Source organism: Chryseobacterium sp. MMS23-Vi53, assembly GCF_047651245.1.
In the GTDB taxonomy this organism is placed as follows: domain Bacteria; phylum Bacteroidota; class Bacteroidia; order Flavobacteriales; family Weeksellaceae; genus Chryseobacterium.
In genome coordinates this window covers 4,596,443-4,654,113 of the sequence record NZ_CP180265.1, presented here as the reverse complement: position 1 = coordinate 4,654,113, position 57,671 = coordinate 4,596,443, and the positions used below count along the sequence as shown (strand labels likewise).

Genomic DNA, 57,671 nt, shown 5'->3' with positions numbered 1-57,671 from the left:
GATTTGGCAAATGTGGTTTTAGATAATAGAGCGGAGCTAATTGAAAAGCTGTTAGTCTATAGAAGTTTTTATGATGTTAACCGTGTGTCACTACAAAATGTTGGTTTAAAAGAATTTTTGAATAGAAAAATTCGTTTTACTATGAGGGTCGGTACTGATATTCAAGATGCACTTTCTTTAGCGGAGCAGCAAAGGGGCGAAAAAGCATTTGTTTTTGGTTCAGGTTATGAAGATGGAGAGAAAATCACATTGGGATGCTCATACAAAGGTAGGATTTGGAGCTATCTAAAAAATGACTTAAAAGGATTTATTGCTTGGTGTGACAACATTGGTAGGAAGTTAATTAATGAGGATATTGATCCTAATCAAGTTTTACGTGATACTTTAATACCTGAGATCGTTACCAAAATTCCGGAAGTTTATCCTACTCATATTGATTGGGATGATAATTTTTATGATTTTCCTGAATCTAAAATTGAAATCAGCATAAATGGAATCTTTAATTATGCATATTGTTCGATTAATATCTTAAATGATATTCATAATGGAATCATCAAATTTGAAATTACAACACCCAATGGTTCTGCAAAATTTCAAAAAGAATTATTTATTGATTCTGATACTGACGGAAATCAATTTGCTAATTTTAGAATAGTGCAAATTGACACTATAGTAGCTGAAATAAAAGTGGCCTCTAGAACATTTACATTAATCGATTATTTAAATTCTTACCCTCCCATTGTATGGTTTGCCGACGGCTCTGCATTACAAGGAAATGAATTAGTAGAGCTTAAGCAGATTATAAATCCTTATCCTAAAGAAATGTTAATCGATTGGAAATGGGAAGGTGTTGATTTAAGTAATGAAGCTCAAGGAGTTTTACCTCTAAAGACAGAATCTATTCAATATAAAGTTATTCAAGAACTAAAAAATAATGATTTTGACATCATCTATGATGACGATTACTCGGGAGAAATAGCAGATGTTATTACAATAAAAGAATCTGATAGTGAAATCAATATTCAATTTTACCATTTAAAATTTGCAAAGGACGGATTGGTAAATACAAGGATTGACAATTTTTATGAAGTCTGTGGTCAAGCTCAAAAATCGATTCATTGGAAACACAAAAGTGGAGTTGAATTATTTCAACATCTGTTGAGAAGAAAACTAAAGGTTAAAAATGGAAATGAACGTAGTCGTCTTGAAAAAGGCACAAAAGAAGACTTAGAACGATTGTTAATTATAGCAAAAAATAGAAAACCGATGAATTTTGAAATATTTATTGTACAGCCAAGCCTTTCTAAACAAAATACATCCGAATCAATATTAACTTTACTGGGAGTGACTTCAAACTATCTAAAAGAGGTTGCTGATATAGATTTAAAAGTGATTGTGAGTGAGTAAGTTGAAACATTTTAAATTTTAAATAATACATTGTTCATTTGAGAACGAAAATTTAATAACTAAAACTATAATAAAAAATAACCATGTCAAAAACAGTCTACTTTTTAGGAGCAGGATTTTCAGCTGATGCTGGTGGTCCTATTCAAAATCAAATTATTCAATTTATACTTGATGATCATTTCAATTTCAAATTTATTGGTAGAGAAGATATCCTTGATGCGAAAGAGGAATTTGTAGAATTTATAGAAAAAACTTTGCAAATTGAAAGAGATCTTTGGGACTCAATAGCTTTGGAAGATATTTTCACACCTATAGATCGTTCGTTGTCAAATGGCAAATCATTTAAGAATTTTGACGTAAAAGAATTATCCGTTAAAAGGCAAAAATTTCACTTATTAATGGGAGCTGCAATAAAATATGGTGTGGATTACAGACATAAAAATAAAGATTATATCGATAATTTCGCAGAATATGTTAACAAAATTGCAAGAGTAAGATTAGTCGATCAAAAAAAAGATAATATATCCCTCATTACAACTAATTGGGATATTTTGTTGGACAACTCTTTAAATAAGTTGGTAAGAAATTACTCAAAAGAAGAAGAACGAAAAGTAGATAAAAAATTAGCAGTTGTAGACTACTGCTGCTATATCAGCTCGCTAGATAAAAATGACCACCTTATTAAACCAGGACTCTTAGCACTAGGTAGAAACGGTTACAATATAAAATATTTAAAATTGCACGGCTCAATGAACTGGCTACATTGCCCGAGTTGCCAAAGAATGTATGTGAAATTTGGTGAAAAAACTATGCTAACTCCACCCCCATCTTGTGATCACTGTCATAAGAATTTAAAACTTTCAGAAGACGATGATGCTATAAAACTAAAAAGCAATCTATTATTACCAACGTTTATTAAAGACTTAAGCAATATTCAAATTCAATTGGTTTGGCAAAATGCAGGAATTGAACTTTCTGAAGCATCCAAAGTTGTTTTTATTGGCTACTCATTGCCTCAAGCAGATTTTGAAATTAGACAACTTTTGTCTCGATATATTCCAAATCATGCTGAAGTCGAAGTTGTTTGTTATCCGAAGTATGGTGACGGTGATTTTAAATCTGAAGAGGATAAGGAAAAAGAAATAAAGTGGTACAAAACATTTTTTGGTGCTAGAATTAGAAATGATAATAATATCATTTTTAAAACTGTCCCTGAATATGTAGCTTCACTATGATCATGCTGAAAAAAGATAATCCCTTGGTAGAAATATAACCTTTCTGTTTACTTATAAATACATAGTAATTGATGAGCTAACTAATTAAATATTCAGGTAATTATTAGATTATTCATATAGATATCATAAAAATTAATTTCTAAAAAACATATGTCAAACGAAATATATATTATAGGATTGGCGATGCTTGCCATAATGGTATTCGCAATTTATTATGAAACCATCATTAGCAAAGCTAAAAATGACGCTACAAGAAAGTTTGTAAACTACTATCAATTAGAGAATATGCCCAGTACCTTCGTTACCATCGGGTTGCTTGGTACATGTCTAGGTATTGTATTAGGATTATTCAATTTTGACACAGACGCTGCAAGAATTAAAGACAGCGTGAAAGAGTTGTTATCCGGTTTACGACTTGCATTTATTGTAACAATTCTAGGGCTTTTTTTCTCCTTAATCTACAAAAGAAGAGTAAATGATATTTTGAACAAATATGGAGATATTCAGCCACCTGAATCACCTGAATTTATAGAAATGAGGCAGACAAATATATTACTTCGTGATTTAAATAGAGGTATTGGCAACCTTAACAGAGCATTTTCTGAAGAATTAATCACAAAGATTCAGGAATCTAATAAAAAATTAGCAGATAATCTTTCTAAATTTGGTGAAAACCTAGCTACATCTAATCATGACGCACTACTTGAAGCCCTTAAGGAAGTAATTGAAGATTTAAATTCTGGATTTAGAGATACATTAGGTCTATTAGTTAAACAGAATTTTTCTGAATTAACAAATTCCATCGACAGTCTAAATAATTGGCAGAAAGAAAACAAGGCATACATTGAAGATTTTGCCAGACGTTATGAAAAGATTGTTCAGTACACGGAAGATATGAATACAAATCTTGAAAAGATTGTAACTACCAATGCGAATCTATTGTCACAAAATAGTAAACTACACAATATCGTAGAATCACTTAATTCTGTAATGGTTCAAGATACCAAGTTCCGTGAAATTACTTCAAATCTAAATAATGCTTCATCGAATATCAAGGAATCATTAAATCAATTCAGTAGTGATCTTCAAAATACTAAAAAACAGTTGGAGGGCATTACAAATTTGAGAGTTAATATTGAATTGCTGAATGACCAATTATCTAACTTAAGAAATATCGATATTGATGAGGAGCGACTTTACATGCAAGGTATAAAAGAAACTATGGCATCAATGGATGAAATGTTTAAAAGGCATTACGAGGCAATTCCTAAATTGATTCAAAACAATTTAAAATCAATATCTAATGGCTAGAAGTCGCACCAGATCAGATCATAACTTTATCGCCTATTCAGACATCATGACTTGCCTAGCTATCATCTTTCTCTTTATTGCTGTAGCATATATTTTAGAGGGTTTGTCTGACAAAATAATTAAGGATGACATTTACAATGCTATTGGAGAAGATTTGAAGAAGGATTTTAAAAGTAAAAATGTACAACTGGAAAGCGATATGTCATTAAAGTTTTTACAAGATTCAATCAATAAAAATGATGAACTTTTTGAAATCGGTTCTGCTGAAATGACACCATCCTTTAAACAAAAAGTAGCTGACATCTGGCCCAAATATCAGTCTATTATTTGTGACAAAAAAAATTTACCATATATAAGTGAGATTAGAATTGAAGGACATACTGATACCATTGCGCCTAAAAAAGATCAAAGAGAAAGCTATCTTTATAATTTAAATCTTTCATCTGCCAGAGCGCAATCCGTTCTAGAGTATATAAGAACATTAGATTCGTATAAAAAATTGAATGCAACTAAAAAAGAAAAGCTTGATTTTCTACTTACAGCGAACGGCATGTCATATTCAAGGGCATTAAATAAAAAGGGTGAGGTTTCTAGTTTAAGTAAGGATAAATCAATAGATCTTAATAAATCCCGTCGTGTAGAATTTAGAATTAACACTTCTAATGAAAAATTACAAACAAGTTTGTCAACAAAATGATTTACGATTTTAGAAAAGGAAAGTCCGCAATCTACATATCTTCATTACTACATGTAGATTACGACTACGATTTGGAGGAATATGAATTAAGCCAAGAAGAGTTAGAATTTGATGAAATTGGTTTTATTAAAAGAGGTAAGAAAAACGGATTTGAAAGATTAGGTATTTTTTTACCAGAGTATAGAAATGAAAAGTATAATCAAGATCCCTCCCTACATATCTACAATTGCGACACTACAGAAGATTTATCACGCAGAATGAAGGTATCTAATTCGTCCAAAAATACTTATTATTCGAAAGATCAGAAAAAGCTAATTAACGCCAATCTTGAGATTTGTAAAAAATGTGCACGAAATCTAAGAAAAAGATATAATCTTAATTTAGGAACTAACACTTTTAATAATTTTGTGCTAGCCTTAGAGGAAAGTGAAAAAAGACAAACAATCACTGATAATAAAGGATATATACTCAATTGGAAGCAAGTCTCATACTGCTTTCGAGAAACAAAAAATTTTACTTGTGAAAAATGTAGTTTTAAAGCTACAAACAACTCGGAAAAAAAATTTTTACATGCACATCACAGAGATCGTGATAAAAAAAATAATAGCAGATCAAATCTAGAATGCCTTTGTGTCGAATGCCATTCTAATGTTGATGAGTACCATAAAGAAAAATTTTCTTTTGAGGGATTAAAACCCCTAAATGATTTCCTTACATTCAAAGAGAAAAAAAATAACCAATCAAAAAACACTCAATAATTTCTATATAAAATGGAACTTTCAAAATCACTACTAATCGAACTGCAAAAAAGGCTAAAAGTTGGTAATCGTAAGGGGGTGCATTTAAATGCTATTCCAAAAAAATCAGCATATAAGTTAGATATTTCAACCCTTTCTGCTATAGATGAAAATTTGCCAAATGATTTTTTAAATACATTACTCTCAAAGAATAATTTTTCATTTGAAATTTCCTGGAAAGACATTGATATAGATTTATTTAATCTTGATGAAAAAGAGCATAAAAAATTCATATCGTTAGGTAAATCCTTTGAATATCTACTTAACCAGGTTGAAGTAATTAAATCAGAAAAAGGGATTGAAACTTTTGGTTTTGGATTTCCACTCTTAATTAGAAGAGATAGAATTGACAAAAAATTAACCGTCGCTCCTTTAATAATTTGGCAACTAGAACTTATCAGATCTAAGAAGAATGACACTTGGGTAATTAAAAAAAATGAAGATTCTCCAATATATATCAATGAAGTGCTTATTAATCATTTAAAATCCGATTCAAATGTAGATCTTCAGCAAATATCTTCAGAAACATTAGAAAATGGTCTCATTTCCAAAAACGAACTATTTGATATTTGTCTGAATGTTTTAGAAAGAACAAATATTGCTACCAAAGAAAAATTAAAAACAAATCTAGAGAATGTTTTCACCAATATCTTACCGATTGGATCTGAAGAAAAGTTTAAAAATTTAGCACTAAATGATGTAAATTCTCTTATCCAATTTTCCGGACTGTTTTCTTACTTTGAAATTCATAAGCATAATATCATTAAAGATTATGATGAGTTATTAAAATTAGCTGGAGAAGAAATAAGTCAAGGTATCTTAGAAAACAATGATTTTCAGTCCATCACTTCCATCCCCACCGACCCTACGCAGCAAAGCGCCTTAAATTCTTTGCGTGTTATCAAAGATTTAGTAATTCAGGGACCTCCAGGAACTGGTAAAAGTCAAACTTTGACAGGAATTCTTGTCAATGCCTTAGAAAATAGAAAAAAAACAATTGTTGTTTGCGAAAAGAATACAGCTCTCGAAATTCTACAAACTTCCCTGCAAAAAATTGGGCTTAGTCAACATGCAATACTTATTCATGACATTTCAAGTGACCGAAAGAAAGTTGTAACATCAGTCAGAAACAGACTTAATGATTTAAGTGTTTTAAGAAGTCAATTTGTTAATTCTAAGTTTACGTATGATACTCAATTAAAAAAAATTAATGAACTTGTTTCAAAAATAAATTCAAAGCACTCATTACTAAAAGATCCACTGTTAGCTAATTGGAACTGGACTGATGTTGTTGGTCTCTATCTAAAAAATCTCAGCGCAAAAAGCAATAAACCTATCTCTTTCTCCTCTCAAATAAAATTCGAATTTAACTACGATGAATTTGCCTATTTAACAAGTCTCATTACTGAAGGTGAGAGATTCTTTAAATTGAAAGAGGAAAATTATCCGTCATCTTTTTTATCGTCTGATGCTTTTAAATCAAAAAGTTTTTATGAATTGGAAGACAGGATTAATGAGGCATTTTCCATATACGAAGAATCAATCATTAAAATAGTTGGTACAAAGGATGCACTTTACAACGAATATTACATAGATCGTAAAAATTCCATACAAAATCAGGTCAGTAAAATTAAAACTGCTCTTGATAAAATAAATAACTTAAATTTTAATTTAGAGAATCAAATAAATCTTTTGAAACAAAAATTTTGTGATTTGGAACAAAAAGATTTTTCCGTAGATTTTCAAAAATTTTCCCATAAAGAAGATTCGTTAAAAAGGCTCTATGATAAATATAATGGAGATCTCGAATTTAGAAACGAAGAAAAATTACTAGGATTTTCTTATAAAATAACATCATTACTTTCAAAAGTCAAAAAGCAAAAAATAGCAGATTTTCATATTTTCAATAGTAGTATAGATGAGTTAAATAAAATAGTTCAAAATTCCTTATTTTTTTCTCCTATCCAATACAAAGCAACAATGCAATCTAAATTGGAAGGTTTTCAAAATTTCTATTCTGAGTCTGAAAAAATTAAAAAACAACTAAATTTAAATATCGAAGATAAATTTTTAGGACTTGACCTTAATTATCTATTTAAATTAGAAAATAAATCAAAGTTGCAAGAGCATATAGATCTTTTGAAATCTAGACCGAATATTTCTGAGAATGAGAAAGAAATTTTAAATGACCTTTCATTATTTATTGTTGAACATTTTGCCTATCAAAAGCAAGTCTATGCGGATTTACAGGCAGTGATAAATGAATCTCCTGATTTCAAAGATGAATATTCATTCTCAACATCAGATGTAAAAAATTCAAGTCAAACTAATAAAGTTTTAAAGAGAATAGATCAGGTAAATTCTTTAATTGATAGTGCAATAGATTTTGAATTTCTAAATGCAGACATTTTCGAAAATAAAGATAAGTTCTCACATCTGAAAAATTTCCAAGATTTAAGTACTTTACTAGAAAAACTGAATGAAAAAATTGAATCGGATCGCCTAATTAATAATATTTCACAATCAAAAAATCTCAATGCATATATTGAATCTGTTCAATCGTTGATTGAGCAAAAAAAATCTACAATAGATGCAGATCCTAACGCTTTCAGAAAAGAATATGATTGGCATAATTTCATCAATAGTCTTACAGAGAATAATTTATTTATTGTAAACGCATTACTAGATTCTCGTAATTGGCTAACTGATTTTTATGTTAACTATTTTAATCGCTTGCTAAGAGAAAATGCGACTGACAATTTACCTATTGATCAGCATAGTATTGATGACTTATTTGAAGCGGAACATAATATTAAGACCAATCAAATAAATTTTGTTAATAATATTTGGTTCAATGAACAATACAACAAGACAGAAACATTTGACAGAAATAATGCTGCTTTGAAAGTTAAAAACTTATTTAATTTTAAAGGTTCTGCTGGACATCGAAGATATTCGCTTAGATCTATTGTAGAGCGAGATATTGATTTATTTACTTCTTTCTTTCCTGTAATCCTAACCACTCCAGACGTTGCCAGTAATTTATTTAATCAAAACAATAAATATTTTGACATAGTTCTTTTTGACGAGGCTAGTCAGCTGAGATTAGAAGATAATTTGCCAGCAATGCTAAAAGGTAAACAGATTGTAATTGCGGGTGATGAACATCAGATGCCTCCTTCAAATTATTTCTCAAAAATCTTAGATGGCGACGTAGAGAGTGAAGACGAAATAATAGAAGATGACTCAAACATAATTAAAGATAAATCATCTTTAGATTCATTAGCCTTGTCTTGCTTATCACTTCTGGAATTCGGTACCGAAATGAACTTTAGTTCAAAATCCTTGGATTTCCATTACAGATCAAAACACCCTGATCTAATAGAATTTTCGAATCACGCTTTCTATAAACAAAAGTTAAAGGCTTTACCGCAAGTTTTGGATTACAAAGCTATTTCTTACATAAATGTAGGAGGTGTTTTTGAAAATAGGGTAAATGAACTTGAAGCAGATATGGTTTTATCTATTTTAGAAAATAATATTAAGAAAGATTCTAAGAACAAATATCCGTCAGTTGGTATTGCTACTTTTAATATTACACAGCGAGATCTCATTAAAAATAAAATTGTAGAGCGGCAGAAACAAGAGAAATATAATGATTTCAACAACAAAATTCTCGAGTTAGAAAAAGAAGGATTATTTGTAAAAAACTTAGAGAATATTCAGGGTGATGAAAGAGATATTATTATTTTGTCTACGACTTATGGAAATAATGTTGATGGTTCTTTTGCTGAAAGATTTGGTCCTTTGAATTTTGAGAAAGGATATAAATTACTGAATGTAATCGTAACCAGAGCCAAATATAAAAACTTCATTGTCACTTCAATTCCGGAAGAAAGGATACTAAATTTCAAATCGTATTTAGTTACGCAGAAAAGCAATAATAAAAAAGCAGTTCTTTATGCATACTTAGCTTATTCAAAAGCAGTAAGTGATGGTAATGATGATTTACGTGTAGCTGTTTTAGAAGCTCTTAAGGCTAATTACATTAATGAAGCTAATATTGACAGTGACGTTACGCCTCGACTTGAATCTCCTTTTGAAGAAGAGGTATATGAGCGATTGAGCAAAAAAATGGACAAAACATTAATTAAGACTCAATATAAAGTTGGTGGTTTCAGAATTGATATGGTAATTGATTTTCTAACGGAAGGTATTCCAAAAATTGCTCTTGAATGTGATGGTGCGAAGTATCACTCAAGTGAAGAAGCTTATCTTTACGATTTACACAGACAACGTATATTAGAATCACAAGGCTTTGTTTTTCACCGTATTTGGGGAACAAATTGGTGGCGTGATCCAAACTCAGAACTAGATAAACTATTATCATTTATCGAAACGGTTAAAAGACCGAAGGTGGGTAATATTTTTGATGCGGCAATCACAGAACAATTTGTTATAAACGACGAACTCACAATACCTACTGAAAATGAAGAAATATTTGAAGTTCCAGAAACCGATATAGAGGTTGAAGAAGAATCAGAAAAGACTATACAAAATCTTACAGATGATACACCAATCGAGATGCCTACAAAAAAAGTATCCAAAATTTTATTAGGTTCACAAATCAAGGTGAAATTTTTAAATGACAAAACAATTCAAAAATTTAAAGTTGTTAATGAGGAAATGAAAAGTTCTTATATATCTGATGAGGTTCTTCCACTCTCTATTCAAAGTCCTATCGGCAAAGCAGTGCTTAATAAGTCTGAAGGAGAAACAGCAAGAATCGAAGGAATTGATCGATTTATTGAAATATTACAAGTAGTATAGATTATTTTTTGAACAACAAATCTAAAGTACAAATGTATTTCATTACAGAAAAAGATCCAGATTACAATATAAAGGGTTCAAGAGATCCTTTAGGATTTCAAGTTATTTGGCAGGCTGCAGGAAGAAAACTAATTCCAAATCTTTCCACAGTTTCTAATAATCTAATTGATTTCCAGATTTTAGGTTTAGCACATACAATTAAAAAAGAATTTAAAATAGCAGATGCAAATTTTGAATCTTTTTTTATAAGGTTTGAACAAATTATGGCTTACACAAGACATTACAAAGATAAATCTGAAGGTTTTAATGGAGTTGATAAGGTCAGAAAAACAATAGCTTCAAATGAAGAATTGAAGATTTCTGTAAATAATCAAATCTTATCAAATCAAAAAGCATATGGAATTTGGGGTAAATACAACAGACCTTTTAGTGAAATGAAATTTGATCTCTCCAATGACTTTCATAAATTATTTTCAGATAAATTAAAATCAAATTTATCTTTAAGAAAACAGGTTCAAACAATTATTAATAGTGATAGCAAATTGAAATATGATGTATTAGAAAAATATATGTCCGTAATCGAAAAACCAAACGAGGAAGAAAAAAAACTATTTATTGAAAGGATTTTACAAGATAATTGCAATCAAGAATTATTCTCAATTTTGCACAATAATCAAGGTTGGATAGGCCTAAATTTTTATGACCTTCTAAATTTCTTAGTATCTAAAAGTTCAAATCCAAATTTTATTTCGATTTTAGAATATATTGTTCAAGTTGAAAAAACAATATGCCCTTTAAACAGAATTTTCAGGTATTTGCAAACAAAATCATTCTGGACAAATGAAGAGATTGAGAAAAGCGAATTCATTTCGAAATGTAAAATGAAAGGGCTAATTACAGAAGGTTTTGATGAAACATTAAATGCTTTAGCCATACTTCATAACAATAATAGTAATGATCTCGTAAAAGGTTTAATAGAACGTAATAAAACCATTTGTAAACTGAGAAATTCTTCTCCTTGGATGGAAATCACAGAAAATGGTTATGAAATAAATCATTTTGAAGGCGCTTCGTTTTATAATGATTATAATCCAGAAAGAAATAATGATAACAATTATTTTTTTTGGAGCTATCTCAATCTCTTTAATCAATTAAATTAATGTGGAAAAACTAATACTAAAAGAAAAGATTGGGGAATTGATAGGTGCTAATAAAGTTATCGCAGCTATATTTTATACTTTTAATTTTGATCCAAAGTTTTTTGAAAATTACATAATGCCCTTATTAATATCTAGTACTGGTAAAAATTTCAATGATGAAGAAATTCATAATAAGATTTTATGGAGACAGCTGGCAAAAGAAAACCAAATACCACCAATATCAGTTTATTGTGATTATTATGCGAAAGATCAAACCAATGCTCCATCATTAGGATATGATATTAATTGTTTAAAAGTGCCATCCCCAAAAGGAAAAATAGCAAATTTTCATCCGAAACAAACTATGATTCTATTGGAGGATAATGGAGTACAAAAACTATTGTTCATAACTGGTTCTGGTAATATGACCGCTAGTGGGTGGTGCGATAATTTTGAATGTTTTTCCTACAAAGAAATTAGTAGAAGTAAATTACAACCAAATAGATCTTCTACTAATTCCGTTCAAGATTATATAAATAGCACCAATAAATTAGGTCATATTCCAAAACTACTAGAATCTGAAAATCTAATTAATAACTTTTTAAGATACGTGGATATAGATTTTCAATTTTTCAATAACTATTCTAATAAATTTGAAGACTTTTTACAAAAAAACATCTTTGAAAAAGAAACGATAGAAGAAGTTGAAATTGTCTCACCATATTTCAGTCCTGATACTAGTTTGCTAGAATGGCTTAAGTCCAAAAATATAAAAAAAATCAAATGTTTAATTCCTTCATTAAGGAATAATGAAGTTCAATTAGAAAAGAAACATTTTGTAGATTTAGAAAAAGCGGGATTAGATTGGTGTCATTGGAATGATTCAAGTCTAAATACTGAGGTAAGAAATCAACATTCGAAAATATATAAGTTTTATAGTGCTGAGAACTCTTACACTATTGTAGGTTCTGTTAATTTTACTAATCCTGCTTGGGCTATTTTTTCAGATAAAAATAATTCTTCGAATATTGAATCAGCAGTTCTTTATTGTGAAAAAAATAATGGTATAAAACTCTTAAAAAGACCTAATTCTTTAAATATTGATGAGTTGATTTTTATTTCAGGTAAAGTTGATTTAGAGAATCCTATTTCTGCTAATTCATTCAATAGGAATGCACCCGATATCGATTTTACAATTGATTGGAAAAATAGGGAACTTTGTATTAAGGCAAATATTAAAAATCAAAATTGTAATTTTTTTGAGTTATTCAAAGGTCAGCAGATAAAAAATGGTAAATCAAAGGTTTCTATTGACACTTTAGATTGTAAAAAGTTGGCAAAAAATTCACTAATTCAAGTAGTAAGCATTGAAAATTCAAAATCGGTTGTATATAGTTATTATGCAAATCAGGATTATATAAATACTAAGCCTTTAGGATTTAATTTAGATGCTTATACTATTCTAAGATATTGGCAGTTCTTTGATGATGAGTTTTCTAAAGAAAGTATTACACGTAGTATAGCTGAAAAAATTACAGATGAATCTGGTGTAATTGATATTTCCAAAGTTGAAACTAAATTATTGTTAAATGAAATGGCTACTCATTTTAATGGATTAATAAGGATGGAAAAATATTTATTCCCTTCAAAAAACCTTAATCAAACTGAACAGAGAGAACAATTTAAAAATATCCAATATTATTTATTAAACGAAAACATTGATACACTTTCTTTTTATTTGAATGATATTGCTAATCAATTTAAAGAAGATAAAATTCAAAAAAGTTTTTATTGGATGATCTTAAAAATTGTGGATCAAATGATGTATGCAAAAGCACAAAAGTGCTCAGCAAAAAGGTTTGTTGATGAAAAAATATGGAAGCAATTTATTAAAGATATAAAAAGTAAAAGAAATCAATTTACAAGAATAACAGAAGATCTCGTAAATAACATTCCGGACTTAAAACAGAAAGAGAAATGGATTGTCGAACAAATAGTAGCCGAATATGAATAATATCGAAACCGACATTGAATCAATCCTTAATCTGCGAACTAATGAATCTATTGGTAAAGAGCTTGCTGATAGACAACTTGCTGTAATTACTAAAGGTTATCAATTTTTAAATAATCCTGATAACAATGTCTTATACATAGCTGATGAAGTAGGATTAGGCAAAACTTATATTGCTGCAGGAATAATTTTACTTTTTAGGCATTTTTCAAAAAATAAAAATTTACACAAGGATCTTATAATTGTTCCTAAAAAGAACTTACAGGATAAGTGGAAGAAAGAACTAGGGAATTTTGTTTCTAAAAATTATCTTTTAGATAATACCAAGGTAAAAGAGTCCTATACATTTGAAAATTGCATAAAAGACAAAATCAAAGCAATTGAGACAGAAGATCCTGTTACAATTTTTAGAATGACGTCATTTAGTAGCTTAGTCATAGCAAGCAATGGTCGAAGAAACTTACAAGAATATTTTATACGAGAAGTTTTTAAAAATGATTTGTACGCACAAAATATTTTAGAAAAAGCTTATGATAAGGATTATTTTATAGCTTCAAATTTAAGAAAGTTACGTAATCTTATTGCTTACTTAATGAATGCATTATCTCCTAAAATCAATTGTTTAATCGTAGATGAAGCACATAATTATAAATATGGACCAGGAGATGAAACAAGAGAAGAATCTATAAGAAATGAAATTACTTCACGTTTTTTGGGAGCAATTAAGGATAAACAGATTTTCGAAGATTTTCCAGAATTAAAAAAACAAGTTAAATTCCCTTTAGCTAAGAAAATTATATGCTTATCTGCAACTCCTAAAGATAGAAATCTTTATGAGATTAAAAATCAAATATCTTGCTTTACACAAAAACATCTACTTAATACTGCAAAAAATAATATAGAAATAGAGGTGCTATTAAAGAAATTTTTAATTAGAGGTAACCTAGAATACTTATTAAAAGACGATACCGTTTCAAGAAATCAATGCAGAGAAGAACATCGTAAGGGGAATGTAAACAAATCAGAAGAGGCAGAACATCTGACAATGGATGATACATTCGAAAGTGTTTTTTGGCAACTTATTCAATATAAATCTATTAAGCATTTAAATCAAAAAAACAATGCTTCATTTGAAATCGGAATGCTTGCTGGCTTTGAAACTTATAATGTTGATCTTGATAGAAAGAAGGAAACCTTAAACAGAAATGAAAACGGTTTTGAATATTCTGAAGACTATACAAAAGAGTACGAACAAACAGAAAGTCGTAATATTAAAGATAGCCAAGATTTAAATATTGTTAGAAATATCATTAACTCATATAATGAAACTTTTAAACAATTTCCTCCTCATCCAAAACAGACAAAATTAGAGAATGAAATAATTAATCAACTACATCAGCAAGATAAATCTTTAATTTTTGTAAGAAGGATTGCTTCATCAATAGAACTTGAAAAAAGAATACTCGCAAAATATGAGATAGAAATTGTAATTGAGAAACAATTAAAGAAGACTCAAAAAGTTTTGAAGAAAAATAAAGAGGTAATAGACAATATTATTGACTTATATAATACACAAAAAATAAAAACACGATTAAATGATCTTTTAACTGTTTTATTATTAAAAAAAGAGATAAAATCAAATCTCTTACAACATAATTTTATTGATGAGAGTAATTACATCGAGCAAGGACTAGCATTCCTTGAATTTGCATACTACGATAAAAACAATTCAAGTTTTAAAAAGATTATCGATGACTTTATTATTAAAAACCTTAGAAATATTTCTTCTGAATTAAAATCGAAAACGATTCTTGCAACCGGCAATTCCTTGCAAGAATTCCTTTATCAAAATACGGAGGGAAGTGAAGAGGTTGATGAGAATGAACACAGTGGTTATTTCTTTTTGGACTATTTCAAAAAAAATAATCCAGGTTTCCCATACAGAACTAAGATGTATAGAGAAAATTGGTTTGAGTTAAATCCTATCATTTTAAATAATCATTTTAATTTCATTGATTATGATATCGAAGATTTAAATTCAAACTATCTAGAAAAAATTACTGCTGAAGCACGTAAGAACCAAAGTTTCAAAAAAGAAACTGAAACAGTCTACGATTACTTTTTTAAAAAAGGAATTCTGAATAAATCTTCTATAAAAAAAAGCAATGTAATAAACACAGGGGAACTTAAAAATACTACTTTTTTAACAAGGTTTTTAATCGAACATTGTGATAATGAATTTCGCAATTGGATTAATAAAAGATTTAATACTCAAACTGAGATATTTCTTTTAGATTTAAAAGTACTAAATGTAATTTTAAAAAATATATTTAGAAATGGTTCTGGCTTGCTTGCAGGATTCTTAGCCGATTCTCAAAACGAGGAATTTGAAGAAATTTTATTCAATTTGATAATTACTAAAGATGCTCCGTTCCATTTTGTTTTAGAAGAAATAAAAACAATTATCAATGAATTCGATTTAATAGTTTCATCAAATTTTGATAAAAAAGATGAAAAAAGAATAGAATCGGTATTAAGGAATCTTGTTCCTGTAATTGGTACAAGCGGACAAGATAAACGAAATAGAGGAATTATAGCTTCTCAATTTAGAATGCCTGGAATGCCATATGTATTAGTTACCACAGATATTTTTAGAGAAGGAGAAGATTTACATACATTTTGCCAGAATATTTATCATTATGGTATCGCTTGGAATCCAAGTGATATGGAGCAAAGAACTGGTAGGATTGATAGAATTAATTCTTTAAGCTATAGGAAATTAAATAAATCACAAGAATTAGATTTTCAAAATAAAATTCAAGTTTTTTATCCCTACTTAAAGCATTCAGTAGAAGTAAATCAAGTTGTTCAATTGTTCTTAAATTTAAATAAGTTTATACAAACCTTTAATACAATTAGTATTGATAATTATTATGAAAGCAAAATAGATGTCAATAAAGAAATTGGAAGTAATGAAATCCCAGAACCTATAAAAGATAGATTACATTCAATTTATGATGTGAAAGAGTTTATTACTTAATAAGAAAATCATATGGTAGTTAAAAATATAATTTCGGAACAAATTGAAGAATGTATAACTTATATTTCTGATATAAATAATCTTTTAACTTTTGATACTATAAAAAATATCAAGAATAGTGGTTTTGTTTATTGTATTTATATTGTGAATGAAAAACAAATTCCAAAGTTGGTTTATATTGGCAAATCTAAGGGGCACTTATTTAAAACTAGAATTAGAAATCATTTTGTAAATAAAAATGAACATACTGGTGCAAAATTAGATCTTATTATTGAAGAAAGATTAAATGGAAATGAAATTAAAATAAAGTACATAACTACTGAACCAGAATCTTATAGAAATATGCTGGAAGAGGAATTGATAAATCATTTCAAACCTATTTGGAATATTCAGAAAAAAAAGTGTAATAATATATATCAAGTTTTTATTAGTCAATACTTAATCTGACAGTTACGATCAAATTGAATAACTTAAAACAGATAAAGTATTGACTAATTCACTATTTATTGTTTAGTTTTTAAGCCGCCCCCTTAAAACCGCCATATCATCACTCACTTTCTTATCCAGAATCTTCGCATAATGCTGAGTAGTCTTAATATTCGTATGACCAAGCATTTTACTCACACTTTCAATGGGAACGCCATTGGACAAAGTAACAGTAGTAGCAAACGTATGCCTTGCAATATGGAATGTTAAATACTTATTGATGCCACAGACACTCGCAATTTCTTTTAGATACGAATTCATTTTCTGATTACTGAGAACAGGAAATAGAACATCTGAATTGACACACTGCAGATGATTCTCGTATTTTAAAACCAGTTCCTGAGCCACAGGCAATAACGGAACCCTGGTTGAGGTATCGGTCTTTTGACGATGAGTGAAAATCCATTGGTCCCCATCAATCCCAATATTGATGTTAGATTTTGACAATTGCTTGACATCAACATACGCCAAGCCCGTATAGCAACTGAAAAGAAAAATATCGCGAACTTGGTTCAATCGGTCTGATGCAAATTCCTTTTCATAAATCATCTGAATTTCTTCTTTGGTAAGATAAGGACGTTCGACAGCTTTAATCTTTGCTTTGTAACCTAGAAAAGGGTCTTTAGTAATCCAGCCGTGCGCCATACATAGACGGATAATCTTTTTGAAATTCTTGAGATATTTCACAGCCGTATTATTTCCGCATTTACGGACACTTCGAAGCCAGAAGTCATAATCCCTGACAAAACCGTGATCGATTTGCGTGATGTCGATATCAGAAACTTTGTATTTCCAATTAATGAATTCTTGCGTATGCTTTAAAGATGTTTTATAACGCTCCAATGTTCCGGGAGCAAAATCCTGACCGACCAAGGCTTCCACTTTGTCATTATGCTCCTGGAATATCGGAATAAGCATTCTTTGCTCAATATCCGTTCCAAGCAGTTTAGATTTTAAACTCTCTGCAGTTACAAAATTTTCTTCTTTCAGCATCAGGTAGTGGAAATCGTAAACTTTCTGTTCCAAAGTTTTGAGATAGAGATTCAATGTTTTGGCTTCTTGCGAATTGCCTAGTGCCTTGTGTGCTTTAACATCCCATTTCTTCGGATCGATATATCTTTTTGCAGCAATGTCGGCTGCCTTGCCGTCTATCGTGATTCGTAAGTAGATGGGAGCGGTTCCGTTTGTTCTGATTTTATTCTTTTTGATAAAGAATAACAGGTTGAATGTTTTGTTCATTGTGTGATAACTTTAATGGTTTAATAATTTACTTTTTGTTACCACTTTTTGCAAGATGTACAATCGTTAGACTGCCTATTGGTCGGGCTTTCCTTGATTTTTCGTGACCCATTTTTGTAATTTTTTGAATGGGACACGAAATAGGACATATAAATCGTGACCTATTTTGGTTTTTTTTGATACTGCGCTAAAACAAAAAACGCTGTAAACATTGATGTTTACAGCGTTTTAGCTTATTTTGGTTTCTAACCTGGCGGAGAGTGAGGGATTCGAACCCCCGGACCTGTTACAGTCAACAGTTTTCAAGACTGCCGCAATCGACCACTCTGCCAACTCTCCCTAAACTCCGATTGTATCGTTGTTTTTAGTGGTGCAAATATAGAAACATTTTTAATATTGACAAAATATTTTTTAGATAAAGAATATTAAATTATCTACAGTCCTATATTTCAGGATGAAAAAATTTGTTTTCAATTTTAGAATTAAATTTCATCATTCAAACAAAATCCAAAAGCTCTTATTAAAGAAACAAGTATTTTATTGAAACGTACATTATAATGTACTTAACACATAAAATTTACAACTTTTTAAAAAAAAATCAAATTCATTATAAATCATATATTTAAAACAAAAATACTATGCAATCCTTTATTATTTTTATTTAATTTAAAATAAAAAATACAATTCCTGAGTTTTAATCAGTACATTTACCCTATTATTCGTTTAATCTTTCTGTAAAAACACTGAAAATCAAAGCATATATTTAATGACAAGCAAAATCATCGGCGTTGGCAATTATATTCCATCTGAAACCATTACCAACTTATTTTTCGACAAACATGTTTTCCTTAATGAAGAGGGTATTCTGTTAAAAGACGACAATGAAGCAATTACAAGGAAACTGCAGAAAATAACGGGGATCGTGGAAAGGCGGTATGCTCACAGCGATCAGGTTACATCCGATTTGGGATTAATAGCCGCACAAAAAGCCATTGAAAATGCCGGAATAGATCCTGAAACATTGGACTATATCATATTTGCACATAATTTTGGAGACGTAAAATTTGGGACAATCCAGTCTGATACGGTTCCGAGTCTGGCTTCGAGAGTGAAACATTTACTGAAAATTAAAAACAATTTTTGTGTTGCCTATGATGTTTTATTTGGTTGTCCGGGATGGATTGAAGGGGTGATTCAGGCCAATGCTTTTATCAAATCCGGAATGGCAAAAAGATGCCTCGTGATAGGTGCTGAAACGCTTTCTAGAGTTGTTGATATCCACGATCGAGATAGTATGATTTATGCAGATGGAGCCGGAGCTGTTGTTTTGGAAGCAATCGATGACGAATCCGGTATCCGGTCGCATTTATCGGCTTCTTTTACTTTAACGGAAAAAGATTATTTATACTTCGGAAAATCTTATAATAACGACAGTTGTCCGAGTGTAAAATACATCAAAATGGATGGCAGAAAAATCTATGAATTTGCCTTGAAGAACGTTCCCGAAGCTATGAAGCAATGTCTTGATAAAAGTGGATATTCTATTAATAGTTTAGATAAAATTCTTATTCATCAGGCAAACGAAAAGATGGATGAAGCCATTGTAGAAAGGTTTTATCAGCTATATAACGTTCCTCTTCCACTGAATATTATGCCGATGGTGATCGATAAGCTGGGAAATAGCAGTGTTGCAACCATTCCATCTTTATTAGCAATGATTTTGAAAGGTGAATTAAAGGAACATCAAATCCAAAAAGGGGATGTCGTTTTATTTGCTTCTGTTGGTGCAGGGATGAATATTAATGCGTTTGTCTATAAATTTTAACAGCACTATATTTTAATGAATAAATAATTTTTTGATAGTCAATCAATTAAAAAAACAATATTATTCATTTTAATAATGTACCTTTGCTGTATATTTACAAAATAGGTTTCTGTTATTGTGATTCTGTTATGCTAAAATTTCCATTTTTTCATTCAGGTGAACTTTTTTAGCCACCCATTTTAAAGGTTAATTTATTGATAGATAATTTTCTAGTATCAATTTTAATCATAAATAAACAACAACAATTTTTAACATAATTACAATGCAAGAAGGCACAGTAAAATTTTTTAACGAAACAAAAGGTTTCGGATTTATTTCTCCAGCTGACGGAGGAAAAGATATCTTTGTTCACGTTTCTGGATTAATTTCAAGAGAGATCCGTGAAAATGACAAAGTAGTTTTTGATGTACAAGAAAGTAGCAAAGGATTAAACGCTGTAAATGTAAAATTAGCGTAATCTTTTGATTTAAACTATATTAAAAAACAAAAAAGCTCTGATTCGTTGAATCGGAGCTTTTTGTTTTATTTCTAAAAATTATTTATCTGAAGATCTTGTTTTCAAAAGCATATATGCCAATCCTAGTCCTACTCCTGCAAAAATCACAAGTTTAGTTTTTCGGGAAGGAACTGGAAGCATTGTTTCACCATAAATTCTATGTGGTTCTGACGACGGTTGCATAACATTTCCTGAATCAGAAGGTGCTTTTTTCATTTTCATCATCAACCTCATAGCTGCAGAAGCTGTGTTGATAATCGGTTTCGGAAATAAACCATACACATTTTTAAGCATCAGTGAAGTAAAATCCGGGAATAAATCTTTTCTAGGATTCTTAGCTAATTCAACAATTTTTGCTGCCGTATCTCTAGGATCTGCTGCAAAAGGCGGAATTTTAAAGTCCAATCCTGAATATTTTGCAGAATGCATATTCCCCGTAGAACGCTGAATTTGCGGATACAAATTACAAATATGCACATTCGGAAAATCCGAAATTTCACCATGAAGACACTCCATCATTCCTCGAATTCCAAATTTTGTTGAAGAATACACCGCGCTGTATGGAGCCGGCATAAAACCGCCGATCGATACATTATTGATAAGAATTCCTTCTTCTTGTTTTTTAAAAATTGGCAGCGAACTGTAAGCACCATGCATATAACCGAAAAGATTCGTTTTAATCACCTGTTCATTCAAATCCATCGGGATTTCTTCGAATTTTCCACTTGCCATCACTCCTGCGTTATTTACCCAAATATCGATTCTCCCATTAAATTGCAAAGCTTTATTTGCCAGATTTTGTACATCAGAAGCGATCGAAACATCGGTTGGAACAGCCATTGCCGAAACTTCGAGATCCCTGCACAACTGTACTGTTTCATCCAAGCCTTCCTTTCCTCTTGCAGCTACAACAATGTTGCACCCTTCCAATGCGAAAGCTTCAGCAACTGCACGACCTACTCCACTGCTTCCTCCGGTGATGACGACGGTTTTTCCTCTCAGACTATTTTGTAATGTATTATTTGATTTCATTTTGTGAATGGTTTTGAATTTAGTAGTTAAAATCAACCTATTATCATGCCATAAAGGTTAAAATTAACCTCTATTTTATGTTAAATCCATTGTAGCAACCTTTTATTTATTTTAGAAAAACAATTTAGTCTTGAATATTAAAAATATGCATTAAAGCTTCTAATTAATGTAAGCTTATCTTTTAATTTTTATTTTAAAACTATTATTTTTTCTTAAATCCTCTTAATTAATCTTAAGGTTTTAAGCAAAATATTTTCTTGGCACAATATTTTAATATCATAAAATAACTCATGTTTAATTTGAGTTTTCATGGTTATTAGTTTTTATCCTCGGATTCATCTCTGAGGATTTTTTTATTCTTTTAATTTCACTTATCATAAAAAAAGTTCGGCAAATCTTCGATTTGCCGAACCTTTTTTATAAATACCAATCTTTATATCGTTTTAATGCTTCAAGAAAATAATAATCTGCGTAGATTAATGGGACATCGATTTCAGAATTCAATGGCAATCCGCCTGTGCTGTGCATCAATAAGAACCCACCGTTTTCTCTCGGTTTTGCATGATATTTTTCATTCGATAAACTCAACAGCATTTTTTTGGCTGTATCAACATAATTTTTCCTGTCCTCACCTTTTGAATATTGACCCAATTCCAATAAAGCAGAAGAAATAATTGCAGCAGAAGAAGCATCTCGCGGGACATTAGGAATTTTTGGATCATTGAAATCCCAGTACGGAATTTTATCTTCTGGTAAAGTCGGATTGTTTAGAATAAATTTTGCAATATTTTGAGCCTGAATTAAATATTTTTCATCCTTTGTAAAGCGATATATCATCGTGTAGCCGTACAAAGCCCAGCCTTGCCCTCTCGCCCAAGCCGAAGAATCCGAATATCCCTGAAATGTTTTTTTGCCTAAAACTTCACCTGTATTTACATCATAATCGATCACATGATAAGAACTATAATCTGGTCGGAAATGATTTTTAATTGTTGTATTAGCATGAGTAACAGCAATTTCACCAGTCTTTTTAGTTCCCCCGTTTTGAGAAGCCCAAATCAGCATTTCGAGATTCATCATATTATCGATAATCACCGGAGCTTTGAAATCTGCCATTTTATCCCAAGACAAAATAGCCTTCATTCCAGGGCGAAATCTTGTAGAAAGTGATTCTGCTGACTGTAAAATAATTTCTTTATATTTTGGATTTTTCGTAATTCTATACGCATTTCCAAAACTGCAGTACATCATAAAACCTAAATCGTGATCACGCGTGAATGTTTTATTAGGTTCAATTAAATTTAATGTTCTTTCCGCTTCTTTTTTTATTTCAGGATCTTTAGTCTGTTCGTAAATCATCCACAAAGAACCAGGGTAAAAGCCGGAGCACCACCATGAAATATCTTTTGTAATTACCTTTCCTTCGGAGGATTTGTAAGATTGCGGCATCTTATCATTTGGAATTCCTTTCATCAGAATTTTATACTGTTGATCGGCAAATTGAAACTCATTCTGAATCAGTTTCGACATTTCTTTTTTGGTCTGTGCATGAAAAACAATACTTAAAACCGTAAAAGCTGTTATTGATATTTTGTGTAAAGTCATTTTTTGTGAATATTCTACTGCACAATTTACTTAATTTTTGTGATTATCATTGAGAATATAATACCCAAATACGACATTAATAAAATTAATTCTTATTTAAATTAATTCCAAATTAGGTGAAAATAAAACAACATAATTCCTTTTATTAAAAAGCATTTCCAAAGTTTAAATAAAAATCGAATGAAAAATTAATTTTAAAAATTAAGTAGAAATACTGAAATTTATACAACAAGATCTGATTAATTTTGGATAAACAAAAAACTGGTACGATATGGATAACTTAAAAAACAAAAACCCATTTCTGATAAAAGAGATGGATTCTAAAGTGGTATCCCAGAGCATCTGACAGATCATGCGGAACAACAATTTCCTCGCACGGGGAACTGAAATACTTTAACCATCAAATTTTAAACGAAATGATTATTATTAACAAAATTCTCAACGTCGACGATTATTATTTCGACGTATTTATGTCGATCTCGGAGGCTCTCACCGGCTTTTCTGTAAACGAATTACAATCTACAGGTTTAGCCGAAACCTATTACAACTACATTTTAGGGAACTTCGATGCCGCTACTTTTGTGGAATTCCTTACAGTTTCCAAAAATGTTTTTGAAAGCTCTTTCAGTGAAGATCAATTAAGAAATACGATTGCTTCCGATATTTTATCTGATCCGGGAATGAATGATATGGCAGGAAAAGTGATCACTTTGTGGTATTTAGGAACTTGGGAAGGCGCTTATATCAATGATCTTTCTTACAAAGAAGGTCTGGTTTGGAACGTTATGCATGCGCATCCGCCGGGAGCAAAACAGCCGGGCTACAAATCTTGGGGCGTTAAACCTGTAAAAAGCAATTCATGAAAGAGGCAGTAAACACAAAAGACGTGATCATCGTAGGAACGGGAATCGCAGGATCATTGATCGCTAAATTATTGACCGATCATGTATTCGACAACAAAAAAGGAAAAATGATCCACCGAGCAGATACCAAAAAAGGTGACGACGTTCGTGAATTATCGATATTAATGTTTGAAGCAGGTCTGGAAGCCGGATTAGAACTAGATTCCGTGTCTTCAATGACGAATTATAACGAGTATATCCGTACTTTTTATATGCAGGAAGCAAAAGTTCCGAATTCTCCTTACCCTAATTTAAAGCAAGCCCCATCGCCAAATGTTTTGGATATGGAACCTATTGTTCCTCCTTTCCCCGATAAAAAGGGATATTTGGTACAATTTGGACCGATGCCGTTTGCGAGTGACGCAATCCGAGTGGGTGGAGGAACTACGCTTCACTGGTTGGGAACAACGCCGAGAATGCTTCCGAATGACTTTTATTTAAAGGAAAAATATGGTAGAGGAATGGATTGGCCAATCAATTATGATATTTTAAAACCATATTATGAAATGGCTGAGTTTGAAATCGGTGTTTCAGGAAATGTTTCTAAACAGGCATATCCGATTTCCGAAAGTATGGAAGAATATTATGGAGATTATGTGTTTCCAATGGAAGAAATTCCGCAGAGTTATATGGATCAGAAAATCATGGATGGACTTGTTGGAACAAGTGTTCAGTTGAATTTTGAAACGATTCCGTTAACGCTCGTTCCATCTCCGCAAGGAAGAAATTCTACTCCAAATCCGGAATACGGAAAAACAAAAATCATTAAAGCAGAAGCTTCAGAATTAGGTTATAAATTGGTTTTAGATGGTTCTGGAAAAGAAGAATACAAAGCTCTTGGTGCAGTTTGGAATCCGTACATGGGTGAACGTTGCGAAGGAAATGCGTCTTGTGTTCCGATCTGTCCGGTTCAGGCAAAATACAATGCTTTAAAAACCTTGAAAAAGGCATTATATAAAGTGAATGAAAATGAAAATCTTTCGCGAAATCCACACATTGAAGTAAAAGCTCAAAGCGTGGTTTACAGATTAAGCGTGGATCAAAACGATCAGGATAAAATTTCAAAAGTTCATTTAAGAAGATATATTTCAAAAGAAAAAACAGATTTCGTTGAAGATGTGATCGATACATCAGATTCAATTGTGATTCTTGCAGCCAATGCTTTTGAAAATCCTAAAATTTTATTGAATTCTAAATACACGGTGACAGAAGGTCGTCAAACCATTGAAAAAACCGTTGCCAACAGCAGCGATCAGGTGGGAAGAAACCTGATGGATCACATGGTAATGCTGACTTGGGGATTATTTCCTGAACCTATTTATTCTTACAGAGGGCCTGGTTCTACAACCAATATTTCGTCTTTCCGTGACGGAAATTTCAGAAGCGAATTTTCAGCGTGGATTTCTCCGCTTGACAACTGGGGATGGAGCTGGCCGACATTTTCTCCGGGATCAGATCTTTCAGAATTTTTAGGACAAGGTATGTTCGGAGCAGAATTAAAAGAAGCGTTAACATACAGACTTTCAAGACAGGTTTTATTCCATTTTGAGATCGAACAGTTGCCGAATCCAAACAACAGAGTAACGATCAACGATCAATATCTTGATGCTTTGGGAATTCCCCGTCCTGTCATTAATTATGAATTAACGGACTACGAAATGAGAGCGATGGAACAGGCCAAACTGGCTTCAGATCAAATGTTTGAAAGATTAGGAATTGAAGATTTCACAAAATATAATGCAACAGACAACAATACTTTTGTGTACAACAACGTGAGATATTCTTACAACGGAGCCGGTCACATCGTAGGAACTCACAGAATGGGTTCTACGCCGGAAGATTCTGTAACGAACAGCTATTGTAAATCTTGGGATCACCCGAATTTATACATCGTCGGAGCAGGAAACATGACCACTTTAGGAACTTCAAACCCTACTTTAACTTTATCAGCATTTACGATCCGTTCGGTAGAATCTATTTTGGCTGATCTCGAAACTAAACTAAAAAACTGAAAACATGAGACAAAGACTTATCAATAAAACAGAACCTCAGGAAAATTTTTCATCAAAAGAAGCAAAATTGATGGGCAGAAATGCCGTTGTTGAAGAAGCTCTTTCTTTACAGTCATTATTATTTGATTCAAAAATCAGCAAAGCAGACTGGATTGAAGGTTTAAAACATCACAGCAAAACGCTGACAAATCTTTTATTAAATGATCAGATTGATGAATTTAACCAATACTTAAGCTCACAATTTGGCGGAGAGATTTCAGAACTAAAACCAGCAGATTTATCAGATAAAACAAGTTTTGATGCTAAAAAAGGAGGTCTAACAAATATCAGTTACCTTCCTATTTTGCAGGATCTTTTGCAGACTGCCATTTTGATTGAGCATTCTACAATTCCGCCTTATCTTACCGCTTTATATTCCATTAAAGACGGGACAAATGCATTGGCTTCACAAATTATCCGAAGTGTTGCTGTGGAAGAAATGTTGCACATGATTATGGTTTGTAATGTGATGAATGCCGTAAGCATCCAGCCTTCTGTGAACAGACCTCAGAACTACCCTTCTTACCCGATGAAATTGCCGATGAATGTTGACTTTTACGTTGGCTTGGAAACGTTTTCAACGAACAGCATTGCAACATTTATCGCTATTGAAAGTCCGAGCAGCCCGTTGGTAAAAGCTCCTAAATATGATGAACCTGAAGCTACGCCAAATTTGTACGCTAAAGGAGTTTCATTAGAAGAACACAATCATTGGACGCTTGAAAATATGAAAGGTTTCATCATGGAAAATGTTCATACGATTGGTGAATATTATGATGTTTTGTTTTTTTATATCGTTGTTTTCCAAATCATTGCTTATTATAAAGAACATGGAAGTCTACCTCAAAGTTTCAAAGAATTGAATACAGGAGGAATTTTCACAGGAGATCCTGCAAAGCAAATCCGTCCGGAACAATATTATGGAAGTGGCGGAAAGTTACATGCGGTTGAATCTTTAACGGGTGTAATTGCTGTTTTCCAAGAAATTAAAGGACAAGGAGAAGGTGCAGACGATTCTATCTTCGATGTTGATCCGTCTCAGTTTGAAGAAGGTGCGGAATTGGCGCATTATTTCAGATTTAAAGAAGTTTTCCATGAGCATTTTTATGTTGGGGGAGATTACAGACCTTTCACCGACGAAAACGGCATGATGCCTGTAACCACTCCACCTGTCGGAAAACCTTTACCTGTGGATTGGAACGCCGCATATCCGATGAAACCAAATCCAAAAATGTCAGATTATCAATCGAATCCAGAATTGTATGCGCAAGGAAAAGCTTTTAATCAAACGTATAAAAATCTATTGGATGCAATTCAGGCAGCGGTAGAAGGTGATGCGAAACAGTTGGAAAAATCGATCATGTATATGTATGCGTTGAAAGAACAGGCAATCGGATTGATGAGTCAGCCTTTGAATTCTACTCAAAACGCGGGGCCAACTTTTGAATATCCTACAAATTAAATTTTTTAACCGCAAAAGAGACAAAAGATTAACACTTAAGTTATTAAGTTGATTTTTGAACTTCAAATAAGAACACTTAAGTTTTTAAAAATCTTGATTTCTACTCTATCGTAAGATTTTGATTTTTAAACAATTAAATTTCAAACAAGCAATAAAATCTTTTGCATCTTTTGCGGTTGATTTATTCATTCAAAAAAAATTTACTACTTACAATCATAAAAACAATACACCATGTTAAAAAGAAAAAAAGAAAGTCTGGAAAAAGGAAGTGAACTTCTAAGAGCGCCACAACCAACTCAGGATCAGCAGGGTTATCTTGCTAATTTAATGAACGGATACTCGAAACTTTTAATCGACGATCCGGTAAGACCATTCAGAGAAGAAAATTTACAGGAAATTGCAAATAATGTAGATTACGGAGTTCTGGAAGCGTTGGCCGGAACTTGGGTAAGCTACAATGCCAACTACAATAAAAATATCACAAGACCATCTCTCGGAAGTGGGATTCATACGACCATTATGCCCTCTCCGGGAACCGACCAAAATAGAATCCCAGGAAAATTCAGCTTTGATACAGAAGAATATATCGAAAAACTTACATTCGAAATCGTTCCGGGCGGAGTTCGTAACCGTGGTGGTGCAACCGAATTATTTTGTGGTGCGGTAAAATACGACCAAACCATTAAAAGTGTAAATAAAGCGGAAGGAAGTTCAGAATTACAATACGCCGGAATTCATGAAGAGAACGGAATGTATCTTTGGCTAAGCGACGTTTATAACTACGCTGCAACAGAAGAAACCATCAAAAGAGATCGTGGAATTCATGCTTTTTCTACCGAAGATTATCAAAATTACGGATACAAAGGCGAATACAGAAACGAGCCTTTGGTTGAAGTGAGAGACGAAAACGGCAATCCTTCATACATTCTTTTGAGTCAGTTGAAAGAAGGACAGCAATATTATGAAATCATTCCAGCACAGGAAATAAAGCCAATGGACGGCATTACAGGACCTTATTTTATCCCGGATTATTCGATCTCAAGAAGTGGAGTTATTCCTCACGGAAGTACAATTACTTTATTGGGTGATATTGCGCCCGAAAACATCAATAATACGACGTTTTATCTCAGAAATGGCGCTCCGCAATTCCCTTACGGAAATGCAACATGGGATCCTCCTCATCTTGCAATTTCTCCAACAATGGGAGGTGCAGGTGCAAGTGTTACCAACCCTATCAACCTTGATGAGCCTGCTCCGGCCTGGGTTCACGAAACTTTAACGGACGAAAACGACCCTGGTTCAAACAAAATCTATACGCAGAGAATCCTTGCAGACGAGCTCTACCCTTATTGCGTAAGACCGGATATGAGACTTAGAGACACTTTGAGCGGACAAAATGTAGAAAATTATGTTCTTATTCAAATGTCTTCAAAAATGAAAACAGGAGCGCAAGGCGGAATTTTAAACGTTCCTTTCGTTAACCGTTTTGTTCCGACTGTGGAAGTAGATTTCCGCCTTTGGATCGAAACTGTAATTGAAGACGGAAAAGAAATTCTTCAGCTGCAATATGAGCAGATTATTTTCTTTGAATTCGATTTCGGAAATGATGGTGGTACAACTAGCTGGCCTCACATTCAGGTAAATACCCTTCGTAAAATTGAGGATATTCCTGCAGATCAGAGAAAAATAATCGAGCAGGAATTCTTCAATGCACCTCCTGCAATGAGCATGACAACAACTGCAGCAGTTTCCGAACGTATTGCAAACCCACCTGCAGGATGTCCTTACCATAAAGGATAAAATTTTGATCGAGTCTTATTAATTCAAATAAACTCTACTCAGCCTTATAGGTTTTTCGGAGCCTATAAGGTTTTAAATTATTAATTTAAATTTCTTTACAAAGCTTTAATATTTCCCAATATTCTAAATAAATACCTGCGCCAATAGCCCCGATTGCAACGGTTACCCCGCAACCGCGTTGGAGAATTGGAGGGGTTTAGCGTTGGAGCGCTGTTGGTGTGAGGAGTATGAGTGGAAAGCGGGAAAAAGCTCCAAAAAAATAATCGGATTTAATAGAAAACTTTTGATTTTCTGACTTAAAAACAAAAACAATAACCAAAAACTAAAATTATGAATTTAGAAAGTAAAGTGAGAGGCTTAACATTAGGAGCGCAGGTTCTTCCTTTAAGCAAGGTTTCAACATCGGATTTGGGTGCTTTAGCTCCGCTTGTAGGAGTTTGGGACAATGTACAAATTCCCAATAGCGAAACGCCTTCGGGATGGAATACGATTTCAGTTCCGGGACAGGATAAGGGATTTATTTTTGAAGTAATTCCTTACACGGAAACATTGACTTTTAATCCTGTTGTGGTACAAGCCGGAAATCGTGGTCCTGTCGTAAACGGACAACAAGTGGAACAATTAATTTTCGGTTTGTTGTATGAACAGCAAATCGTAAGTGCTTGTACAATCGACTTTTGCAATGAGCGTGGCTTTCCTGAAGGTTCAACAATACACGTTGAAACAGGATTATTTTTAAATGTTGGACAACCGAACGGAGGTTACACAATTGCCCGTATGTCGACTATTCCTCACGGGAATTCACTCTTGGCTTTGGGAAGTTCGTTTGACGTAGACAATCCAGGAACAGATTTCTTCACTCCGGCTTCTTCTATTCCTACGATGCTGAATGGTAACAGAATTACGCAATTGGGATATTCAGATCAAATTATTGGAAATCCGCAATTTGCAGCGTTTAATCAAATCAATCCAAATGCTTTTCTTCAGTCAACTTTGGAAAGTTTAGTTGGTTCAACAGGTGGGGTAACAAACATGACGGTCATTGAAATGTCTACCAACACACCCGATGCCAACGGAGGAATTCTGAACATTCCGTTCATCCAGACCAATGTAAATGCTACAAAAATGGATGCAACTTTCTGGATCGAAGACATTACAGACGCTAACGGAAATGCAGATCAGATTTTGCAGTACTCTCAAACTATCAATTTAGTTTTCCCGGCAACAGGTTCTGCGCAACCTATTAATTGGCCGCACGTTACCATCAATACAATGAGAAAAAGACCGGAAACACAGATGCAGTTCAAGAGTATGGATCCTTTAGACAATACCCAAGGCTTCACGACAAGTGAGTTTTAAATATTAATTTTTTTAACCTCCGAATTTATTTTGGAGGTTTTTATTTTTTAGAATTTATCTCGTAATAGATACTGGGAATGGAGTTGAAGTATTTTATTCTCGAAGATTTTGCAAATTACGCAGATTTTTTGTAATTGTTTATAACAATTTTTTACGCAAACATATGCCTTAATCTGCGAGATAATTTTAAACTTAAAATGCTTTTGCTATAAATTCATCACTAAGAATACGGTTAGTATTAGAGAAATGTCATGCCGAGCTTGCCGAAGCATCTCTATTATTATAAAAAATTCTACTTCGGTAATTCCGGTGGAGAAATCCGTTCCGTTTTTGTTGTTAAAGTTCTTAAAAAAGCTTCTAATTGAGCCACCTCAATATCCGATAATTCTAACAATCTCAACATTTCAGATTTTTGTGAATTTAGAGTAACTCCTTCATGAATAGTCGTGCGTTTCGCATAAGGTTCAGGATTTCCTTTGTTATAAAACTGAATCACTTCTTCCAACGTCTGAAAACTTCCATTATGCATCCAAGGTTGGGTTTTTGTAACTTCTCTTAAACTTGGAACACGGAATTTCCCAACATCTTCATCTTTTTTTGTTATTAAATATCTTCCTAAATCTTCATCTTTCAAACTCAATGAAGCGGTTCCGATATTTTCAAAACGATTATTCGAAAAATATCCGGAATTATGACAATTAATACACTGTGCTTTAGTTCTGAATAAATGAAGTCCCATCACCTCATCATCTGTATAAATATCTCGTTTGCCGTCGATAAACTGATCAAATTTACTTTGAGAGCTTCGGATTGTTCGTTCAAAAGTTGCGATTGCTTTTGCAATTCTTTCTTTAGTCACTTTTTTATCTCCAAAAGCCTTTTCAAACAAAATTTCGTAGCCTTTTATTTTCGCAATTTTTCCGGCAGCAATGTCGATATGTTCGCCCATTTCCCTTTTATCCTCGATCGGCATTTGAGATTGCTGTTCCAAATTTCCAACTCTGCCGTCCCAAAATAAAGGTTTTGCATAACCAGAATTTAGAATACTCATCGCATTTCGAACTCCAACCTGTCTGTCGTGTCCGAAAGAAAACTGTCTGTTGTCGCACCACCCTAGTTCAGGATCGTGGCAGGTCGCACACGCAATTTGATTGGAACGTGAAAGTCTTGGATCGAAAAAAAGAGTTTTTCCAAGATTGGATTTATCGGCAGAGTATTGATTATTCGCAGGAAATTCCATGGCGGGAAGATGTCCGATTTCTGAAAAATAAGGTTGAGCTTCTGGATCTAGCAAAGGTTTTGGCCACTTCGAAGAATCGCCTGAAGAATATAGTTTTCTCAGGTCTGCAATAAAAGTCTGTTGATTGATTTCCTGATGAACTTTTGTACTTAAACAATTATTCAGCAGAAAGACTGTCAAAAATAACAACAAAATCCAGCTTAAAGTATTCTTCATGGTTGCCGTTAAGTTTTCCGCAAAATTATGGATTCTTTTGTAAATGGTAATTTATTGAAAATAAAGTTGTTTAAGCTTTTATTTCAGTAAACTTTTGAGGATATTTTTCTATTGTTTAAATCACCAACTGCTCAATCCATTTTCCAAAGCTTTCAGATAGCTTTCTTCATCAAAAGAATACAAATCGGGAGCTTTGTGAGCACCTCCTGTTCTTCTTTCATCTAATTTTTTTAGAATTCCTAAATTTTTAATTTTTCGGTAAAAATTTCCTCTGTTTAATTCTTTTCCTAAAATAACTTCATATAATTTCTGCAGCTCAGAAAGTGTAAATTTTTCAGGTAAAAGATTGTATCCAATAGGTTTATACGAAATTGTCTCCCTTAAAGTTAATAATGCTTTTTGAATAATTTCACTGTGATCCATCGCCAGCTCGATTTCCGGAAGTTTGCTCAGATAGACCCATTCGCAGGTTTCACTGAATTCATCGGCAATCAGATTAAACCGGTCCGGGTTGTATAAAGCATAATAACCGATGGAAATAAATCTTTGCTTGTGAAAAAGCGTTTCGTCGAAATCTTCGAAATAAAATTCGCTTCTGTTTTTCTTTCCAAAAACGCCGAATTCTTCAAGGTAAACATCCGTCACCCCTGCCCTGTCTTTTAAAATTCTTACCACTGCCTCATCCAGATCCTCATCTTTTTTTACGTATCCACCGGGAAGGAGCCACTGTTTTCTATAATTCATTTTAATCAGTAAAACCTTCAATTCGTTTTGATCGAAACCAAAAATTACAGGATCGAGTGACAAGTGAGGAAGGAAAATTTCTTTTGCCTCCAGTGATTTTTTTAAAAGCTGCTCTTTAGAATCCATCTTAGAATTAAGAAATATAGTTTACAAATTTAGTAATAAATATTTTGACCAAAGATTTAAAAAATTCCATTCTTGAAGTCAATTTTGGGGAAAATTTTATACATTTTCATCATTGTTTCATTATGAATCAATGAAATTTTAGTTTAAATTTAAAATTTAATAATCTGAATTTCAATTAATTAAATCTTATTTTAATAAAATTTAATATTTTTCTTGGTAAATTAAATGAAACAGTGTAGTTTGCAATGCTTCCTATTGAAGCATTGATTACACAGAGATACTTAACAAAATTACTTCGATTAAACTCTTTTCAAGAAGAGTACAAATGTATTGCTGGTTCAATACAAAATGTCGTTACGGAAAATGCAGAAAACAGCCGGCTGAAACCGGTAGTGAAAAAGAAAATGGTTCATCCACTGAAATTTTGGATGCAGGATATTCCTATGCCTTTTCGAAACGAAGAAAGACCTTATTTAAGAGAAATAAAACTATAAAGAAGAAATTAATTGTACTAACATGAGAAAATCAACACTTAAAATCTCTGCTTTGGGATTGATGTTTTCCTTTGCTGCCGCTTTTGGACAGGAAACCGACAGCCTTGCAGTAAAAAATGCCGTGAAAGTTGCTACCAAAACCGAAGAAGGCATAAAAACGGTAACGGCTTCCTCCAAAGAAGACAACAACAGAAATGTAATGCTGAATGCAGCAAATAATACGAGTCCAAGAGACGTAAATATCGGTTTGCCTTCCACCGTGGGCGGAATAACCATTCTCGAAAACGACCTTCCAGCTGTTTATTTTTTCTGGCCGGAACTTCCTAACAAGACGTGGAGACAAAGTGTAGGATTAGAAAAAACCGGACTTTTGAAGATGGATCAGCTTGCGAATACAATGGGTGATCTTGGTTTTGCTGTAAACTCTTATTCTCAGACCGGAACAAAAGATTTTAAGCTGAAAGGAAAATTCACAACAAGCACATTTGGATGGCTGCAGGGCGACATTAACGCTTCAGGACCTATTTCTAAAAACGGATGGACGTATACAGTCGGTGCCTTTGCCAACTACGATCCCAGTACTTTTAAGCTTGGTTTTGCGAGAAATGTGGATGAAACCAAGATTTTCAGAGCCGGACTTACGAAATATTTTAAAGATGATAAGGGAAAGATTTCGATTTTATACAAATACGCAGATTCTTACAACGTAGGAAACTATGCCGTTTTTCAGTACGGTGAAAATGGTAAAGTTACGGAGCTGGATAATTTTAAAATCGGAAGAGATTCGTACGTGGTCGGTGATGGTCTGATAAAAATGAAGGATATTTTGTCGGGGCAGAATTACTGGGCAACGATGAACGGAAATGACAACAGAACGACTTCTCATAATATTGACATCGTCGGAAATTATTTGCTGGACAACGGCTGGAATTTTAAATTCTCGACAAGGGCGCATTTCGCGACGGCAAAAATGTCAACGATCATTCCTTTGAGTATTTTCCAGGCGAATCAGTCTGCGGGATACACAATTGCATCAACAGGACAGCCCTATTCCGGAGCGGTAGGAACACAACTCGCAATGCATACCCCAAAAACTCCGATTACAAATATTGCGGGACGTTTTTCACTAAATAAACAATTGGGAAACCATAACGTAACAATAGGAGTTTTAGAACAATATTACAATATTGATCAGTTTACTTCCAACAGGTCTTTTTTCTTCCAGACTGTCGAGCCGCAACCCCAAAGATTGATCGGTCCTACGACTGATGCAGATGGATTTTACAATTATAATGTAGGAGGGGAATATCACAGTGGAACGGAAAATAAACTATCCGTTTACACAACCGATGAGTGGAAAGTTTCAGACAACTTTAATCTGAGTTATGGCTTGCATCTAAAAAATCACAGGATTGACGGTGAATATTCTTTGACTCCTAGAACAGTTGGGTTCAGTTTTACGGATCCTGCTCAGTTCAATAAGATCGATCAGAGCTTTTACCAGATAGGCGGAAGTTTAAATGCAACGTACAACATCAGTAAAAACTTCGGAGTTCTGGCCAATTTTCTTTATACCGAAGAAAACAGAAGACTGGAAAGCTATTCTCAGGCTTTTGAACCGAATACCAATAAGATTAAAAGCCCGTTGGGAGCACTGGGAGTTTTCTGGAACACCAAATGGATTCAGCTGATTTCTCAGGCTACGTATCTTAAGAAAAATAATAATTTAAACAGATATAATTTAGTAAATCCTGCTAACAATTCTCAGGCGCAGACCACTACTGTTTACTATGATATCCAAACAATCGGATGGACGACAGATTTCGTTCTGAATCCTTTCAAAGGCTTCAATCTTCATTATTTGATTACTTTCCAGAATCCGGTGTATAAAAAATTCAATTTTAATGCTTTCGGAAAAGATTACGATTACAGCGATAACAATGTACTGGGAGTTGCGAAAGTTTTAATGGAAATCGACCCGAGCTATACCGTCGATAAATGGAGATTCTGGGCAAGTTTCAGATATTTCTCTAAGCAATATGCCAACCTTACCAACGCTCTTTACTTTGCACCGAGATGGGAAACTTTCGGAGGAGTGAGCTATGCCGTAAATAAAAATCTGAACGTCGGAGCGACAGTTATCAATTTCTTAAATCAGAGAGGCGCAAGCGGAACCATCAACGGTGCAGAATTGATTACCGATGCAAGTCCGTACTACGGAAAACTACTGACAGGAACGTACATCATGCCATTGACAGGTCAATTATCTGTAAGCTTTAATTTCTAAATGAAAAAGACTATGAAAAAGAACGTTTTAAATATTGCAGCTTTATTTTTAAGTATTCATGCATTTTCACAAAATATTCAGACAGCTAACAATTCTGATGGACCAACTTTAGGATATTCTTTAGATTCCGGTGTAAAAATTCTTACTGTAAACGGAAAAAAGTTTAAAGATTCAAATAAAGACGGAAAATTAGACAAATACGAAGACTGGCGTTTACCTGTCGAAGAAAGAGCTAAAGATCTAGCTTCCAAAATGTCGGTTGAACAAATTGCAGGATTAATGCTTTACAGCGGGCATCAGGCAATTCCGGCTCCTTCGGAAGGCATCAGAGCAGGTAAATACAACGGAAAATTTTTTAATGAAAGCGGAGCCAATGCTTGGGATCTTACCGACCAGCAAAAGAAATTTTTAAAAGAAGACAATCTTCGCCATGTTCTGGTTACAACCTTACAATCTCCCGAAGTTGCTGCTAAGTGGAACAATAATCTCCAGTCTTACATCGAAGGGCTAGGTTTGGGAATCCCGGCGAATAACAGTTCGGATCCAAGACATTCCGCATCAATTACAGCTGAGTTTAATGAAGGAGCTGGCGGACAAATTTCGCTCTGGCCGGACGGACTGGCAATGGGAGCAACTTTTGATCCGGAACTGGTGAAAAAATTCGGGAATATTGCAGCTCAGGAATACCGTGCGTTGGGAATTTCTACGGCTCTGTCCCCCCAGATCGATTTGGGAACAGAACCTCGCTGGTACAGAATTGCTTACGTTTTCAGCGAAAGCCCGGAGCTTACAACTGACATGGCGCGAGGATATATCGATGGTTTCCAGACTTCTTCCGGAAAAGATGTGATCAAAAACGGCTGGGGCTACAAAAGTGTGAACGCCATGGTAAAACACTGGCCGGGAGGCGGTCCCGAAGAAGGCGGACGCGACGGACATTGGGCAATGGGAAAATTTGCCGTTTATCCAGGAAATAATTTCCAGAATCATGTAAAGCCGTTTACTGAAGGGGCTTTTAAACTAAATGGAGGAACAAAAGAAGCTTCTGCAGTGATGCCTTATTATACCATCAGTTTTAATCAGGATACCAAAAATGGTGAAAATGTTGGAAATGGTTTCAGTAAATATCTAATTACAGACTTACTTCGTGGTAAATACGGGTACGATGGGGTTGTTTGCACCGATTGGCTTATCACAGCAGATGAAGGAAAGACGCCGGGAACGTTCGCCGGAAAACCTTGGGGTGTAGAAAAAATGTCGATTGCGGAGCGCCACTACAAGGTGTTGGAAGCAGGTGTTGACCAGTTTGGAGGAAACAACGACAAAGGACCTGTTTTGGAAGCCTACCAAATGGGCGTAAAAGAGCATGGCGAAAAATACATGAGAAAGAGGTTTGAACAGTCTGCAGTCCGTTTGTTAAAGAACTTTTTCAGAACAGGTTTATTTGAAAATCCATATGTAAATCCGGAAGAAACCAAGAAAATTGTCGGAAATCCTGAGTTTATGAAAGCGGGTTACGATGCACAGGTTAAATCTATTGTCATGCTGAAAAACAAGGCTAATATTTTACCTGTTAAAGACAGAAAAACAGTTTACATTCCGAAAAGATATTCTCCTGCAACATTCAACTGGTGGGGAGTTTATACTGCTCCAATGCTCAATTATCCGATTGATTTGAATTTCGTTAAAAAATATTACAACGTAACAGATGATCCAACAAAAGCAGATTTTGCGATTGTTTTTGTCCAGAGTCCGCACAGTGAGGAAGGTGGCTATAGCGATGTTGATGTAAAAAACGGCGGAAACGGATATCTACCGATTTCTTTGCAATATCAAACTTACACCGCTACCGATGCCCGTGAAAAAAGCATTGCAGCCGGAGATCCGGTGGTGGCTCCCAATAATCACAATAGAAGTTTTAAAAATAAAACAACTACGGCGACCAATTTCACAGACTTATTAACAATTCAAAATACACAGAAAGCGATGAACGGAAAACCTGTCGTTGTTTCTGTAACGGCTTCCAAACCTATGATTTTCTCTGAATTTGAGAAAAATTCGGACGGAATTCTAGTGAATTTCAATGTTTCCAACCAGGCGGTGATCGACATCATAGCCGGAAAATATGAACCTTCAGGTTTATTGCCTCTGCAAATGCCTTCCGATATGAAAACCGTTGAAATTCAAAAAGAAGATGTTCCTTTTGATATGACTCCTTATAAAGATTCAGAAGGTCATTCCTACGACTTCGGATATGGACTGAACTGGTCAGGAATTATCAGAGATGCAAGAACTCAGAAGTATGTAAAATCAAATCAATAACCTTAATATTATGAAAAAATTAATCATAGCAAGTATTTTTCTTTTGGGAATCAACTCTATAAATGCCCAGAAAAAAGTTCAGCTTTATAGCGGAAAGGCTCCGGGAACTGAAAACTGGACACAAAAAGAAGCGCAGACTTATTCAGATCTATTTAAAACTGAAGTAGTTTATAATGTGACGCAACCATCCATTTTAATTTATGAAGCAGATAAAACCAAGGCCAATGGAACAGTGATCGTTATCGCTCCCGGCGGAGGTTTTCAAAGTTTATCGATCAACAGAGAAGGAATTGATTTAGCCAAAAAATTGGCTTCTCAAGGAATTACAGCAGTTGTTTTAAAATACAGATTATTAGAGACAAAATCCAACGATCCTGCCCGTGAAATGATGGAAAACATCAAAGACAGAACAGGATTTGATGCGAAAACAGCTCCTATCAAAGCGATGGCGGGAGACGATATCAGAACGGCAATTTCTTATGTAAGAACTCATGCAAAAGAGTTGAATATTCAACCCGAAAAGCTTGGTGTCATCGGATTTTCTGCAGGTGCAAGCGTAATTCTGGAAAGCATATTCCACAGCAAAGATGCTTCTACCCTTCCGAATTTTGCAGCTTCGATCTATGGTGGTCCAAGCGAAGAAATTCTGAAAGCACAAATTCCGAAAATACAGCTTCCGCTATTCATTTGTGCAGCAAGCGATGACCAGCTCAAGTTGGCTCCAAAATCGGTTTTACTGTACAGCAAATGGTTGGAAGCAGGGCAGCCTACAGAACTTCATCTTTATGAAAAAGGAGGTCATGGCTTTGGAATGGGTATCCAGAATCTGCCTGTTGATCAATGGTCGGACGTATATCTTGACTGGTTGAGATTTCACAAGTTTTTATAAAATTCAAATTTTTAAAAGTGAAAATGTTTAATTCAAAAAAATAAATAGATGAAGAAGAATGTATCTACGCTGATCAGACTTTCTCAAAAAGCAAAATATTCGGGATTATTTCTGACTTTGTTGGCAGCATCGCCTCTCGCAAAGGCTCAGAATAAAACTCAGACCATCACTGTTGACGGAAAAACATTTAAAGATTTAAACAAAAACGGAAAATTAGACACTTGGGAAGATACTCGATTATCGGTTGATCAAAGAATTGATGCCATCATCAAACAAATGACCAACGAAGAAAAAGCATCATTTCTCATTGGAACAGGAATGCCCGGAATTGAAGTATTGACGGGACCTGTAGGAGATTCTAAGCAAGGTTTGGTACCCGGAGCAGCGGGTGGAACTTTTGAGCTATCGAGATTCGGAATTCCTTCAACTGTGGTCGCGGACGGACCTGCAGGATTAAGAATTGCTCCAACCAGAAAGGATGATTCTAAAACTTATTATGCAACAGCATTTCCAGTAGGTACCGCATTGGCTTCAACATGGAATAAAACCTTGTTGGAACAGGTCGGAAAAGCTATGGGAAACGAGGTGAAAGAGTATGGTGTTGATGTTCTTCTGGCTCCGGCGTTAAATATTCACCGAAATCCTCTTAACGGAAGAAATTTTGAATATTATTCTGAAGATCCATTAATTTCCGGAAAAACAGCTGCCGCAATTGTGAATGGAATTCAATCGCAGGGTGTAGGAACCTCCATCAAACATTTTGCCGCCAACAATGAGGAAACGAATCGCTTAACCATCAATGCTCATGTCTCGGAAAGAGCGATGCGTGAATTGTACTTAAAGGGATTTGAAATTACCGTTAAAGAATCTCAGCCTTGGACAGTAATGTCTTCTTACAACCTCCTGAACGGCGTTTATACTTCTGCCAGCAAAGATCTTCTAACCCAGGTTTTAAGAAATGAATGGGGCTTCAAAGGTATTGTAATGACAGACTGGTTCGGTGGTTTTCCTGGTTTTGAATCCATTAAAAACGGAATAAGCTCTGATGTTATAAAACAAATGGAAGCAGGAAACGATTTGCTGATGCCGGGAATTCCGGTGCAGAAAAAAGCGTTGCTGGATGCATTAAATTCAGGAAAATTGTCGCAAAAAGTTGCAGATTTAAACATCAAGAGAATTCTTGAATTTGTTTTCAGGACTCCAACTTTTGCGGAATATCGATACAGTAATCAGCCGGATCTGGTTAAAAATGCCGAAGTTACGAGAAATGCTGCTGCAGAAGGAATGGTTTTGCTTAAAAATGAAAATAATACACTCCCATTTGCAGACAAACAAAAACAGGCCGCATTGTTCGGAGTGACTTCTTACGCATGGATCACAGGTGGAACGGGAAGTGGAAGCGTAAATAACAAACACACTGTTTCTTTGTTGGAAGGTCTGAATGCTTCCGGATACAAACTGGATAAAGAACTTGTTGATTTATACCAGCCTTACGCAGAAAAAGAGGCTGCTGCAGAAAAAGACAGAAGAAAAGCAAGAGGAATTCTGGCTCTCCCTGAAAGACTTCCGGAAATGAAATTCGAAGAGAATTTTATTAACCAAAAAGCCGAAACTTCGGAAATTGCTTTCATCACACTGGGTCGAAATTCCGGTGAAGGCGGCGACCGTGTGGTTGATAATGACTTCAATATTGCTACGGACGAAATAGAGTTAATTGACAAAGTCACCAAAGCTTTTCACGCCAAAGGTAAGAAAGTCGCAGTTATCCTAAACATCGGTGGCGTAATAGAAACCGCTTCGTGGAAAGATAAAGTGGATGCTATTTTATTGGCTTGGCAACCAGGTCAGGAAGGTGGTCACTCTGTTGCAGATGTGCTTTCAGGAAAGGTAAATCCGTCCGGAAAACTTACAATGACGTTCCCTGTAAAATATTCAGATACACCATCAGCGAAAAATTTCCCGGGTGTTCCTGCCGAAAATCCGAAAGAAGTAACGTATGAAGAAGGAGTTTATGTTGGTTATCGTTATTTCAACACATTCAACGTAAAGCCTTCATTCGAATTCGGTTACGGAAAATCATACACAAGTTTTGATTATTCTGCCATTAAAATCAGTTCGCCAATTTTCAAAAATAAAATCGAGGTAAGTGTAGAAGTCAAAAACGTAGGAAAAGCTTCTGGAAAAGAAGTAGTTCAGTTGTATTTATCGGCTCCGCACCAATCTATTGACAAGCCAAAATCTGAATTAAAAGCTTTTGCAAAAACGAAAGAACTGAAGCCCGGTGAAAATCAGACAGTAACTTTTACTTTGAGTCCAAAAGATTTAGCATCTTTCATCACAGAAAAAAGTGCATGGATTGCCGAATCAGGAAGTTATAAAATTTCAATTGGAGCTTCTTCATTGGACATCAAACAAAATGTAGAATTTTCACTTCCAAAAAAACTTACGGTTGAAAAAGTTCAGCATGTTTTTCCAGCGGATAAAAAATTTGAAGATTTAAAACCTTAATATTTCTTGTATTTATTTAATTTAATAATTTTATTTTTTTTATCTCGCTGATTTGGCAGTTTACGCAGATTTTTATTTTTTAATCTTGTTTAAATAATTAAAGCTAAACTAAAAAGAGGTTCACAATGAACCTCTTTTTTTAATAGGTATTATTCAGTCCACCATCCAAAGGAATACTCGTTCCCGTAACATAGGCTGCAAAATCTGAAGCCAGAAAAGATACCAAATGTCCGTATTCTTCAGGTTTTCCTAATCTTTTCATAGGAATTTTTTCTTCTCTCCCCTTTTTAATTTCTTCCACAGACCGACCGCTTTGCTCCGCTTCATGATCTATTAAATTTTTAATTCTCTCTGTATCAAAATATCCGGTTAAAACATTATTTATCGTAACATTATGTTTTGCGACTTCAATGGAAAGTGTTTTCGACCAGGCAATTACCGCAGAACGGATCGAGTTTGAAAGCGCCAGATTAGGAATCGGTTCTTTCACAGACAATGACGATACATTGATGATCCTTCCGTTTTTCTCAGCGATCATGTGTGGTAAAGCCAACATTGTCGTTTCACAAACAGTTTTAAACAAAAGGTCAAACGCTTTTTGATAGTCTTCAACATTTTTATCAAATGCCATTCCCGGTTCTGGTCCATTCGTATTATTCACCAAAATATCAACAGAATTATCTTTGAAATATGCAGAAATAATTTTCTTATAATTTTCAAAATCAGAGAAATCAGTAACCAAATATTGATGCTTTTGTTGATTATTTATAACCGGAAGTGAAGTCATAAAATCTTTCAATTTTTCTTCATTTCGAGCCATTATGGTTACATTTGCTCCGCATTTCGCCAACTCTATGGCGATCCCTGCTCCTATTCCTTGTGTAGCCGCTCCTACCAAAGCATTTTTTGAATTAAGTTGAATATTCATATTATAATTTTTTAAAACTATTAGCAATTTAACCACAAAAGACAAAAAAGATTTTTTGATGTTTAATCCTTAAGAAAAATCAAAGTAAACAATAGCTTTTGAAAAGCTTTTTTTCATTCTTTCATAAACTTTTGAAGTTATTTTAAATTAAATATCAAAAAAATCTTTTGTGGTAAAAAAAACATTGATGTAATAAATTAAAAAGGTAAGAAATTATTTCATTTCGAGATGGAAGAAATCCAACGAAATTCAGTTTCTTTTTATTAGAATTATCATTAAATTTACAAATAATTCAAATTTTTCACTTTATCTTAATGATTGTACCCTTATAAATGATAGGAAATGTTGCAAGATTAATATTTTTCTTCGGCTTATTTTTCTCTTCGCTGATGCTTTCTCAATCTAAAAGAAATATTCAGGAATTTAAAGATAAAGTTGCAGCCAATTCTGAACTTTTCAATACGAATATTGATAAAGCATATCTTCAAATCAATCAACTCATTAAAGAATCGAAGACTGTAAAAGATTCTATTTCAGAGATGAGACTTTTGGAGCGAAAATGTCGATATTTTTATAATAAAAATCAAGTTGACAGTCTCATTATTGTTTCTGAAAAATTGCAAAAAGCCTCGTACGAATACAATAATATTTATTATGAAGCGATGGCAAATGTTTACATCGCAGAAACATATTCACAAAATAAATTTTATGATAAAGCTATTTTCCATTTAAATAACGCTTACGAAATTCTTCAAAAAGACCAATCAAAAACAAAAAAGATTTTCTACGCAAAAGCCAATGTTTTAAGCAGTTTTGCCAATGTTTATCTAGACAAAAACGAGCCTAAAAATGCAGTAAAAAAATTACTCGAAGAGATAAAAAGCGGATTTGAACTGAAAAATCACAAGGAATTTGCCCAATTTCAATACCTGAATTATGCAAATATTTCAAATATATATGCATTATACAACATGGATTCGGCGTATTATTATGCAAAAAAATCAATTGAAATAAAGCCTTCCGATATTTCCGAAGATAAATCGATGATTGATAATTACACGGTGATCGGACAGTATTTTAAATCTCAAAAAGATTATAAAAATTCGGTTAAAAATTTTCATGAAGCATTGAAAATCAGTAAAAAAATAGGTGTTGAGCTTAACATTAATAATATTCACAAATCGCTTGAAGAAATTTATCGTGAGAACAATCAAAAAGACAGTGCCGATTTTTATGAAAATAAAATAAAACAATATGAATTTCAAACGCTTCAAAGCAAATATAATTCGCTTCAGGAAGTTATCAGCAAAGACACGCAGGAACAAAACCAGTTATCCAATAAAACTCTTTTGTTGTGGGGACTTTCCTTCGTTTTGTTAATTGGTATTTCTTTATTTCTTTATTTTAAATTTAAGAAGAAAAAAACAGAGGAAACCAACCAAAATCTTCATGAAACCTACAAGCATTTGATCGGATTAATTCAAAATAATGATCCCAGTTTTATGTTTGCTTTTGAAAATGTCTTTCCTGAATTTTCTGATAAATTATTAAAAATAAATCCAGAATTACAACAATCGGAAATCGAATTTTGTGCCCTTTTAAAATTGAAATTAACAACCAAAGAGATCGCAAAATATACATTTATAGAAACCCGAACTGTTCAGAATAAAAAATACAGACTCAGAAAAAAGTTTGAAATTCCTCAATCTGTTGATATTTATAATTGGATTGACAGTATTTAATTTTCATTTTTCTCCACATTAATAATTATTACTATTAAAAAAAATTGAAATATTTATTATTAATAATTCAACAAGAATTTATTAATAAAAATAGAATAATTTTTCAATTTCCTTCATTCGATTTTTTTCTAAAACTTCTTATATTTTATCAAATTCATAAAAAGAGAACTTAAAAACATCAAAAAGTATGTAATGAGTATGTCTTTTTTTGACAAATCCACTCAAAAAAGAGCTTTAATTCCATTCAAGTAATAAATTTGTTAAACATTCTTCATCAAGAGAATTGCGCCAAAAATCACAATTTATCTCAAACCAAAATTCGTAAAAAAAGCTCACAATTTTAAACATTCTTTTATTATGAAAAACAACTCTTTTCTTTATTTCAGCAAAGCTCTTTTGGTGTTCGGATTCGCTCTGAATATTTTTGCAAACGCTCAGCAGTGGGATAATGTAGGTTCTGTTACAACTGTTTCAGCAGGTGGAAGTGGCTATAACAATTTAGCGATTGATGCATCTGGAAATTATTATTTGTCGTATTATGATACTTCTGTAGCAAAAGGCACAGTTCAGAAATTTGACGGAAATGCATGGTCTTATCTAGGCGGAACTGCAGGAATTACTACAGGAACTGCAACTTTCAGTTCTCTCACACTAGACGCACAAGGAAATCCGTATTACAGCAACCAGATCAGTTATCCCGGAACTGGAATGGAAGTAAGAACTTTTGTATCAGGGTCATGGACATTATTACCTAACGTTACTGCTAATACGGTAAATTATCAGGCAACAGCCATTTCACCATCCAATATATTATTTGCTTACAGCTCAGATGGTTCAGGAACAGTGAGAAAATATGTAAATGGGGCTTGGGAGCAGGTTGGAACTGCCGGTTTTGCCGGTGGAGCAACTTTTGCCGAGATGGTGATCGGTTCTGATAACAATATATACGTATGCCAAATTGCAAGTGGCGTGAAAGTTTACAGAATCAGTGCAAATGCTACAAGCTCAGACTCTTGGACATTATTAGGTGGCGCGGCTCTTGGAAATGGCTATACTTCGGATAACTCATTCAGCGACATTGCTTTGGATGGAAATAATAATCCTTATGTGGTCTACGTTTCGAGTTCGGCTGAAGGAAGAAAATTGAATGTAAAAAAATTTGATGGAAACTCTTGGATACAAATTGGGGCTGCAAATTTCTCTGACACTGTGGTAAACAACACGGCAATCACAGTTGGCTCAGAAGGAACGCCTTATGTTGTGGCCAGTATTTGGGACAGTTCTAATGCCAATCATACAAAAAATTCAGTATATAAATTCAACTCAGGAACTTCTGTTTGGACGAAAATTGGTGGAGATTTTGTTTCGGACGGAGCAGCAACTTTCAGTGATCTGGCGATTGATAAAGTGAATAATTATCTCGTTTTAGCATACTCTCAAAGCGGTACGAAAGTGAAGAGAATTTCTTTGTCTACATTGGCTGTGAATGACATACAAACTCAAAACACTATCGGAATTTATCCAAATCCAACAAAAGGAGCTGTAAATATAAAAACGAATTCTAAGATAAAATCTGTTGAAGTTACGAATACTGTCGGACAAATTGTAAGTACAAAATCGTCTGAACAACAAGTTGATCTTACCAATGTTCCATCAGGAATTTATTTTGTAAAAGCTGTTTTTGGAGGCGGAAATACAATCGTTAAAAAAGTGATTAAAGAATAAATTTTTAATTATTATATAGTTTCGAGAAATAGCGTCATTCAGGGGAGTGACGTTATTTCATTTTCATTAATTTTCGGAAATAGCTTTATAAAATTCATTGTAAGCAATTACAAGATTTTCTAAACTAAATCTACGATTCAGACCACTTGTATTCGGCAAAACCCAAACTTTAGCACCACAAAAATCTTCTTCCTGTTTTCCCCACAAAATTTCTTTCTTTTTGGAAAATGCTTTGTAAGCAGCCTTTCCTAAAAACGCAATATACTTGGGTTTAAAGTGATTCATTTTAGTTTTAAAACTTTCCAAAGAATCATCAAATTCATTTTTTGAAAGTTCATCTGCTCGTGAAGTTGCCCGTTCAACAGCCGTGGTTAAACCATATCCAAAATCTAAAATACTTGTATCATGAATTGCTTCAATCTGATAAGGCGTAAAACCCGATTGATGCAACACTTTCCAAAAACGATTGCTTTTACCCGAAAAATGATAACCAACATCGGCAGATTTTAAACCAGGATTGATTCCACAAAAGACAATAGTAAGATCTTTCTTAATAATATCCGTAAACATTTAACTTTAGATTAAAATTTTTAAATCAATAAAATCAATTCTCTTCATTAATTTTATTCGGCTTGCTTACATATTTATTTCCTTTCACAAAAAATCTCCACGGCAACAGCGCATCTTCTTTTGCATATTCAACTCCAACCCTTGGAACTGCTGCAATTTCATTAGAATGATATCGAATTCCATGATCTTCTATCCAGATTTCTTCACCCGTTAAATCCTTTTTATTAAAACTACGATCGATTCCCAAAGCCTTCGCCGAAGAGCCAGGACCAGATGAAATGGCAGCCTTTGTAAAAGACATTTTTCTCCTGATCTCCATAATATCTTTCCCGATCAGAGGTTCGACAGCTCTCACCAAAACTGCGTGAGGTTCGTCTCTCACCGAAGTTACAATATTAAATAGATGGTGAATTCCGTAGCATAAATAAACATAGGAAACACCGCCATCACTGTACAAAGTTTCGGTACGGTCGGTTCTACGGTTTCCGTAAGCATGAGAAGCTTTGTCGATAGCCCCAAAATAGGCTTCTGTTTCTACAATAATTCCGGCAGTTATTTGCCCATCAATATTGGTAAAAAGTACTTTTCCTAAAAGATCTTTAGCCAGAAAAATGACATCCTGATTTTGATAATATGAAAATGGCAGCTTCAAAATGGTTTGAATTTATTTCATGATAAAGATAAAAATTTAGAATAAGTTTAATTAAACATATTTAAAAAACACCTAATATTTTTGAACCATTAAGAGATATTTAAGAAGTTTAGAAAATTAAGAAAAACTTTGTTTTTATCTTAAAAAATATAAATAATATCAATTAAACTTAATTTCTTAAATATCTCTTAATCGTTCAAAAATCAAAAGTTAAGCAACAAAAGAATAAAAAAGATTTTACTTCTTCTTATAATGAATAGTTGATAATCCTTTTAAAATCTCAGCGCTTTGCTCAGGGGTAATATCGCGCTGTGCTTCAGCCAGCATTTCGTAACCTACCATAAATTTTTTCACACTTGCAGATCGTAACAACGGGGGATAAAAGTGCATGTGAAAATGCCATTCCGGATGCTGTTTTTCATCGGTTGGAGCTTGATGAATTCCTGCTGAATATGGAAAGGAAATTTCAAATAGATTATCATATTTTATAGTTAATTGTTTTAAAATTTCAGCAAAATCATTGATTTCTTTTACTGTAAACTCTAAAATATTTTCTATTTTTCTTTTACTGATAATCATTGTTTCATAAGGCCATGTTGCCCAAAAAGGAATTAGAGCAACGAAATTTTCGTTTTCTAAAACAATTCTTTCATTTAGATTTAATTCTTTTTCTAAATAATTTTCTAAAAGCGATTTTCCTCGTTTTTCAAAATATTTCCGAAGATTTTCCTGAGTTCTCAAAACCTGTGACGGAATCGACGACTGCGCCCAAATTTGTCCATGCGGATGTGGATTGCTACAGCCCATCACAGCCCCTTTATTTTCAAAAATTTGTACATGATTGATGTAATCTAAACTTCCTAAATTCTGATATTCCTTTTGCCAAGTTTTAATCACATTTTCAATATCTTCAACAGGCATTTCGGGAAGTGTTAAACTATGATCTTCAGAAAAACAAACCACACGATTGATTCCTCTTTCAGGTTTCAAAACAAACAAATCATCCTGATAATCAGCAAATTCCACTTCTTCTTTCAACAATGCTCCAAAATCATTATCAAAAACATAAACTCCATGATATTCAGGGTTTTTGCTTCCATTTACACGCTCATTTCCCGAACACAAATAGCAGGTTGGATCATGTTTTAACCTTTTCTGCTCTACAACAGCCTCCTGTTGCCCTTGCCACGGACGTTTTGCGCGTTGTGGAGAAACCAAAATCCATTCATCCAAAAGAGGATTGTAACGTCGATGCGGATGATCTTTATAATTAAATGCTGTATTCATTTTCCTTATATTCTTTTGTTCCGTCAGAAATTTTCACTTCATATATCTTTAAATCAATATGATAAGCTGATTTATAAATCTTTTTGATTTTCTCAGTCACTTCAGCCACATTTTCATTTTTAATAAGATTGATAGAACAGCCCCCAAAGCCACCTCCCATCATTCTTGCTCCCAAAACGCCATCCATTTTTATAGTTTCTTCCACCAAAAAATCAATTTCCGGACAACTTACTTCGTATTGCTTTGAAAGTCCAAAATGAGTTTGATTTAATAGTTCCCCAAGTAACTTAAAATCTTGATTATAAATAGCTTTCGCAGCAACTTCTACCCTTTTGATTTCTTCGATAATGTAGAGACAGCGCTTATAGATAATTTCGCCCAATTCACCTCGAACAGAATCCAACATTTCATGGGTGCAATCGCGGAAGGTTTCCATTTCATTGAAATTATCATGAATAATTTTCTTTCCTTTTTCAACCTCTTTTCGGCGATCATTATAACCGGAGGTAAGATGTGTGTGCTTCACACGACTATCCAAAAGAATAAAACTGCAACCGTCCATTTTAGCATCATAATACTGATAATCAAGCGAATCGCAACTCAACATTACGGCTTTATCTTTTTGTCCGAAAACCGATGCAAACTGATCCATTACTCCACACTGAACTCCTACAAATTGATTTTCAGACCTTTGACCAATTAAAACAACTTCTTTTTTGGTAAAATTTAAATTAAAAATTGAATTTAAAGCATAGGCAAACCCGCATTCCAAAGCTGCAGAAGACGAAAGCCCCGCTCCCATCGGAATATTTCCACTGAAAACAACTTCCATACCTTCAATTCTTTTTCCGGTTTTCCGAATTTCTTCAGCAACTCCAAGTAAATATTTCACCCACATCGGAGAATCTCCTTCAATTTTTTCATTAATTTTAAAGGAAAATGATTCATTTAAATCATAAGAAAAAATTTTGCAATCATTACTTTCAGAATTTTTTCGGATTGCTAAGCAAATATATTTATCAATAGCTGCCGGAAGTACATATCCATCATTATAATCGACATGTTCTCCAATAATATTAATTCTTCCCGGAGACAAAAAAATATAATCGGGAACTTGGTTAAAATGCTTTTGAAAAGCATTGCGGGTGCAATTTATTAATTGATCTTTCATGTATTAATAAAGTTAAAAAACTTTTAATTTAATTTTTTCGGAAATATAGGTTTTTAACAAAAAATAACAGCTTTGAGATTATTATTTTGTAATCTCAAAGCTGCTTTCTAGCTCATAAATCTCTTAATTATAAAATTTTTCATCATTTTTATTTGTGTAATTACCTGCAACCTTTGTGTTAGAAGGTTTTTCATTGTCATAAAACAATCGTTAAATAACTTTGCAAAGATATAAAGTTTGTTTACATTTACAGACCATTACCTACCAGTTTTTAAAATTTTACTACTAGTTTTTACACAAATGAAACTCATTAATATCAATCGGAAAAGTTCGAATCCCATTTACAAACAGATTATTGAAAGCATTGAAAATGCAATAGTTACGAAGAAACTTTTTCGAAATGACAAACTCCCTTCCGTCAATAAAATTTGTATTGAACATACCATTTCCAGAGATACCGTTTTCATGGCTTATGAAGATTTAAAAAAAGAGGAATTATACATTCTATTCCTGCAAAAGGATATTATGTAAGAACAGAGGATTTCATGTATAATGAACGTTATTTTTTACTTTTTGACGAATTAAATACGTTTAAAGAAGATCTTTTGAATTCATTTCTTGAAGGTTTAAAGGGAAAAGTGCAGGTAGATACATTTTTCCATCATTTCAGTCTTGGAATGTTCCGAAAATTGATTCTTGATAATGCTGGAAATTATTCAAAATATATCATTATGCCTTCAAATGTGGAAGGTATTGAAGAAATTATTGATAAACTTCCATCTTCTGATGTTTATATAATCGACCAAATGAGAGATTCTTTGAAAAAGTATTCAGGGATTTATCAGGATTTCATTAATGATATTTTCAATGCAATGGAAGCTTCTTTAGAAACATTAGAAAAATACAATCACTTTATTTTAGTGTTTCCCGGACAAAAAGAACCGATTGATATGGTAAACGGTTTTGTAAAATTCTGTGAAACTTACAAGAAAAAATACTCGATTATTCCCGAATTTAAAAAGCATAGTTTTAGAAAAGGGCAAATATTTCTGATTCCGAACGATCGGCAATTGGTTGAAACCGTAGAAATCTGTAAAACTAAACATTTAAACATTGGAGAAGACATAGGAATTATCTCTTATAATGAAACTCCTCTTAAGAAAATTGGAGCAAATGGCATCACTACTTTGTCCACAGATTTCTCCGAAATGGGAAAAATACTTTCTGAAATGGTTCTAAAGGGCGAAAAATCACAAATAATTAATCCTTCAAAATTATATTTAAGAAACTCTCTATAGTTTTTTGTGTTCCATCATATTAATTGATTTAAAATAAGTTACAAATAATCACAAAAAAGTGATATATTTGCACTTTCTGATTTCATCTATTTTCCGGATATTATCTTTTTGTAATATTAAAAAAACAAATCTCTAATTATTGAAATATTTATTTTTAATTTATATATTTGCTATATATTACTAATTATAAATGTTTATAATTGTAATAATTCAGATTGTACCCGTTTATCGTTAAGAATAAAACTAAAAACTTTGAGTTTTAATATAGTTTGAATAATTAATAAATTTTTATTAACAAATTATTACTAATTCTTATTATTATTAAAGATAATATAAAAGTTAATTAATTTTATTCCTCATAACAAGAAAACCTTTATAACATAAGGTTCTAGGTATCTTGTTATAAAATACCCCTCAAAAATTCAATACCCCTAGTGCAATGAAAAATTTGACCATGAACGGCTATGTGCCAATTGAAAAGCCAGACATCGACCACTTCTCTAATAATTTTATAATTAGTAGAAGTTGGCTTATTAACAACCTTGTGATTAATAATTCTTTATTAAATTACCTTTATTGTTAACAATACAAGAATAAACAGACTATTTTATGCCATAACAAAAATTCCTCTTTTTTGCCGAAAGAAGCAGTCTTTGTTGTGGAATCCCCTTCCATAAATTCAATACCATCACAATGAAAAACTTGACCATTATTGGATTAACGCCCTTCGAAAAACCGGACGTTAGCCTTATGCCTACTTTGTATAAGGCGGGTGCATTTCCCGTTTTAAGTTTAGGTCATGATATGGCTACCGCTCAGGAAGCGCTTAATCAACTCGAAACAATTGATATACCAACTTTTGGTATCTCTTTTTCAAACGAAAAATGTACAACCCTTCAAATTCCTGAAAAGGCAGAAATTGCCATTCTTCCTTTTGGAATTTCCATGAACAGTAACAAAAACCTTGCCATAATTTATCAGGTAAGCAATTTAGATGATGCCAAAAAAGCAGAACAATCTGGTGCAAAAGGAATTATCATTAAAGGAAATGAAGCCGGAGGATTAGTAGGTTACGAATCTACATTTATCCTTTTCCAGCGTGTGATCAAAGAAATCACAAGTATTCCCGTATGGATACAGGGAGGGATCGGGCTTCACACCGCAGCAGCAGCCAAATCTCTTGGTGCCGCAGGTGTTGTTTTAGACAGTCAGCTTGCCTTATTCCCAGAAACTTCTGCTCCCAAAGAGATTAAAGATTTATGCTCAAAATTAAACGGAACAGAAACAAAAATCATTGCCAATCATCGCGTATTGGTAAGACCCAACTCTCCTTCTCTATCTGAAAATATAACTGCCGAAGAGCTTAAAGCATATTTCACAGATCTTGATGTAAGTAAGAGCTATATTCCTATGGGACAGGATATTTCCTTGGCAATCGATCTATATGAAGACTTTAAGAATCTGAAAAAATTAGTTTTCGGATTTAAAGAAGCCATGTACGGTCATTTGAAACAGGCAAAAGCACTTCAAATCGTCGATAAAGAAAACAGTTTAGCGAAAGATTTAAACTTAAAATATCCCATTGCACAAGGTCCGATGACTCGTGTGAGCGACGTTCCTGCATTTGCGAATGCGGTTGCAGAATCGGGAGCTTTACCATTCGTTGCTTTATCTTTATTAAAAGGTAATGCGGCAAAATCTTTGGTATTTGATACAAAAAATTTAGCCGGAGAAAAAACATGGGGTGTCGGAATTTTAGGATTTGCACCACAGGAATTAAGAGACGAACAAACTTCTTATATTTTAGAAGCTAAACCACCTGTCGTTTTAATTGCGGGAGGAAGACCGGCTCAGGCAAAAATTTTTGAAAAAGCAGGGATTAAAACATTCCTACACGTTCCCTCTCCCGCCCTTTTAGATATTTTCTTGAAAGAAGGCGCAACGAATTTCATCTTTGAAGGTCGTGAATGTGGTGGTCACGTTGGTCCGCTTTCCAGCACGGTTCTTTGGGAAAAACAGATTGAAAGAATATTAAAAGAAGATCATCCGGAAAACATCAGTGTATTTTTTGCAGGTGGAATTCACAATGATTTTTCGACAGCTTTCGTTTCCATTATGGCGGCTCCGTTAGCGGCAAGAGGTGTGAAAGTAGGTGTATTAATCGGCACTGCTTACCTTTATACCCAAGAAGCTGTTTCTTGTGGAGCTATTCAGGAGGAATTCCAATTACAGGCGTTACAGGCTAAAGAAACTGTTTTATTGGAAACCGCTCCGGGACACGAAACACGTTGTTTGGATACGGCTTTTGCTAAATATTTTAACGAAGAAAAATCTAAATTAATTGCAGCCGGAACCGACAAGAAAGAAGTTTGGGAACAGCTTGAAAAATTAAATGTTGGTCGTTTAAGAATTGCTGCAAAAGGCGTTGAACGACAAGGAGATCAATTGGTAAATATTCCTAAAGCAGATCAATTGGATTTGGGAATGTATATGATTGGTCAGGTGGCGACAATGCAAAACAAAGTCATTTCTTTGGATGAATTACACGAAAATGTAAGCATTAATAATCAAAAATATATTCAGGAAGCAAAACTTTCAGAAGAACCAGTTTCAGTTGAAAAACCTTTAGATATCGCCATTATTGGAATGGAATGTATTTTCCCTGATGCCAAAAATTTAGAGGAATACTGGAGAAATATCGTTCTTGGGAAAGACAGTGTAACCGAAGTTCCGGACGAAAGATGGAATAAAGAATTATACTATCATCCGGATTCCAATGAAGCCGATGTTTCCCATTCAAAATGGGGCGGATTTATTCCTAAAATCGATTTCGATCCATTAGCCTTCGGAATTCCGCCACAGTCTTTGGCCGCTATCGAGCCAACACAATTGCTGACTTTATTGGTAGCAAAACGTGCAATGGACGATGCAGGTTACGGTGAAAAACATACCAACAGAGAAAATATTTCTGTTATCATCGGTGCTGAAGGTGGTAACGATTTAGCAAATAGTTATAGCTTCAGAGGGTATTACAAGCAGGTCTTTGGTGAACTTCATGAAGAAGTGAAAGAAGCTTTTCCTCATACGACAGAAGATTCTTTCCCTGGAATTTTAGCGAATGTAATTGCCGGAAGAATTACCAACCGTTTAGATTTAGGCGGAAGAAATTATACCGTAGATGCAGCCTGTGCTTCTTCTTTGGCAGCGATTGATTTGGCTTGTCAGGAATTGGTTTTAGGCAAATCAGATATGGTTTTGGCAGGTGGTGCGGATTTACACAACGGCATCAATGATTATCTGATGTTTTCCAGCACACATGCGCTTTCCAGAAAAGGGAGATGTGCCACTTTCGACAGTGAAGCAGACGGAATTGCTTTGGGTGAAGGCGTGGCCATTTTAGTTTTAAAAAGATATGAAGATGCCATAAAAGATGGTGATAGAATTTATTCGGTGATAAAAGGTGTTGGTGGTTCAAGTGACGGAAAAGCACTTGGATTGACTGCTCCGAGAAAAATTGGGCAGGTTCGTGCGTTGGAAAGAGCGTACACTCAGGCCGGAATCAGTCCAGCATCAGTAGGATTGGTTGAAGCGCACGGAACAGGAACTGTTGTGGGTGACAAAACCGAATTAAGTGCGTTGACGAATTTATTCAGTCGTTCCGGAGCTTTGCCGGGACAGACGCATTTAGGTTCAGTTAAAACCCAAATCGGGCATACAAAATGTGCGGCTGGTTTGGCTGGTTTAATTAAAGCTTCATTGGCAGTTTATCATGGAGTAAAACCTCCGACCATTCATCTTCAACAACCGAATGCGTATTACAACTCAATAACAAGTCCGTTCGCTTTCAATGCAGAAACCGGAATTTGGTCTGATAAAAACCGTTATGCAGGAATCAGTGCATTTGGCTTTGGTGGAACAAATTTCCACACGGTTATTGCCAATCACCCTAAAGAAGATGATTCTGCGGTATTGCAGTCTTGGCCTTCGGAATTATTTGTGTTCCGTGGAGATACGTATGATGAGGCTAAAATTCAATTAAATCAAATTAAATCTTTACTTGAAGTTAACGACAGTATCGCTTTAAAAGATATTGCTTACAGCTTAGCGACAAGTTCAGAAAAACAGGTTCAGTTGAGCATTGTTGCCGATACAACCGAACATTTGATGATGAACATCGAATTAGCATTATCAGGAATTGAAAGCAAAGACACATTCACCGTTAATAAAAAAGAAGGAAAAGTAGCGTTCTTATTCCCCGGACAAGGCAGTCAGCGCATCAATATGGCACGTGATTTATTCGTAGCCTTCCCAGAAATGAGAAAATTAATCGACGCTTATCCTGAATTGGAGAAAGTAATTTTCCCTTCAAAAACATTTAATGAAGCTGATTTAAAACAACAAAAAGAAACAATAAAAGATACCCGTTTAGCGCAACCACTTTTAGGAATCGTTGATTTGGCATTGGCTAAATTCTTACAATCAATCGGAATTGTTCCTGATATGTTAGCGGGTCACAGCTACGGAGAATTACCAGCATTGTGTTTCGCAGGTGTTTTCGAGGAAGAACAACTGATTGATCTAAGTGTTCAAAGAGCTAAATCGATTTTAAACTCTGTTGAAGGCGGTGATCCAGGCTCTATGATTGCAGTAAGCGCAACGAAAGAAAACTTACAGCCAATTTTAGCACAGGTTGAAGGTTGCTATCCCGTAAATTACAACGCTCCGACTCAATGCGTCGTAGCGGGAAGTACAGAAGCCATCAACAAATTAATGGAAGTCTTAAAACAGGAAAGAATTTCAGCGAAAAAACTGGAAGTTGCCTGCGCATTCCACAGTCCGTTATTGGCGAAATCTAAAGGTTTATATCAAGCGGTTTTAGACAACGTTCCTTTTAACAAAATGCAGATTCCGGTTTGGTCGAATACGACGGCAGAAATCTATCCGACAAACGTTTCTGAAATCAAAGAAAGATTAACAGATCATTTAGTACAGCCCGTAAGATTCGTGGAAGAACTTCAGGCAATGTATAACGATGGCGCAAGAATTTTCATCGAGGTTGGTCCCGGAAAAGTATTAACCGGATTAACGAAATCTTGCCTTGAAAAAGATCAATTAACGCTGTTTGTGGAAGATAATAACACGAATAAATTAACGCATCTTCTTTCAACGCTTGCTCAATATTTGGGAACAGGCCGAAGCTTTAATATTGCTAAACTTTTCGATGGTCGAAATGCAAAATCCATTCAAATCGATCAGCCAGAATTGTACAAGAAAAGTCCTGCCATTTGGCGCGTGAACGGACAAGCAGCTCATCCAACAACAGGTTCACTTCCTGTTAATGGTGCATTACCCATCATAAATCCACTTCAAATGAACAATTTTACTCAAAATACTCAAACTCCTGTCGCTGAAAATCAGACGAATGCGGAACGTATGTTACAGGAATATTTAAACAGCATGAAAATGATGATTCAGGCGCAACGTGATGTGATGCTTTCCTTCCTGGGACAAAATCCACAGGTTCACCAAGCTCCTGTTTATCAAGCTCCGATTCAAAATGTTCCGGTTCAGAATATCCCTGCTCCTGTTGTTTCAAGTCCAACAAATGACGGTGCTGAAAAAACTGTTATTGTTCCTACGAAACAGACTCCGACAAAGGATATCAAAACATTATTGCTGCAAGTTGTAAGCGATAAAACAGGCTATCCTCACGAAATGTTGGGTATGGAAATGGATTTGGAAGCAGATTTAAGCATTGATTCCATTAAAAGAGTTGAAATCATTGGTACGCTGAAAGCTGAATTGGGTTCTTTCTCTTCAAACACAGCAAATGAAGACACCATCATGGAACAATTAGCGGGAATCAAAACATTAAATGGTTTAGTTTCTTGGTTAACAGAATATTCAGGAGCTTCAAATACAATAGAAAAAATTGGAGTTAAAGAAACTCAGGCTTCAACCTCTCAAGTTCAGACTGGATTTTCTCTTGAAGAACTTCAAACGGCTATTTTAAATATCGTAAGCGATAAAACGGGGTACCCCAAAGAAATGTTAGGTTTAGACCTGGATTTAGAGGCAGATTTAAGCATCGATTCCATCAAACGTATGGAAATTATCGGTGATTTAAAAACCAAAATCGGCTTCGGTGGCGATATGGAACAAGCAGATGATTTAATGGAAAAATTAGCTGCGATTAAAACACTAAATGGATTAGCTTCTTGGATTCACGAAATGAGCGGAAATGCTCCTTCTGAACCAGAACAAAGTGCATTATCTCGTCTTCGTTTTGATTTGACTCCAACTGATATTTTTTTAAGTGAAAACAAAGAAATCCTTCACCGAAAACGTTTTGCTATTACTCAAAATGATAGCAATCAGACGTTAGCGATTAAAAATGAGCTTGAAAAACATGGCGCCATTGCAGAATTAATTGATTCTGCTCAAGATTTAACCAATTTTGACGGATTAATTATTCTTGATTTATTCTCATCTTCCGCCAATCACAACATCATCGACCATGTTGATTTAATCAAAAAAATGGATCTTGATAAGGCAAAATGGATTTACCTGATTTCAGATATTCCGGCTCACGTTCAGGAATTGACGGACACTACTCTTTTGCGTCATTACAAAGGACATCCGGGACTTTTCAAAAGCTTAGCTCGTGAGTTTGAACAAACGAATTGCAGACTGATCAGCTTAACATCCCCTCAACAAATCGATCAGATCGCAGAAATTGCTTTAAAAG

Annotated in this window: 37 protein-coding genes and 1 tRNA gene (2 of these 38 running past the window's edge); 27 read left to right on the top strand and 11 right to left on the bottom strand. The window is 33.8% G+C overall.

The features are described 5' to 3' along the window. From ACKX2A_RS20615 to ACKX2A_RS20570, 10 genes are all read left to right on the top strand, one after another. Positions 1–1,407 carry the 3' portion of a DEAD/DEAH box helicase gene (locus ACKX2A_RS20615; protein ID WP_415326955.1) on the top strand. It extends 1,857 nt beyond the left edge of the window, so 1,407 of the gene's 3,264 nt are visible here — the last part of the coding sequence; its start codon lies beyond the left edge, outside the window; it ends in the stop codon at positions 1,405–1,407. A gap of 83 nt (positions 1,408–1,490) precedes the next feature. Further along, positions 1,491–2,642, top strand: a complete 1,152-nt coding sequence (locus tag ACKX2A_RS20610; RefSeq protein ID WP_415326954.1) for a hypothetical protein — start codon at positions 1,491–1,493, stop codon at positions 2,640–2,642. A 150-nt stretch (positions 2,643–2,792) separates the two neighbouring features. Then, the gene (locus ACKX2A_RS20605; protein ID WP_415326953.1) at positions 2,793–3,953 is read left to right on the top strand and encodes a MotA/TolQ/ExbB proton channel family protein; all 1,161 of its coding nucleotides are present in this window, start codon (positions 2,793–2,795) and stop codon (positions 3,951–3,953) included. Continuing rightward, positions 3,946–4,650, top strand: a complete 705-nt coding sequence (locus tag ACKX2A_RS20600; protein ID WP_415326952.1) for a flagellar motor protein MotB — start codon at positions 3,946–3,948, stop codon at positions 4,648–4,650. Before ACKX2A_RS20605 ends, ACKX2A_RS20600 begins: the two co-directional genes overlap by 8 nt. Continuing rightward, a complete protein-coding gene (locus tag ACKX2A_RS20595; protein ID WP_415326951.1) occupies positions 4,647–5,408 on the top strand; it encodes a hypothetical protein in 762 nt (253 codons plus the stop codon). Before ACKX2A_RS20600 ends, ACKX2A_RS20595 begins: the two co-directional genes overlap by 4 nt. 12 nt (positions 5,409–5,420) lie before the next feature. Then, on the top strand, positions 5,421–10,277 hold the full coding sequence (locus tag ACKX2A_RS20590) for an AAA domain-containing protein (protein WP_415326950.1): 4,857 nt from the start codon (positions 5,421–5,423) through the stop codon (positions 10,275–10,277). Between the two features lie 32 nt (positions 10,278–10,309). Continuing rightward, positions 10,310–11,437: a hypothetical protein gene (locus ACKX2A_RS20585; RefSeq protein ID WP_415326949.1), complete on the top strand. Its 1,128-nt coding sequence runs from the start codon at positions 10,310–10,312 to the stop codon at positions 11,435–11,437. Position 11,438: 1 nt separating this feature from the next. Next, positions 11,439–13,430 (top strand): hypothetical protein, encoded by a 1,992-nt coding sequence (locus ACKX2A_RS20580; protein ID WP_415326948.1) that lies wholly within the window; start codon positions 11,439–11,441, stop codon positions 13,428–13,430. Further along, positions 13,423–16,467 (top strand): DEAD/DEAH box helicase family protein, encoded by a 3,045-nt coding sequence (locus ACKX2A_RS20575; RefSeq protein ID WP_415326947.1) that lies wholly within the window; start codon positions 13,423–13,425, stop codon positions 16,465–16,467. The genes ACKX2A_RS20580 and ACKX2A_RS20575 overlap by 8 nt, the downstream gene beginning before the upstream one ends. A gap of 12 nt (positions 16,468–16,479) precedes the next feature. Next, positions 16,480–16,914 (top strand): hypothetical protein, encoded by a 435-nt coding sequence (locus ACKX2A_RS20570; RefSeq protein WP_415326946.1) that lies wholly within the window; start codon positions 16,480–16,482, stop codon positions 16,912–16,914. Between the two features lie 63 nt (positions 16,915–16,977). Here the strand turns inward: ACKX2A_RS20570 and ACKX2A_RS20565 are convergent, their stop codons facing one another. Then, positions 16,978–18,192, bottom strand: a complete 1,215-nt coding sequence (locus ACKX2A_RS20565; protein WP_415326945.1) for a site-specific integrase — start codon at positions 18,190–18,192, stop codon at positions 16,978–16,980. Between the two features lie 251 nt (positions 18,193–18,443). Further along, positions 18,444–18,531: transfer RNA gene (locus ACKX2A_RS20560), tRNA-Ser, on the bottom strand. Between the two features lie 427 nt (positions 18,532–18,958). Here ACKX2A_RS20560 and ACKX2A_RS20555 point away from each other — a divergent pair. Both ACKX2A_RS20555 and ACKX2A_RS20550 read left to right on the top strand, forming a co-directional pair. Continuing rightward, positions 18,959–20,017 carry a 3-oxoacyl-ACP synthase III family protein gene (locus ACKX2A_RS20555; RefSeq protein WP_415326944.1) on the top strand — a complete coding sequence of 353 codons (1,059 nt, stop codon included), beginning with the start codon at positions 18,959–18,961 and terminating at the stop codon, positions 20,015–20,017. A 262-nt stretch (positions 20,018–20,279) separates the two neighbouring features. Further along, positions 20,280–20,474 (top strand): cold-shock protein, encoded by a 195-nt coding sequence (locus ACKX2A_RS20550; RefSeq protein WP_415326943.1) that lies wholly within the window; start codon positions 20,280–20,282, stop codon positions 20,472–20,474. A 78-nt stretch (positions 20,475–20,552) separates the two neighbouring features. On the opposite strand, the gene ACKX2A_RS20545 is transcribed toward ACKX2A_RS20550, so the two are convergent. Together ACKX2A_RS20545 and ACKX2A_RS20540 are read right to left on the bottom strand one after the other, a co-directional pair. Next, the gene (locus tag ACKX2A_RS20545; RefSeq protein WP_415326942.1) at positions 20,553–21,545 is read right to left on the bottom strand and encodes an SDR family oxidoreductase; all 993 of its coding nucleotides are present in this window, start codon (positions 21,543–21,545) and stop codon (positions 20,553–20,555) included. Positions 21,546–21,962: 417 nt separating this feature from the next. Next, positions 21,963–23,150, bottom strand: a complete 1,188-nt coding sequence (locus ACKX2A_RS20540) for a glycoside hydrolase family 88 protein (RefSeq protein ID WP_415326941.1) — start codon at positions 23,148–23,150, stop codon at positions 21,963–21,965. Positions 23,151–23,566: 416 nt separating this feature from the next. Between ACKX2A_RS20540 and ACKX2A_RS20535 the strand changes: the two genes are divergently transcribed. The 5 genes from ACKX2A_RS20535 to ACKX2A_RS20515 all read left to right on the top strand — a co-directional run bounded on the left by ACKX2A_RS20535 (position 23,567) and on the right by ACKX2A_RS20515 (position 30,724). Next, on the top strand, positions 23,567–24,013 hold the full coding sequence (locus tag ACKX2A_RS20535; protein WP_415326940.1) for a hypothetical protein: 447 nt from the start codon (positions 23,567–23,569) through the stop codon (positions 24,011–24,013). Next, positions 24,010–26,064: a GMC oxidoreductase gene (locus ACKX2A_RS20530; protein ID WP_415326939.1), complete on the top strand. Its 2,055-nt coding sequence runs from the start codon at positions 24,010–24,012 to the stop codon at positions 26,062–26,064. Before ACKX2A_RS20535 ends, ACKX2A_RS20530 begins: the two co-directional genes overlap by 4 nt. A 4-nt stretch (positions 26,065–26,068) precedes the next feature. After that, positions 26,069–27,565 carry a ferritin-like domain-containing protein gene (locus ACKX2A_RS20525; RefSeq protein ID WP_415326938.1) on the top strand — a complete coding sequence of 499 codons (1,497 nt, stop codon included), beginning with the start codon at positions 26,069–26,071 and terminating at the stop codon, positions 27,563–27,565. A gap of 231 nt (positions 27,566–27,796) precedes the next feature. Further along, positions 27,797–29,365, top strand: a complete 1,569-nt coding sequence (locus tag ACKX2A_RS20520; RefSeq protein WP_415326937.1) for a peroxidase, FMP-type — start codon at positions 27,797–27,799, stop codon at positions 29,363–29,365. A 330-nt stretch (positions 29,366–29,695) separates the two neighbouring features. Next, positions 29,696–30,724: a heme-binding protein gene (locus tag ACKX2A_RS20515; RefSeq protein WP_415326936.1), complete on the top strand. Its 1,029-nt coding sequence runs from the start codon at positions 29,696–29,698 to the stop codon at positions 30,722–30,724. Positions 30,725–31,016: 292 nt separating this feature from the next. Here the strand turns inward: ACKX2A_RS20515 and ACKX2A_RS20510 are convergent, their stop codons facing one another. After that, the gene (locus ACKX2A_RS20510; RefSeq protein ID WP_415326935.1) at positions 31,017–32,180 is read right to left on the bottom strand and encodes a cytochrome-c peroxidase; all 1,164 of its coding nucleotides are present in this window, start codon (positions 32,178–32,180) and stop codon (positions 31,017–31,019) included. A gap of 120 nt (positions 32,181–32,300) precedes the next feature. After that, on the bottom strand, positions 32,301–33,050 hold the full coding sequence (locus tag ACKX2A_RS20505; protein ID WP_415326934.1) for an NUDIX hydrolase: 750 nt from the start codon (positions 33,048–33,050) through the stop codon (positions 32,301–32,303). Positions 33,051–33,295: 245 nt separating this feature from the next. Between ACKX2A_RS20505 and ACKX2A_RS20500 the strand changes: the two genes are divergently transcribed. Genes ACKX2A_RS20500 through ACKX2A_RS20480 form a run of 5 tightly spaced genes read left to right on the top strand, consistent with a single transcriptional unit; the run spans position 33,296 to position 41,550 of the window. Then, complete coding sequence (locus tag ACKX2A_RS20500) at positions 33,296–33,544, top strand: hypothetical protein (RefSeq protein WP_415326933.1); 249 nt, start codon at positions 33,296–33,298, stop codon at positions 33,542–33,544. A gap of 22 nt (positions 33,545–33,566) precedes the next feature. Continuing rightward, entirely contained in the window at positions 33,567–35,831 is a 2,265-nt protein-coding gene (locus ACKX2A_RS20495; protein WP_415326932.1) for a TonB-dependent receptor, read from the top strand. Between the two features lie 12 nt (positions 35,832–35,843). Then, complete coding sequence (locus ACKX2A_RS20490) at positions 35,844–38,153, top strand: glycoside hydrolase family 3 N-terminal domain-containing protein (RefSeq protein WP_415326931.1); 2,310 nt, start codon at positions 35,844–35,846, stop codon at positions 38,151–38,153. Positions 38,154–38,163: 10 nt separating this feature from the next. Next, the gene (locus tag ACKX2A_RS20485) at positions 38,164–39,042 is read left to right on the top strand and encodes an alpha/beta hydrolase (protein ID WP_415326930.1); all 879 of its coding nucleotides are present in this window, start codon (positions 38,164–38,166) and stop codon (positions 39,040–39,042) included. A gap of 48 nt (positions 39,043–39,090) precedes the next feature. Beyond that, on the top strand, positions 39,091–41,550 hold the full coding sequence (locus ACKX2A_RS20480; protein WP_415326929.1) for a glycoside hydrolase family 3 C-terminal domain-containing protein: 2,460 nt from the start codon (positions 39,091–39,093) through the stop codon (positions 41,548–41,550). A 139-nt stretch (positions 41,551–41,689) separates the two neighbouring features. Here the strand turns inward: ACKX2A_RS20480 and ACKX2A_RS20475 are convergent, their stop codons facing one another. Beyond that, positions 41,690–42,478, bottom strand: coding sequence for an SDR family oxidoreductase (locus ACKX2A_RS20475; protein ID WP_415326928.1), 789 nt, complete (start codon positions 42,476–42,478; stop codon positions 41,690–41,692). Positions 42,479–42,810: 332 nt separating this feature from the next. Here ACKX2A_RS20475 and ACKX2A_RS20470 point away from each other — a divergent pair, with 332 nt between their 5' ends. Both ACKX2A_RS20470 and ACKX2A_RS20465 read left to right on the top strand, forming a co-directional pair. Continuing rightward, positions 42,811–44,220, top strand: a complete 1,410-nt coding sequence (locus tag ACKX2A_RS20470; RefSeq protein WP_415326927.1) for a tetratricopeptide repeat protein — start codon at positions 42,811–42,813, stop codon at positions 44,218–44,220. 357 nt (positions 44,221–44,577) lie between these two features. Beyond that, complete coding sequence (locus tag ACKX2A_RS20465; RefSeq protein WP_415326926.1) at positions 44,578–45,945, top strand: T9SS type A sorting domain-containing protein; 1,368 nt, start codon at positions 44,578–44,580, stop codon at positions 45,943–45,945. 66 nt (positions 45,946–46,011) lie between these two features. Here ACKX2A_RS20465 and mug read toward each other — a convergent pair whose 3' ends face one another. The 4 genes from mug to galK all read right to left on the bottom strand — a co-directional run bounded on the left by mug (position 46,012) and on the right by galK (position 49,625). Continuing rightward, positions 46,012–46,515 (bottom strand): G/U mismatch-specific DNA glycosylase, encoded by a 504-nt coding sequence (gene mug, locus ACKX2A_RS20460; RefSeq protein WP_415326925.1) that lies wholly within the window; start codon positions 46,513–46,515, stop codon positions 46,012–46,014. A gap of 34 nt (positions 46,516–46,549) precedes the next feature. Next, positions 46,550–47,167, bottom strand: coding sequence for a DNA-3-methyladenine glycosylase (locus ACKX2A_RS20455; protein ID WP_415326924.1), 618 nt, complete (start codon positions 47,165–47,167; stop codon positions 46,550–46,552). A 237-nt stretch (positions 47,168–47,404) separates the two neighbouring features. Then, positions 47,405–48,454 carry a UDP-glucose--hexose-1-phosphate uridylyltransferase gene (locus tag ACKX2A_RS20450; RefSeq protein ID WP_415326923.1) on the bottom strand — a complete coding sequence of 350 codons (1,050 nt, stop codon included), beginning with the start codon at positions 48,452–48,454 and terminating at the stop codon, positions 47,405–47,407. After that, entirely contained in the window at positions 48,438–49,625 is a 1,188-nt protein-coding gene (galK, locus tag ACKX2A_RS20445; protein WP_415326922.1) for a galactokinase, read from the bottom strand. Before galK ends, ACKX2A_RS20450 begins: the two co-directional genes overlap by 17 nt. Before the next feature lie 300 nt (positions 49,626–49,925). Here galK and ACKX2A_RS20440 point away from each other — a divergent pair, with 300 nt between their 5' ends. The 3 genes from ACKX2A_RS20440 to ACKX2A_RS20430 all read left to right on the top strand — a co-directional run. Continuing rightward, complete coding sequence (locus tag ACKX2A_RS20440; RefSeq protein ID WP_415326921.1) at positions 49,926–50,156, top strand: GntR family transcriptional regulator; 231 nt, start codon at positions 49,926–49,928, stop codon at positions 50,154–50,156. 14 nt (positions 50,157–50,170) lie between these two features. Next, positions 50,171–50,923, top strand: a complete 753-nt coding sequence (locus ACKX2A_RS20435) for a substrate-binding domain-containing protein (RefSeq protein ID WP_415326920.1) — start codon at positions 50,171–50,173, stop codon at positions 50,921–50,923. Positions 50,924–51,616: 693 nt separating this feature from the next. Beyond that, on the top strand, positions 51,617–57,671 hold the 5' portion of the coding sequence (locus tag ACKX2A_RS20430; protein WP_415326919.1) for an SDR family NAD(P)-dependent oxidoreductase. It continues 944 nt past the right edge of the window; 6,055 of the gene's 6,999 nt are visible here — the first part of the coding sequence; it begins with the start codon at positions 51,617–51,619; the stop codon falls past the right edge of the window.

Bases quoted from the DNA above. Each gene is read 5' to 3' on its own strand.
- ACKX2A_RS20610 (WP_415326954.1), top strand. From the start codon at position 1,491: ATGTCAAAAACAGTCTACTTTTTAGGAGCAGGATTTTCAGCTGATGCT.
- ACKX2A_RS20605 (WP_415326953.1), top strand. From the start codon at position 2,793: ATGTCAAACGAAATATATATTATAGGATTGGCGATGCTTGCCATAATG.
- ACKX2A_RS20600 (WP_415326952.1), top strand. From the start codon at position 3,946: ATGGCTAGAAGTCGCACCAGATCAGATCATAACTTTATCGCCTATTCA.
- ACKX2A_RS20595 (WP_415326951.1), top strand. From the start codon at position 4,647: ATGATTTACGATTTTAGAAAAGGAAAGTCCGCAATCTACATATCTTCA.
- ACKX2A_RS20590 (WP_415326950.1), top strand. From the start codon at position 5,421: ATGGAACTTTCAAAATCACTACTAATCGAACTGCAAAAAAGGCTAAAA.
- ACKX2A_RS20585 (WP_415326949.1), top strand. From the start codon at position 10,310: ATGTATTTCATTACAGAAAAAGATCCAGATTACAATATAAAGGGTTCA.
- ACKX2A_RS20575 (WP_415326947.1), top strand. From the start codon at position 13,423: ATGAATAATATCGAAACCGACATTGAATCAATCCTTAATCTGCGAACT.
- ACKX2A_RS20570 (WP_415326946.1), top strand. From the start codon at position 16,480: ATGGTAGTTAAAAATATAATTTCGGAACAAATTGAAGAATGTATAACT.
- ACKX2A_RS20565 (WP_415326945.1), bottom strand. From the start codon at position 18,192: ATGAACAAAACATTCAACCTGTTATTCTTTATCAAAAAGAATAAAATC.
- ACKX2A_RS20555 (WP_415326944.1), top strand. From the start codon at position 18,959: ATGACAAGCAAAATCATCGGCGTTGGCAATTATATTCCATCTGAAACC.
- ACKX2A_RS20550 (WP_415326943.1), top strand. From the start codon at position 20,280: ATGCAAGAAGGCACAGTAAAATTTTTTAACGAAACAAAAGGTTTCGGA.
- ACKX2A_RS20545 (WP_415326942.1), bottom strand. From the start codon at position 21,545: ATGAAATCAAATAATACATTACAAAATAGTCTGAGAGGAAAAACCGTC.
- ACKX2A_RS20540 (WP_415326941.1), bottom strand. From the start codon at position 23,150: ATGACTTTACACAAAATATCAATAACAGCTTTTACGGTTTTAAGTATT.
- ACKX2A_RS20535 (WP_415326940.1), top strand. From the start codon at position 23,567: ATGATTATTATTAACAAAATTCTCAACGTCGACGATTATTATTTCGAC.
- ACKX2A_RS20530 (WP_415326939.1), top strand. From the start codon at position 24,010: ATGAAAGAGGCAGTAAACACAAAAGACGTGATCATCGTAGGAACGGGA.
- ACKX2A_RS20525 (WP_415326938.1), top strand. From the start codon at position 26,069: ATGAGACAAAGACTTATCAATAAAACAGAACCTCAGGAAAATTTTTCA.
- ACKX2A_RS20520 (WP_415326937.1), top strand. From the start codon at position 27,797: ATGTTAAAAAGAAAAAAAGAAAGTCTGGAAAAAGGAAGTGAACTTCTA.
- ACKX2A_RS20515 (WP_415326936.1), top strand. From the start codon at position 29,696: ATGAATTTAGAAAGTAAAGTGAGAGGCTTAACATTAGGAGCGCAGGTT.
- ACKX2A_RS20510 (WP_415326935.1), bottom strand. From the start codon at position 32,180: ATGAAGAATACTTTAAGCTGGATTTTGTTGTTATTTTTGACAGTCTTT.
- ACKX2A_RS20505 (WP_415326934.1), bottom strand. From the start codon at position 33,050: ATGGATTCTAAAGAGCAGCTTTTAAAAAAATCACTGGAGGCAAAAGAA.
- ACKX2A_RS20500 (WP_415326933.1), top strand. From the start codon at position 33,296: ATGCTTCCTATTGAAGCATTGATTACACAGAGATACTTAACAAAATTA.
- ACKX2A_RS20495 (WP_415326932.1), top strand. From the start codon at position 33,567: ATGAGAAAATCAACACTTAAAATCTCTGCTTTGGGATTGATGTTTTCC.
- ACKX2A_RS20490 (WP_415326931.1), top strand. From the start codon at position 35,844: ATGAAAAAGAACGTTTTAAATATTGCAGCTTTATTTTTAAGTATTCAT.
- ACKX2A_RS20485 (WP_415326930.1), top strand. From the start codon at position 38,164: ATGAAAAAATTAATCATAGCAAGTATTTTTCTTTTGGGAATCAACTCT.
- ACKX2A_RS20480 (WP_415326929.1), top strand. From the start codon at position 39,091: ATGAAGAAGAATGTATCTACGCTGATCAGACTTTCTCAAAAAGCAAAA.
- ACKX2A_RS20475 (WP_415326928.1), bottom strand. From the start codon at position 42,478: ATGAATATTCAACTTAATTCAAAAAATGCTTTGGTAGGAGCGGCTACA.
- ACKX2A_RS20470 (WP_415326927.1), top strand. From the start codon at position 42,811: ATGATAGGAAATGTTGCAAGATTAATATTTTTCTTCGGCTTATTTTTC.
- ACKX2A_RS20465 (WP_415326926.1), top strand. From the start codon at position 44,578: ATGAAAAACAACTCTTTTCTTTATTTCAGCAAAGCTCTTTTGGTGTTC.
- mug (WP_415326925.1), bottom strand. From the start codon at position 46,515: ATGTTTACGGATATTATTAAGAAAGATCTTACTATTGTCTTTTGTGGA.
- ACKX2A_RS20450 (WP_415326923.1), bottom strand. From the start codon at position 48,454: ATGAATACAGCATTTAATTATAAAGATCATCCGCATCGACGTTACAAT.
- galK (WP_415326922.1), bottom strand. From the start codon at position 49,625: ATGAAAGATCAATTAATAAATTGCACCCGCAATGCTTTTCAAAAGCAT.
- ACKX2A_RS20440 (WP_415326921.1), top strand. From the start codon at position 49,926: ATGAAACTCATTAATATCAATCGGAAAAGTTCGAATCCCATTTACAAA.
- ACKX2A_RS20435 (WP_415326920.1), top strand. From the start codon at position 50,171: ATGTATAATGAACGTTATTTTTTACTTTTTGACGAATTAAATACGTTT.